The 57,328-nt window shown below is 67.6% G+C and carries 46 protein-coding genes, 1 tRNA gene, 1 other RNA gene and 1 pseudogene (2 of these 49 running past the window's edge); 19 read left to right on the top strand and 30 right to left on the bottom strand.

The window, feature by feature from the left end; all coding sequences use genetic code 11:
* The 6 genes from ftsL to HNQ73_RS08550 all read right to left on the bottom strand — a co-directional run.
* Window positions 1-353: the 5' portion of a cell division protein FtsL gene (gene ftsL / locus HNQ73_RS08575; RefSeq protein WP_183334200.1), read on the bottom strand. The gene continues 40 nt to the left of window position 1, outside the view; 353 of the gene's 393 nt are visible here — the first part of the coding sequence; its start codon is at window positions 351-353; its stop codon lies off the left edge, out of view.
* A complete protein-coding gene (gene rsmH / locus HNQ73_RS08570; protein WP_373284884.1) occupies window positions 350-1,390 on the bottom strand; it encodes a 16S rRNA (cytosine(1402)-N(4))-methyltransferase RsmH in 1,041 nt (346 codons plus the stop codon). Before rsmH ends, ftsL begins: the two co-directional genes overlap by 4 nt.
* Window positions 1,390-1,896: a division/cell wall cluster transcriptional repressor MraZ gene (mraZ, locus tag HNQ73_RS08565; RefSeq protein ID WP_183334196.1), complete on the bottom strand. Its 507-nt coding sequence runs from the start codon at window positions 1,894-1,896 to the stop codon at window positions 1,390-1,392. The genes rsmH and mraZ overlap by 1 nt, the downstream gene beginning before the upstream one ends.
* Window positions 1,897-2,384: 488 nt before the next feature.
* An RNA gene (rnpB, locus tag HNQ73_RS08560) (RNase P RNA component class A) lies at window positions 2,385-2,781 on the bottom strand.
* A gap of 89 nt (window positions 2,782-2,870) precedes the next feature.
* Window positions 2,871-3,563 carry a lytic transglycosylase domain-containing protein gene (locus HNQ73_RS17940; RefSeq protein ID WP_244649953.1) on the bottom strand — a complete coding sequence of 231 codons (693 nt, stop codon included), beginning with the start codon at window positions 3,561-3,563 and terminating at the stop codon, window positions 2,871-2,873.
* Window positions 3,564-3,688: 125 nt separating this feature from the next.
* Window positions 3,689-4,117, bottom strand: coding sequence for a lytic transglycosylase domain-containing protein (locus tag HNQ73_RS08550; RefSeq protein ID WP_183334194.1), 429 nt, complete (start codon window positions 4,115-4,117; stop codon window positions 3,689-3,691).
* Window positions 4,118-4,557: 440 nt separating this feature from the next.
* Here HNQ73_RS08550 and HNQ73_RS08545 point away from each other — a divergent pair, with 440 nt between their 5' ends.
* The 3 genes from HNQ73_RS08545 to HNQ73_RS08535 all read left to right on the top strand — a co-directional run bounded on the left by HNQ73_RS08545 (window position 4,558) and on the right by HNQ73_RS08535 (window position 6,547).
* A complete protein-coding gene (locus HNQ73_RS08545) occupies window positions 4,558-4,827 on the top strand; it encodes a glycine zipper domain-containing protein (RefSeq protein ID WP_183334345.1) in 270 nt (89 codons plus the stop codon).
* Window positions 4,828-5,006: 179 nt separating this feature from the next.
* Window positions 5,007-5,762 carry a TerB family tellurite resistance protein gene (locus HNQ73_RS08540; RefSeq protein ID WP_183334192.1) on the top strand — a complete coding sequence of 252 codons (756 nt, stop codon included), beginning with the start codon at window positions 5,007-5,009 and terminating at the stop codon, window positions 5,760-5,762.
* Window positions 5,759-6,547 (top strand): N-acetylmuramoyl-L-alanine amidase, encoded by a 789-nt coding sequence (locus HNQ73_RS08535; RefSeq protein WP_183334190.1) that lies wholly within the window; start codon window positions 5,759-5,761, stop codon window positions 6,545-6,547. Before HNQ73_RS08540 ends, HNQ73_RS08535 begins: the two co-directional genes overlap by 4 nt.
* Window positions 6,548-6,559: 12 nt before the next feature.
* Here HNQ73_RS08535 and metH read toward each other — a convergent pair whose 3' ends face one another.
* The 6 genes from metH to HNQ73_RS08505 all read right to left on the bottom strand — a co-directional run bounded on the left by metH (window position 6,560) and on the right by HNQ73_RS08505 (window position 15,382).
* A complete protein-coding gene (metH, locus tag HNQ73_RS08530; protein WP_183334188.1) occupies window positions 6,560-10,303 on the bottom strand; it encodes a methionine synthase in 3,744 nt (1,247 codons plus the stop codon).
* A gap of 22 nt (window positions 10,304-10,325) precedes the next feature.
* Complete coding sequence (gene metF, locus HNQ73_RS08525) at window positions 10,326-11,252, bottom strand: methylenetetrahydrofolate reductase [NAD(P)H] (protein ID WP_183334186.1); 927 nt, start codon at window positions 11,250-11,252, stop codon at window positions 10,326-10,328.
* Complete coding sequence (locus HNQ73_RS08520) at window positions 11,252-12,265, bottom strand: ArsR/SmtB family transcription factor (protein WP_183334184.1); 1,014 nt, start codon at window positions 12,263-12,265, stop codon at window positions 11,252-11,254. Before HNQ73_RS08520 ends, metF begins: the two co-directional genes overlap by 1 nt.
* Before the next feature lie 137 nt (window positions 12,266-12,402).
* Window positions 12,403-12,816 (bottom strand): tautomerase family protein, encoded by a 414-nt coding sequence (locus HNQ73_RS08515; protein ID WP_183334182.1) that lies wholly within the window; start codon window positions 12,814-12,816, stop codon window positions 12,403-12,405.
* Between the two features lie 311 nt (window positions 12,817-13,127).
* On the bottom strand, window positions 13,128-13,826 hold the full coding sequence (locus tag HNQ73_RS08510) for a B3/B4 domain-containing protein (RefSeq protein ID WP_183334180.1): 699 nt from the start codon (window positions 13,824-13,826) through the stop codon (window positions 13,128-13,130).
* A gap of 89 nt (window positions 13,827-13,915) precedes the next feature.
* Window positions 13,916-15,382 carry an AMP nucleosidase gene (locus tag HNQ73_RS08505; RefSeq protein WP_183334342.1) on the bottom strand — a complete coding sequence of 489 codons (1,467 nt, stop codon included), beginning with the start codon at window positions 15,380-15,382 and terminating at the stop codon, window positions 13,916-13,918.
* Between the two features lie 305 nt (window positions 15,383-15,687).
* On the opposite strand from HNQ73_RS08505, the gene HNQ73_RS08500 reads away from it, so the two are divergent.
* Window positions 15,688-16,479: an SGNH/GDSL hydrolase family protein gene (locus tag HNQ73_RS08500; RefSeq protein ID WP_183334178.1), complete on the top strand. Its 792-nt coding sequence runs from the start codon at window positions 15,688-15,690 to the stop codon at window positions 16,477-16,479.
* A 315-nt stretch (window positions 16,480-16,794) separates the two neighbouring features.
* Window positions 16,795-17,250, top strand: a complete 456-nt coding sequence (locus HNQ73_RS08495) for an NUDIX hydrolase (protein WP_183334177.1) — start codon at window positions 16,795-16,797, stop codon at window positions 17,248-17,250.
* Between the two features lie 10 nt (window positions 17,251-17,260).
* Here the strand turns inward: HNQ73_RS08495 and HNQ73_RS08490 are convergent, their stop codons facing one another.
* Entirely contained in the window at window positions 17,261-18,514 is a 1,254-nt protein-coding gene (locus HNQ73_RS08490) for a D-amino acid dehydrogenase (protein WP_183334340.1), read from the bottom strand.
* A 164-nt stretch (window positions 18,515-18,678) separates the two neighbouring features.
* On the opposite strand from HNQ73_RS08490, the gene HNQ73_RS08485 reads away from it, so the two are divergent.
* Entirely contained in the window at window positions 18,679-19,134 is a 456-nt protein-coding gene (locus HNQ73_RS08485) for an Lrp/AsnC family transcriptional regulator (RefSeq protein ID WP_183334175.1), read from the top strand.
* A gap of 12 nt (window positions 19,135-19,146) precedes the next feature.
* Here HNQ73_RS08485 and HNQ73_RS08480 read toward each other — a convergent pair whose 3' ends face one another.
* From HNQ73_RS08480 to HNQ73_RS08440, 9 genes are all read right to left on the bottom strand, one after another.
* The gene (locus HNQ73_RS08480; protein WP_183334173.1) at window positions 19,147-20,178 is read right to left on the bottom strand and encodes a helix-turn-helix transcriptional regulator; all 1,032 of its coding nucleotides are present in this window, start codon (window positions 20,176-20,178) and stop codon (window positions 19,147-19,149) included.
* Window positions 20,179-20,490: 312 nt separating this feature from the next.
* A complete protein-coding gene (locus HNQ73_RS08475; RefSeq protein WP_183334171.1) occupies window positions 20,491-21,828 on the bottom strand; it encodes an HlyD family type I secretion periplasmic adaptor subunit in 1,338 nt (445 codons plus the stop codon).
* 24 nt (window positions 21,829-21,852) lie between these two features.
* Window positions 21,853-23,922 (bottom strand): type I secretion system permease/ATPase, encoded by a 2,070-nt coding sequence (locus tag HNQ73_RS08470; protein WP_183334169.1) that lies wholly within the window; start codon window positions 23,920-23,922, stop codon window positions 21,853-21,855.
* A 47-nt stretch (window positions 23,923-23,969) separates the two neighbouring features.
* Complete coding sequence (locus HNQ73_RS08465) at window positions 23,970-25,790, bottom strand: hypothetical protein (RefSeq protein ID WP_183334167.1); 1,821 nt, start codon at window positions 25,788-25,790, stop codon at window positions 23,970-23,972.
* A gap of 87 nt (window positions 25,791-25,877) precedes the next feature.
* The gene (locus tag HNQ73_RS08460) at window positions 25,878-27,209 is read right to left on the bottom strand and encodes a hypothetical protein (protein ID WP_183334166.1); all 1,332 of its coding nucleotides are present in this window, start codon (window positions 27,207-27,209) and stop codon (window positions 25,878-25,880) included.
* A gap of 333 nt (window positions 27,210-27,542) precedes the next feature.
* Window positions 27,543-28,175 carry a 2-dehydro-3-deoxy-6-phosphogalactonate aldolase gene (locus tag HNQ73_RS08455; protein WP_183334164.1) on the bottom strand — a complete coding sequence of 211 codons (633 nt, stop codon included), beginning with the start codon at window positions 28,173-28,175 and terminating at the stop codon, window positions 27,543-27,545.
* A gap of 107 nt (window positions 28,176-28,282) precedes the next feature.
* Window positions 28,283-30,169, bottom strand: a complete 1,887-nt coding sequence (locus HNQ73_RS08450; protein WP_183334162.1) for a heavy metal translocating P-type ATPase — start codon at window positions 30,167-30,169, stop codon at window positions 28,283-28,285.
* 73 nt (window positions 30,170-30,242) lie between these two features.
* Complete coding sequence (locus HNQ73_RS08445; protein ID WP_183334160.1) at window positions 30,243-32,054, bottom strand: ABC-F family ATP-binding cassette domain-containing protein; 1,812 nt, start codon at window positions 32,052-32,054, stop codon at window positions 30,243-30,245.
* Window positions 32,055-32,129: 75 nt separating this feature from the next.
* The gene (locus HNQ73_RS08440) at window positions 32,130-32,819 is read right to left on the bottom strand and encodes a GntR family transcriptional regulator (protein ID WP_183334158.1); all 690 of its coding nucleotides are present in this window, start codon (window positions 32,817-32,819) and stop codon (window positions 32,130-32,132) included.
* A gap of 112 nt (window positions 32,820-32,931) precedes the next feature.
* Here HNQ73_RS08440 and HNQ73_RS08435 point away from each other — a divergent pair, with 112 nt between their 5' ends.
* Window positions 32,932-34,164, top strand: coding sequence for a benzoate/H(+) symporter BenE family transporter (locus tag HNQ73_RS08435; RefSeq protein WP_183334156.1), 1,233 nt, complete (start codon window positions 32,932-32,934; stop codon window positions 34,162-34,164).
* 74 nt (window positions 34,165-34,238) lie between these two features.
* On the top strand, window positions 34,239-35,414 hold the full coding sequence (locus HNQ73_RS08430; protein ID WP_183334153.1) for a lytic murein transglycosylase: 1,176 nt from the start codon (window positions 34,239-34,241) through the stop codon (window positions 35,412-35,414).
* Between the two features lie 24 nt (window positions 35,415-35,438).
* On the opposite strand, the gene HNQ73_RS08425 is transcribed toward HNQ73_RS08430, so the two are convergent.
* On the bottom strand, window positions 35,439-36,311 hold the full coding sequence (locus tag HNQ73_RS08425) for an SDR family NAD(P)-dependent oxidoreductase (RefSeq protein WP_183334151.1): 873 nt from the start codon (window positions 36,309-36,311) through the stop codon (window positions 35,439-35,441).
* Between the two features lie 103 nt (window positions 36,312-36,414).
* On the opposite strand from HNQ73_RS08425, the gene HNQ73_RS08420 reads away from it, so the two are divergent.
* A complete protein-coding gene (locus HNQ73_RS08420) occupies window positions 36,415-37,326 on the top strand; it encodes a LysR family transcriptional regulator (protein ID WP_183334149.1) in 912 nt (303 codons plus the stop codon).
* A gap of 11 nt (window positions 37,327-37,337) precedes the next feature.
* On the opposite strand, the gene HNQ73_RS08415 is transcribed toward HNQ73_RS08420, so the two are convergent.
* Both HNQ73_RS08415 and HNQ73_RS08410 read right to left on the bottom strand, forming a co-directional pair.
* Window positions 37,338-37,811, bottom strand: a complete 474-nt coding sequence (locus HNQ73_RS08415) for a pyridoxamine 5'-phosphate oxidase family protein (protein WP_183334147.1) — start codon at window positions 37,809-37,811, stop codon at window positions 37,338-37,340.
* A gap of 67 nt (window positions 37,812-37,878) precedes the next feature.
* Window positions 37,879-38,583 carry a glutathione S-transferase N-terminal domain-containing protein gene (locus tag HNQ73_RS08410; protein WP_183334145.1) on the bottom strand — a complete coding sequence of 235 codons (705 nt, stop codon included), beginning with the start codon at window positions 38,581-38,583 and terminating at the stop codon, window positions 37,879-37,881.
* 174 nt (window positions 38,584-38,757) lie between these two features.
* On the opposite strand from HNQ73_RS08410, the gene HNQ73_RS08405 reads away from it, so the two are divergent.
* From HNQ73_RS08405 to lpdA, 8 genes and pseudogenes are all read left to right on the top strand, one after another.
* Window positions 38,758-39,765, top strand: coding sequence for an AEC family transporter (locus HNQ73_RS08405; protein ID WP_306415745.1), 1,008 nt, complete (start codon window positions 38,758-38,760; stop codon window positions 39,763-39,765).
* A 253-nt stretch (window positions 39,766-40,018) separates the two neighbouring features.
* The gene (locus HNQ73_RS08400; RefSeq protein WP_183334143.1) at window positions 40,019-41,968 is read left to right on the top strand and encodes a PrkA family serine protein kinase; all 1,950 of its coding nucleotides are present in this window, start codon (window positions 40,019-40,021) and stop codon (window positions 41,966-41,968) included.
* Window positions 41,969-41,992: 24 nt separating this feature from the next.
* Window positions 41,993-43,306 (top strand): YeaH/YhbH family protein, encoded by a 1,314-nt coding sequence (locus HNQ73_RS08395; protein WP_183334141.1) that lies wholly within the window; start codon window positions 41,993-41,995, stop codon window positions 43,304-43,306.
* A gap of 12 nt (window positions 43,307-43,318) precedes the next feature.
* Window positions 43,319-44,875 (top strand): SpoVR family protein, encoded by a 1,557-nt coding sequence (locus tag HNQ73_RS08390; RefSeq protein WP_183334139.1) that lies wholly within the window; start codon window positions 43,319-43,321, stop codon window positions 44,873-44,875.
* A gap of 248 nt (window positions 44,876-45,123) precedes the next feature.
* A complete protein-coding gene (locus tag HNQ73_RS08385; protein ID WP_183334137.1) occupies window positions 45,124-46,356 on the top strand; it encodes a 3-methyl-2-oxobutanoate dehydrogenase (2-methylpropanoyl-transferring) subunit alpha in 1,233 nt (410 codons plus the stop codon).
* Window positions 46,357-46,359: 3 nt separating this feature from the next.
* Window positions 46,360-47,373 (top strand): alpha-ketoacid dehydrogenase subunit beta, encoded by a 1,014-nt coding sequence (locus HNQ73_RS08380; RefSeq protein WP_183334135.1) that lies wholly within the window; start codon window positions 46,360-46,362, stop codon window positions 47,371-47,373.
* A complete protein-coding gene (locus HNQ73_RS08375; protein WP_183334134.1) occupies window positions 47,374-48,666 on the top strand; it encodes a dihydrolipoamide acetyltransferase family protein in 1,293 nt (430 codons plus the stop codon). It abuts the gene before it with no gap.
* Between the two features lie 4 nt (window positions 48,667-48,670).
* Window positions 48,671-50,063, top strand: a pseudogene (gene lpdA, locus HNQ73_RS08370) (dihydrolipoyl dehydrogenase).
* A 144-nt stretch (window positions 50,064-50,207) separates the two neighbouring features.
* Here lpdA and HNQ73_RS08365 read toward each other — a convergent pair.
* Window positions 50,208-50,283, bottom strand: a tRNA-Ile gene (locus HNQ73_RS08365).
* A gap of 138 nt (window positions 50,284-50,421) precedes the next feature.
* Window positions 50,422-52,119, bottom strand: coding sequence for a TadE/TadG family type IV pilus assembly protein (locus HNQ73_RS08360; RefSeq protein ID WP_183334132.1), 1,698 nt, complete (start codon window positions 52,117-52,119; stop codon window positions 50,422-50,424).
* Window positions 52,120-52,361: 242 nt separating this feature from the next.
* On the opposite strand from HNQ73_RS08360, the gene HNQ73_RS08355 reads away from it, so the two are divergent.
* Window positions 52,362-53,051: an AzlC family ABC transporter permease gene (locus HNQ73_RS08355; RefSeq protein ID WP_244649959.1), complete on the top strand. Its 690-nt coding sequence runs from the start codon at window positions 52,362-52,364 to the stop codon at window positions 53,049-53,051.
* Window positions 53,044-53,358 carry an AzlD family protein gene (locus tag HNQ73_RS08350; protein ID WP_183334128.1) on the top strand — a complete coding sequence of 105 codons (315 nt, stop codon included), beginning with the start codon at window positions 53,044-53,046 and terminating at the stop codon, window positions 53,356-53,358. Before HNQ73_RS08355 ends, HNQ73_RS08350 begins: the two co-directional genes overlap by 8 nt.
* Here the strand turns inward: HNQ73_RS08350 and HNQ73_RS08345 are convergent.
* The 3 genes from HNQ73_RS08345 to dnaG form a co-directional block, all read right to left on the bottom strand.
* Window positions 53,355-54,737, bottom strand: coding sequence for an adenylate/guanylate cyclase domain-containing protein (locus HNQ73_RS08345; protein WP_183334126.1), 1,383 nt, complete (start codon window positions 54,735-54,737; stop codon window positions 53,355-53,357). The two genes, HNQ73_RS08350 and HNQ73_RS08345, sit on opposite strands and share 4 nt — an antisense overlap.
* 169 nt (window positions 54,738-54,906) lie before the next feature.
* Window positions 54,907-56,883 (bottom strand): RNA polymerase sigma factor RpoD, encoded by a 1,977-nt coding sequence (rpoD, locus tag HNQ73_RS08340; protein WP_183334124.1) that lies wholly within the window; start codon window positions 56,881-56,883, stop codon window positions 54,907-54,909.
* A 208-nt stretch (window positions 56,884-57,091) separates the two neighbouring features.
* Window positions 57,092-57,328 carry the end of a DNA primase gene (dnaG, locus tag HNQ73_RS08335; protein ID WP_183334122.1) on the bottom strand. The gene runs 1,731 nt beyond the window's last position, so only the last 237 of its 1,968 coding nucleotides appear in the window; its start codon lies beyond the right edge, outside the window; it ends in the stop codon at window positions 57,092-57,094.

Here is a 57,328-nt window from a genome sequence, read left to right as displayed (position 1 = left end):
GCGGCGCCGGGTGTGGCGGTCGGCGCCGCAAGACCGAGGTCTTCCAGCTTGCGTCCGATAGCGTCGACCTCTGGCTTGCGCTCGGGAACATCCTGCAGCCGCACGATCTGACGCACCGAGAGCGGCTGCAGGTCGAGATGGGTCGCGGCCAGCGCCTGCACCCGGTCAGGCCGGGTGAGGAGCTGCCATTCCGCCCGCAGCACGGCGATCGCGTCCTTCTCGCGCTGCACCTGCGCCTTGAGCTTCGCCACCTGCTCGGACAGGTAGATGGTGTCGTACTTGATGGAATAGGCGTAGCCGGCCGAGGCGACGAGCGCGCCGATGGCGGCGATGTGCAGGAACCGTACGATCATCGTCCGCCCCTCCGCTTCGGCTCCGGCAGGCTCGCGAGCAGCGCCAGCGCCTCGTCGTCGCCCTGCGGCGGCGCGCCCGTCCGCTCGCCGGCGCGCAGCTTGGCCGAGCGCGCGCGCGGGTTCGCCGCCACCTCTGCCTCCTGCGGGGCGACGGCGCCGCGCGAGACGAGCGTGAAGGTCGGCTCCGCCCCCGCGAGGCCCGGGATGTGCCGCGAGCCGCCGCCCGCGCGGCCGCTGCGCCGAGCCAGGAACTGCTTGACGATGCGGTCCTCCAGCGAGTGGAAGGTGACGACCACGAGCCTGCCGCCCGGCTTCAGGATGCGCTCGGCCGCGACAAGCGCCCGCACCAGCTCACCGAGTTCGTCGTTGACCGCGATCCGGAGGGCCTGGAACGTCCGCGTCGCCGGGTGCGGGCCGTGGGGATCGGCCCGGACGACACCGGCGACGATCTCGGCCAGACGGCGCGTCGTCTTGATGGGGGCAGATTTCCGGGCCTCGACGATGGCCCGCGCCACGACACGCGACCGCCGTTCCTCGCCGTAGTGGAAGATGATGTCGGCGAGGGTGCGCTCGTCGGCAGTATTGACGAGGTCGGCCGCACTCGGACCGCGCTGCTCCATGCGCATGTCGAGCGGCCCGTCGAGACGGAAGGAAAAGCCCCGCCCCGCCTCGTCGAGCTGCATGGAGGATACGCCAATGTCGAGAACGACACCGTCGACCGGCGCGAAGCCCGCCTCCTGTGCCAGCACGTCGAGATTGCCGAAGCGCCCGTGGGCGAGCACCAGCCGCCCGCCGCACTCGGCCACAAGCCCCTGCCCGCCCGCGATGGCGTCGGGATCACGGTCGATGCCGAGAACGCGCAGGTCGGGCGCCGCCGCAAGAATGGCACGCGTGTAGCCGCCAGCGCCGAAAGTGCCGTCGATGTAGAGACCGCCGGCGCGCGGAGAAAGATGCGCCAGCACCTCCCCCAGGAGCACGGGAACATGACGGGCCGGTCCGCCAGCGGCGTCGGCCGAGCCGTCGCCGCGGCCCGTCATCATTCCCGCGCTCCGGGAGGCATGCCGCCCGGCCTCGAGGCGAGAGGCGTGGCCAACCCCCTCACCGCGCCGAGCGACTTCTTGAGATCCCGGACCTTGGCGCGCGCCTCCTCGAGATGCGCACGGAACCGCTCCGGCTCCCAAAGCTGAAACTTGTGCCCGTGGCCCACGAAGGTGACCGCGTCGGTCAGCCCCGCATGCTCCCTGAGCGTGTCGGTGAGGATCACGCGCCCCTCCGGATCGATCTTGAGCACCTCGCTGGTGCCCAAGAGTGCGGTCGAGAGATGGTCGCGCTCCTCCGAATAGGGTGAAAGCGTCGACAGAAGGGCATCGATCTCCGCCAGCAGGGCGTTGCCGCCCGCATCCAGAGCCGGCGCGTCGAGCGCCGGATGCACATAGAGACCTTCGAAACCGTCGCGCGCCAGCACGGCCCGGAACGGCGCAGGGATCGAAACGCGCCCCTTCGCGTCCACCCGGTTCGTGAAGTTGGACACGAAGCGGTCCATGGCCCCCTGCCCTTACGGCACCGTTCGCTTCCACCAGAGCCACGGCCCAACTGCCGCACCCCACCCCGCCGCCAACGCCGAATCCGACCGGCCGCGAGCCCGGCGCCGCCCCGGCGCAGGCCCCGCGAAGCTCGAACCAGACGTCCAGCGACGGGATGATTTGGGATATCATGGGAAATTATGGTCGTCAATGGAATCGAGCACTCCGGCGCAAGCGTCGAAGCAGCTTCGATGACAGCGCGACATGGTTAACGAAGCGTTTCGGAAGCCCTCCTCGCGGGGGCTTGCTCAAAGAATTTTCGCAATCGGGGCAATGATTTCCGGCAGGTGATCCGTCCGGGCCCGCGACCGGCGGCGTGCCAGATGCCTGTCGCGGGGGCGCACGCTCCCATGCCCGCGCGGCAGCGCGTGGCAGAAAGGGCGGAACGGACGAGGACGCGGGGCGCCGGCGCGCTCCGCAGCTGCTGCGATGACAGCGGGGGAAGAAAGGTGCCAGCCGGCCTGTAAGCCGGGTTCTGTATGGCCCGGGTCGCCCCGGACGTGACGGCCATTCATCTGGGACGGTCGTTACCGACCGCCTCGAGCAACCAACCCGGACGACAAGGCTGGAAACAGGCCCGGGCGCTTGCGCGCCCCGTCGTCCCTATTCGGTCTTGCTCCCGGTGGGGTTTGCCGTGCCGTCGACGTTGCCGCCGACGCGGTGCGCTCTTACCGCACCCTTTCACCCTTGCCCTTCTGCGCCAAAGGCTTCGAAAGGCGGTTTGCTTTCTGTGGCACTGTCCCTGGGGTCACCCCCGCCGGACGTTATCCGGCACCGTGTTTCCTAGGAGCCCGGACTTTCCTCTGCACCGGCGCGGCCGGTGCAGCGGCCGCCCGGCCGACTGGCGCAACCCGGATATGGGATGGCACCCGCCGGGGTCAAGCGCCGTGCGCAGGACACCGGCGGCATGCGCCACGGATCATGGCCGGATCGATCAGGACTCCTGCGAACCGAGGGTCGCGACGATCGTACGAACCTTGGAGCAATAGGCACGGTTCGCGCTGTTCATGCGCTTGGCGTAGTGTCCGCTCTGATAGCGCATCACGGTGGCGCAGGTGTCCCCGCCCGACAGCTGGTAGGCCTGGGCGAGATACTTCACGGCATAACGCAGGTTGGTGTCCGGATCATAGAGACCGGCTGCCGAGCCGCGGTAGCCGAGGCCACGGGCCGTCTGATACTTGATCTGCATGAGGCCGTAGGCGCCACCGTTGTAGGCGCGCGGATTGTATCGGCTCTCGACCCGCACGACCGCATCGACGAGGGCAAACGGCAGGCCATGCGCCTTGGCATGCCTGGCGATGAGCGCGCGGTAGCGCTCGCGGCTGGCGTGGACGTAGCCCAAGGCACGGCCATGCTTGACCACCACGTTCCGGCCCCTTCTCGGGCCTGCCCTGTCCTCGCCCGCCTCGGCCCGGGCGAGCGCCTCCTGGTGCGACCGCGTGCGCGCCTTCACGGTCCTGCGGGCTGCCTCGCGCGTGGGTGCCGACACACTCTGCTCGATCTTGCTGATATCGGTCCGCCGCTGGAACAGAACCTCATACTGGTCCGCCTGCTCGGCAAGCGCCGGCGCTGTAGAAACGAGGACGAGGGAAGAAATGCCAAAAGCGGCGGATCGCAAACTCTTCAAAACGTGTACTCCTTACACCCTTACACACACAAAAGGACATCCCGTCCGGAGCGAGGCGCTCCGGCCATGCTTCACTCGGCGCTGTTTCGGGATCGACCGTTACTGGCTCGTCGTGCGGCTTCTCCTCATGATCGAGCCGCCAACAGGGGCCTCACCTTTGCGCAATAGCGCCGTGCAGCCTCCGTCATGGACCGGGCGCGATGGCCGGCCTGATAGCGAAGGACGGTGCCGCAGGTGTCCCCACCCGCGAGGCGATAGGCCTCGGCGAGATAGCGAATTCCGAAGGTCAGATTGGTCTCGGGCTCCAGCAGACCCTCGCGCGGTCCCTCGTAACCGTAGGCCCGCGCCGTGGCGTAACTGATCTGCGTCAGCCCCAGATTGTCGCCGTTGCGGGCCCGGGGGTTGTAGTTGCTCTCGAGGCGGACGACGGCATCGGCGAGGTCGACAGGAACGCCACGCCCGGCCGCATGGCGAGCGATGAGCGCGCGCACGTGTGCCCGCCCCTCCTCCGCCGCCACGCGCCTGCCGAGATCCGCAGGGCGCGGAACCGGCATGACAACCGCGTCCACGATGTCGCCCGCGACCCCCGCCGCACCATCCCCATCCGCCTGAACGCAGGCCGAAGTTGACACCGCGAGCGCGGCGCAACAGATCGCCAGCCGCCCTACCATAAACACCCCGTCACTGATGCTATATCCATCGAATAGACGGAGGAATTCTCTCACGAATGAGGCATATATCGGGCAATGCCGGGGAATTTAAATGTTAAAGTAGACGACATACACTTTTTATGAATGCCGCATTGCTAAATATTTATATTGCGTATACTATTATTTGTAATAATAAGAAATTATCAACAGGAAACTTGCAGAACTTTCGGTGCACAAAGCAACCACTGCGTGACGAGGAGAAATTGTGTTGCAACTCGTGACGCGTAAAATGGCATTCTCGGCTGCGCCCACGGCGGCCAGCCCAGCGAAACAGGAGTAACATGATGAAGCGTCACCTCTGGCAGGGAGCCCTACTCGGGCTGATGGCGCTCGGCCTCACAGCCTGCAATACACCGCAGGATCGGGCTGTCGGCGGCGCCCTGATCGGCGGCGCGGCCGGCGCGGTCATCGGCGGCGCTGCGACGGGCGACGTCGGCGGCGCGCTCGTCGGCGGTGCTATCGGCGCGGCCGGGGGCGCCGTGGTCGGAGCGGCAACTGCCCCGCGCTGCGAGTACTATTACTATCGCGGCCGTCGCTATCGCGAGTGTTACTGACAACGGGCGCGCGGCCGTGCCTGGCCGCGCGCACGCCTCCCCTTCCCGCCTTGCCAAGGCCCCGGCGCCCCGCTAGCTGTCCCCCTGTCCTGCTGTGGACCGGCGCCGCTCCGCCCGACACGACGAGGGCCGCGAGCGTCGCACCATGAAAGGCAGCACCCGGGAAACGGTCTCGACCCATGTGGGATAAATTCGGCTGGGGCAAGCTCGGCGGCGCCGGCATCGGGCTGGCCATCGGCGGGCCGCTGGGCGCCCTCATCGGCGCTCTTGCAGGGCATTTGCTGATCGACGACGCAAATGCCCTCTTCCGGCCGCCGCCGCGGCAGGTCGTGTTCACGACCGGTCTCGTCGCGCTCGCGGCCAAGATGGCGAAGGCCGACGGCGTGGTCACGGGCTCCGAGATCCGCGCCTTCCATGCCATCATCGACGCGCCGGCCGAGGAATTCGCCCAGATCTCCCGCCTCTTCAACATTGCCAAGGCGACCACCGCCGGCTTCGAGGCCTATGCCCGCCAGCTCGCCACGCTGTTCGCCGACGAGCCTGCGCTGCTTGAGGACGTCCTCGATGGCCTTTTCCTCATCGCGGCGGCCGACGGCGCCCTGCACGAGGACGAGCTCGCCTACCTCTCGACCGTCGCCGCCATCTTCGGCCTGAGTGACGAGGATTTCCGCCGCATCGAGGCGCGGCACGTGCATCGCGCCGACGATCCCTATGTCATCCTGGGGGCAGACCGGGGCATGAGCGACGAGGAGCTGCGCCGCCTCTACCGCAAGCGCATCGCCGAGAGCCACCCGGACCGGCAGATCGCCCGCGGCCTGCCAGCGGAGGCCGTGCGCATCGCCACCGAGCGTGCCGCCGCCCTCAATGCCGCCTGGGACGAGATCGTGCGCCAGCGCCGCATGAACGAGAAAGACCCCGCAGAGACCGCGTCATGAGCCAGCAGCCCACTCCCGACAGCCCCGTCGCCGCCAAGGTGTTTGCATCCCCCAACCACAGTGAGCGGCTGACAGCGGACGGCAGGCCGCGCCGGCCCGACATGCTGGTACTGCATTACACCGGCATGGCCGATGCCGGCGAGGCGCTGCAGCGCCTGTGCAACCCCACCACCGAGGTCTCGGCGCACTATTTCGTCTTCGAGAATGGCCATGTGCTGCAGCTCGTGCCCGAGGCGCGCCGCGCCTGGCATGCGGGCAAGGCCTGCTGGACGGGCGAGCGCGACATCAACTCGGCCTCCATCGGCATCGAGATCGCCAACCCCGGCCACGACGGCGGCCTGCCGCCCTACCCTGCGGCGCAGATCGCAGCCGTCGTCGCACTCTGCCGCGACATCATCAACCGCTGGTCGATCCGGGCCGACCGCGTCCTCGGGCATTCGGACGTGGCCCCGCTGCGCAAGCAGGATCCGGGCGAACTCTTTCCGTGGGAGGAGCTCCACCGCGCCGGCGTCGGCCATTTCGTGCGCCCCGCCCCGATCCGCAGCGGGCGCTTCCTCAGTCCCGGCGAGCGTGGCCAGCCGATCGAGGCGCTGCAGGCGATGCTCGCCATGTATGGCTACGACGTGCCCATCTCCGGCATCTATGACGAGGCGACGAAGGCTGTTGTCACCGCCTTCCAGCGTCACTTCCGGCCCGAGCGCGTCGACGGCATCGCAGACGCCTCGACCATCACCACCTTGCGCGACCTCATCGCCAGCCGCCCGGAAGCGACCACCATCGCATGATGGCGCGCCGGCCTACTCCGCTGCCTCGCGCGTGTAGGCCGACGGATCGTAGTTCAGGATGGGGGCGAGCCAGCGCTCCACCTCGGCAATCTCCATGCCCTTGCGCAGGGCATAGTCCTCCACCTGGTCGCGCTCCACCTTGGCGACGCCGAAGTAGAATGAATCCGGGTGGGCGATGTAGAGGCCGGAGACGGATGAGCCGGGCCACATGGCGAAGCTCTCGGTGAGCCTCACGCCGATGCGCCGCTCTGCCTCCAGCAGGCGGAAGAGCGTCGCCTTCTCCGTATGGTCCGGCTGAGCCGGATAGCCCGGCGCGGGCCGGATACCGGCATATTCCTCGCGGATCAGCGCCTCGTTGTCGAGTTCCTCGTCCGGGGCATAGGCCCAGAACTCCTTGCGCACGCGCTCGTGCATGCGCTCGGCGAAGGCCTCCGCGATGCGGTCGGCGAGCGCCTTGACCATGATCGACGCATAGTCGTCGTTGGCGCGCTCGAAGCGCCGCGCGATACGCTCCTCCTCCATGCCGGCTGTCACCACGAAACCGCCGACATAGTCGGGCTTTACCCCCTCGGGCGCCACGAAATCGGCGAGCGCGACGTTGGGACGGCCATCACGCCGGGACAGCTGCTGGCGCAGGGTAAAGAAGGTGGCGAGCTTCTCCTGCCGGCTCTCACCCGTATAGAGCACGATGTCGTCGCCCACGGCATTCGCCGGCCAGAAGCCGATCACCGCCTTGGGGTTGAACCACCGCTCCTCGACGATGCGCTTCAGCATCGCCTGCGCATCCTCGTAGAGCTGGCGCGCCGCCGCCCCCTGCTCCTCGTCCTCGAGGATGGCCGGGAAGCGGCCCTTCATCTCCCAGGTCTGGAAGAAGGGCGTCCAGTCGATGTAGCGCAAGAGCTCCCCGACGTCGTAGGAGCGGAACACGCGCGTGCCGAGGAAAGTGGGCCTGGGCGGCGTATAGGACGCCCAGTCGATCCTGACCGGATTGGCGCGGGCCTTCGCCAGCGGCACCCGCTGCTTGTCGGCCTCGCTGCGCGCGTGGGCATTGGCGATCCGCGCATACTCGCTGCGTACAGCCTCGATGTAGGGGCCGCGCTGTTCGGAAGACAGAAGCGACGAGACGACGCCCACGGCACGGCTCGCGTCGTTGACATGCACCGCCTGCCCGCGGGTGTAATTGGGATGGATCTTCACCGCCGTGTGCACGCGGCTCGTCGTCGCCCCGCCGATGAGAAGCGGAATGTCGAAGCCCTCGCGCTCCATCTCCGAGGCGACGAAGCACATCTCGTCGAGCGACGGCGTAATGAGACCGGACAGGCCGATGATGTCGACCTTCTCCCTGCGCGCAGTCTCGAGGATCTTCTGCGCCGGCACCATGACGCCGAGGTCGATGACCTCGTAGTTGTTGCACTGCAGGACGACACCGACGATGTTCTTGCCGATGTCGTGCACGTCGCCCTTTACCGTCGCCATCAGCACCTTGCCCGCGGCGGGCCGGTCGGCGAGGCCGCTGCCTTCCTTCTCCTTCTCCATGTAGGGCATGAGATAGGCCACGGCCTGCTTCATGACGCGGGCGGACTTCACGACCTGTGGCAGGAACATCTTGCCGGCGCCGAAGAGGTCGCCGACCACGTTCATGCCGGCCATCAGCGGCCCCTCGATCACGTTCAGTGGCCGCTCCGCGGCAAGGCGCGCTTCCTCGACATCCTCCTCGATATAGTCCGCGATGCCGTTGACGAGCGCGTGCTCCAGTCGCTTCTCGACCGGCCACGTGCGCCAGGCGAGGTCTTGCTCCCTCGCCTGCTTGCCCTTGCCCTTGAAGTTCTCGGCGAGCGCCAGCAGTCGCTCGGTCGCGTCCTTGCGGCGGTTGAGGACCACGTCCTCGCAGGCCTCGCGCAGCTCCGGCTCGATCTCGTCATAGACGGCGAGCTGGCCGGCGTTGACGATGCCCATGTCCATGCCCGCCGCGATGGCGTGGTAGAGGAAGACGGCGTGCATCGCCTCGCGCACAGGCTCGTTGCCGCGGAACGAGAAGGAGAGGTTCGAGACGCCGCCGGAGACATGCACATGCGGCAGGCTCTGGCGGATACGGCGCGTGGCGTTGATGAAGTCGACGCCGTAGTTGTCGTGCTCCTCGATGCCCGTGGCCACGGCGAAGATATTGGGATCGAAAATGATATCCTGGGGCGGGAACCCCACCTTCTCCGTCAGCAGCCGGTAGGCACGCGTGCAGATCTCGACCTTGCGGTCCTCGGTGTCGGCCTGGCCGGCCTCGTCGAAGGCCATGACGACCACCGCCGCGCCGAAGTCCCGGCAGATGCGCGCCTCGGCCAGGAACTTCTCCTCTCCCTCCTTGAGCGAGATGGAATTGACGATGGCCTTGCCCTGCACGCACTTGAGCCCGGCCTCGATCACCTCGAACTTGGAGGAGTCGATCATCACCGGCACACGGGCGATGTCCGGCTCGGCCGCGATGAGGTTCAGAAACTCGACCATGGCCTTGCGGCTGTCGAGCAGGCCCTCGTCCATGTTGATGTCGATGACCTGGGCGCCGTTAGCCACCTGCTCGCGCGCCACGTCGAGCGCCGCGGCATAGTCGCCGGCCGTGATCAGCTTGCGGAAGCGGGCCGAGCCGGTGACGTTGGTGCGCTCGCCCACGTTGACGAAGGGAATGTCGGGCGTCAGCTCCAGCGGCTCGAGCCCGGCGAGGCGCATGCGTGGCTCGATCTCGGGAACGGCGCGCGGGGCCTTGCCGGCCACCGCCTCGGCGATGGCCTTGATGTGCGCCGGCGTCGAGCCGCAGCAGCCGCCGACGAGGTTGACGAGCCCGGCGTCGGCAAACTCGGCGATCATTGCTGCCATTGCCTCCGGGCTCTCGTCATAGAGGCCGAACTCGTTGGGGAGGCCGGCGTTGGGATAGGCGCAGACGAAGGTGTCAGCGACCTTGCCGATCTCCTGGATGTGGGCGCGCATCTCGCGCGCGCCGAGCGCGCAGTTGAGGCCGATGGAGAACGGCTCGGCGTGACGCACCGAATACCAGAAGGCCGTGGGCGTCTGGCCGGAGAGCGTGCGGCCCGACAGGTCCGTGATCGTGCCCGAGATCATCATCGGCAGGTCGACGCCCCTCTCGGCAAAGACCCGCCTGGCCGCGAAGATCGCCGCCTTGGCGTTGAGCGTGTCGAAGATCGTCTCGATGAGGATGATATCCACGCCACCGTCGACGAGGCCACGCACCTGCTCGGCATAGGCGTTGCACACCTCGTCGAAGGTCACGGCCCGATAGCCCGGATTGTTGACGTCCGGCGAGATGGAGAGCGTGCGGTTGGTCGGCCCCACGGCGCCGGCGACGAAGCGGCGTCGCCCGTCTTCCGCCTCGGCGATGCGGGCCGCCGTGCGGGCGATGCGCGCCCCTTCCAGGTTGAGCTCGTAGACGATCGCCTCGAGCCCGTAGTCCGCCTGGGCGATGGCGGTGCCGGAGAAGGTGTTCGTCTCGACGATATCGGCCCCGGCGCGGAAATAGGCCAGGTGCACTGCCTTCACCGCCTCCGGCTGGGTGAGAACGAGCAGGTCATTGTTGCCCCGCAGCTCCCGGCCGTGGTTGCGGAAACGGTCGCCGCGAAAGTCCTCCTCCGAGAACTTGTAGGCCTGCAGCTCTGTGCCCATGGCCCCATCGAGCACGAGAATGCGCTGGCGCGCGGCTTCGGTGAGGGCTCTGCGCACCTCGGCGCCGTCGGCGGGGCAAACGTCCGTCATGTGAAAAGAACCTTCGAAAGGGTTACGCCACCGCCACAGCGGCCACGGGCTCGGCCTCCGCCGTCGTCGGCCGCAGGCCGAGCAGGTGGCAGATGGCATAGACGAGGTCGGCGCGGTTCATCGTGTAGAAGTGCAGATCCGTCACGCCGCGGTCGACGAGGTCGATCACCTGCTCCGCCGCCACAGCCGCGGCGATGAGGCGGCGCGTCTCAACGTCGTTGTCGAGGCCGTCGAAGCGGTTCGCCAGCCAGGCCGGGACGCTCGCCCCCGCGCGCGCGGCGAAGTTGGCCGCCTGCTTGAAGTTCTGCACCGGCAGGATGCCCGGCACGATGGGGATGTCGATGCCGCGGGCCCGCACCTTGTCGAGGTAGCGGAAATAGACGTCGTTGTCGAAGAAGAACTGGGTGATGGCACGCGAGGCGCCCGCATCCACCTTGCGCTTTAGAAGCTCGATGTCGGCGTCGATGGAGACGCTCTCGGGGTGCTTCTCGGGATAGGCCGAGACCGAGACGTCGAAATCGGCGATGGCGCGGATGCCGGCGACGAGCTCCGGTGAGCCCTCGTAGCCGCCGGGATGCGGCCTGAAGGCGGCGCCGATGCCTTCGGCCGGGTCACCCCGCAGGGCCACGATATGGCGCACGCCCGCTTCCCAATAGGCGCGCACCACCTCGTTCACCTCCTCCCGCGTAGCCGAGACGCAGGTGAGGTGCGCCGCCGGCGCGAGCGACGTCTCCTCGACGAGGCGCTTGACGGTCGCGTGCGTGCGCTCGCGCGTCGAGCCGCCCGCCCCGTAGGTAACGGAGACGAAGTGAGGCCCGAGCGGCGCCAGCCGCTTGATCGACGCCCACAGCGTCTCCTCCATCTCCGGGGTCTTCGGCGGGAAGAACTCGAAGGAGACGCGCACCGGGCACGCGCCACGACGGCTGGGGCGGAAGGGGGCGTGCGACATCAGGCGACCTCTTTCTCGGGTGCTTGCAATGGCCAGTCGGTGACGACGCGCCTGTCGCGCGCCAGCCACAGGCAGACGGTGAGCTTGTCGGTCTCGTCGCGCGGCGGCTTCAGCTCACGCGTCGAGACGAGCTCGAGCCCCGCCTCGGCAAACCACTGGGCGATCTGCTCATGGGCGAAGCCGAGGCGACGGTGGGCATGCTCGGCGCGCAGGAATTCGAGCTCGTGGGGCGCGAAGTCGACGACCAGCAGGCGCCCGCCCGGCGCCAGCACCGCCGCCGCCTCGCGGATGGCCCGCGCGGGATCGTCGAGATAGTGCAGTACCTGATGCACGAGCACGAGGTCGAAGGCATTGCGCTCGACCGGCAGGGCGTAGATGTCGCCCTGGCGCAGCTCGATGCCCGAGAGGCCGGCGCGCTCGATGTTGGCCCGCGCGACGGAGAGCATGGCATGGTTGGCGTCGACAGCCACCGCCCGGCGGGCGAGCGGCGCCACGAGCTGCAGCATGCGCCCCGTGCCGGTGCCAAGATCGAGAAAGGCATTGACCGGCTTGTCGCCGATCGTCTCCCGCACCGCCTGCTCCACCGCCTCCTCCGAGACATGGAGCGAACGGATGCGATCCCAGTCCGCGGCGAGGCGCGCGAAGAAGGCCTGCGCGCTCTCGGCCCGCGCCTTGCGCACGGCGGCAAGGCGCGCCCGGTCGGCAGCGAGCTGCTGGTCGTCGTGATCGAGGCTCTCAAGCACCGCGCGGATCGCCGCCGCGGCCCCGTTGCGGTGGTCGAGGCGGAAGAAAGCCCACGCCCCCTCGCGGTGGCGCTCGACGAGCCCGGCCTCGGTAAGCAGCTTCAGATGGCGCGAGATGCGCGGCTGCGACTGGCCGAGGATGTCGGTGAGATCGGAAACGTTGAGCTCACCGTCCGCGAGCAGTGCCAGGATGCGCAGGCGCGTCTCCTCCGCCGCGGCCTTGAGCCCGGCAAGAACCGTCGTGAATGGCAGTGACAGCGGCTGGCGCATCGCTCTGGTCCAACAGATATAAACATATGTTTATATGAACCTGAGACAGATGCAAGGAAGAACGCCGCGCTGCCGACAAATGGTGTGCAGCGGATGGCGAAGGACCGAGCCGGGCCGGCCTCGTCCCTTGCCTCACCTCAGGCCGTCGCGCCTGCGCGCCTTCCAGTCTCCCGCTCGTCCTGCGTGCGGCCGCCATAGCCATAGGCGAAACCGCGCGCCTCCATCACATGCACGTAGCTCTCCTCGTGCACCGGCCCGAGCAGGCTGCCCATGGCCGAGAAGGTCGCGGCGACGAAGTCGCCCATCTCGGCGCGGGTGTTCGTGCCTTCCGTGATGCGGATGGACAGCCAGAAACTCGCAAGGCCGCTCTCGGCGAGGGCGCGACCCCCACAGAACCAGTTCTGCGCCGCCACCTCCTCCACCACCACGGCGGTGACGGCCGGCGACTTGCCCAGCACATCGGCGGCAAGCGCGCTCGCCGCCTTCGCGATATCGCTGCGTGCGACACGCCGCCCCTGCGCAGCGGCATACTTCACTTCAATGATCGGCATGGCCCTCGCCTCCTCCAGCGGGCGCCGAGGCTACCGCGCCCGATCCATTGAAGATAACATGGTGCGTGGTCAGCAGCGGCATAGGCCTGGTCGGCAGCGGCATCGCCGCCGTCGTGGCAGTGGAGGCGGGGCTCGCCGTCGCGCCGCTCGCCCGCCGCATCGCCCAGGCATGCGCCGCCCGACATTGGGCTGGCCTGGGGTCTGCCCGACTTCCCGCCTTCCCCCATCGTGCTTCAGCCGGGCGAGCAACCCGCGCACGCAATTGGCGCTGCGCACACTCGCCGCAGCGTTGCGCGCCGAGCGCTGACGGCTCAGAGGGTGACGACCGGCGTCGCCTGGTCGGCGATGGCCACGCGGCAGCGGCCGCCGCAATACTCGGCGACGAGCGCCGAGAAATCGGCGATCGCCGCCTCGAGATCACCGACACCGTTGGCCTGGATGGTCACCACGGCACGCCTGGTGCCGAGATCGATGCCGGTGCGCGCATCCTGCCGCCAGTTCCAGCGCCGGCAGAGCACGTGGCGGGTGTCGGCATAGACGACCTCGCCCTGCTTCGGCGGATCCTCCTCCGCGCCGCCGGCGGCCATGTCGCGGAAGCTGTCCCCCTCCCGGGCGAAGCGGAAGGCGAGCGGCGGAGCCACCTTGTCGAGGTCGTCGGCCCCGCAGCAGAAGACGTGTTCCAAGGACACGGCGTTGTAGAGATCGACGAAGCTGTTGACGACGGGCAGCCGCTCGCCGGCGAGGACGCGCTTCACCAGCCGCTCGACTGAGGAGCGATAGCTCGTCTTCTTGATGCCGAAGGCCTTGTAGGCCTCGCGCCAGACCGCAATGCCCGGCACCTGCGACAGCTCCAGATGGCCCCATCGTTCCCGACAGGCCGCCTCGCGCGCGGCAATGAGCGCATCGAGCGCCTGCGGACGCGCGCCGGTGATTGCGAGATCGTCGACCGCTACCACCGCCACGCGGAACCTGGGGAACGCGGACGCTATCTCGGCGATCGACAGTTGCATGGAAAACCTCGCTGCAGGATGGGCCACGAGCCTGCCTCAACTTGCGCGGCCGATGCCATGCCGATGATGCATTCCGGATTTGCAGACGCTTAACGGAAGGGCGGCTCGTCGAAGCTGCGCAGCTTGCGCGAGTGAAGCTGGGCACGCTGGCTGCGCAAGAGGTCGAGCGCCTTGAGGCCGATCTGCAGATGCTCGCCCACCGCCCGCTCGTAGAAGGCGTTGGCGGCGCCTGGCAGCTTGATCTCGCCGTGCAGCGGCTTGTCCGACACGCAAAGCAGCGTGCCGTAGGGCACGCGCAGGCGGTAGCCCTGGGCGGCGATGGTGCCGCTCTCCATGTCCACCGCGATGGCCCGCGAGAGATTGATGACGCGCCGCTCCTGCGACCAGCGCAGCTCCCAGTTGCGGTCGTCGTTGGTGAGGACGGTGCCGGTGCGCAGGCGGCGTTTCAGCGCCTCGCCCTTGTCGCCGGTGACGATGGCCGCTGCCTCCTGCAGGGCGACCTGCACCTCGGCGAGCGCGGGGATCGGCACATGCGTCGGCACGGCCTCATCGAGAATGCGGTCCTGCCTGAGGTAGGCGTGGGCGAGAACGTAGTCGCCGATCATCTGCGACTGCCTGAGGCCGCCACAGTGACCGATCATCAACCAGCAGTGCGGGCGCAACACGGCAAGATGATCCGTAATGTTCTTGGCATTGGCCGGCCCGACGCCGATGTTGACCAGCGTCACGCCGTGGCCGTCGCGCGCCACGAGATGATAGGCCGGCATCTGGAAGCGGTGCCAGGCCACGCCGGTGACGCGCGCGATGGCCTCGTCTTCCGCCAGCCCGCGGGGAATGACGACATTGCCCGGCAGCACCAGCCGCTCATAGCGCTCGTCGTCCTTGAGCCGTGCCAGCGCCCAGCGCACGAACTGGTCGACATAGCGGTGGTAGTTGGTGAGCAGCACCCAGGGCTGGATGAGGCGCCAATCCGTCCCGGTGTAGTGGACGAGGCGCCGGAGCGAGAAGTCGACCCGCACGGCGTCGAACAGGGCGAGCGGCCGCGGCTGACCTTCTTCCCCCTCCCACAGCCCGTCGGCGATCTCGTCGCCGACCGCCGCGAGCATCGGCGTCGGGAAGAAGCGCGCCAGCTCGACTGCACTCACTCCGTGCCCCGCCAGCTCGTCGCCGCGATCGACGACATAGGGATAGGGGATCTCCAGCTCGCTGACGCCCACCTCCACCCGCGCGTCGAAGTCCTGCATCAGGAGGCCGAGCTGCTCGACGAGATAGGGCCGGAATGCCTCGGGCTGCGTCACGGTCGTCGAATAGACGCCGGGCCCCTGGAACTTGGCATAAGCCCGCGCCGAGACCGGCATAACCCCTTCGGGGCGGTAGGTCACCCGCACTTCCGGGTAGCGGAAAGTGGCGCGCTCTGCCGGCGTCGGCGGCTTGCGCGTCTTCAGATACCGTTCGAGCGCGTCGCGCAGGGACTGGCAGGCAGCCCCGTGCAGCGCCGCAAGCCGGTCCACGGCTTCGCTCGCACTCGCGACGGGTTCGAAATGGCCTGCCTTCATCACGTTCACGCCTCGTCTCCCCTGCTGCGTCGCCCCTGCGGGGTCCGCTTCCAAGGTGGCGTCTGGGCGGCCGCTCGTCCAGCCGCAAGGCCACATCCGGCCCGACCGGGCATCTTTTGCCGACCTCGCCGCCATGATATGAAGGTGTTTGGAACGGCGCGCTCGCGCCGAGGGGGGCCATCATCTTGCACAATTTGCGACCGATGCCGGCAGCAGCGCGTCGTGTGCCTGTTCGTCCGTGGTGCGCTCTCGTTGCCTGCGTCGGGCTGCTCGTCTCCTCTGGCGTGTCGAACGCGCAGGAGGGTATGACGGCGCCCTCTCGGGCAGTCGCGGGCGAAACCGCCGTGCCCTGTGCCACCCATCCGCCGATGCTGAAGCTCTACGACACGCTGGAGCGGACAGCCGAGCGGCTGGCAAAGGGGGCGCCGCTCACCATCCTCGCCATCGGCTCCTCGACGACCGCCGGCGTCGGAGCCTCGACGCCGAGCGCCGGCTACCCCTTCCAGTTCGAGCGGCTCGTGGAAACCGCGTTGCCCGGCGTCGAGGTGCGCATGCATGTCTCGGGCGTCAGCGGCGAGACGGCGGCCCAGACGCTCGCCCGCCTGGAGCAGCAGCTCGCCATCGTGCGGCCCGACCTGGTGCTGTGGCAGGTGGGAACGAACGACGCCCTGACCGATATGCACGAGGATGCCTTCCGACAGTTGGTGGAGCGCGGCGTCGCGAGCGTGCTCGCCACCGGCGCTGATCTCGTTCTCATCGACCAGCAGTTCTACCCCACCATATCGCGGCCCGCTCGCTACGAGCGCTTCGTGTCCATCATCGACGATGTCGGTGCGCGTCTTAAGGCCTGCGTCTTTTCCCGCTACGGGCTCATGAAGACCTGGGCTCTGCGCGCGCCGGGGGGACTGCGCCCCATGCTGGCAGCCGACGGCTTCCACATGAGCGACCAGGGCTATGCCTGCCTCGCCGCGAGCCTGGCGCAGGAAATCCTGAACGCGGCCCGCAAGCCCGCGGCGGTCGCGGTCGCCGGAAACCGGCCAGATCCTGCTCCCGCCCCGCAGGTCGTCTCGACGGCCGGCACCGCGGCCGGCTTCTGAAGCTTTCGCGAAGCTCGCAACCGGGGTCAGCGCGGCCACAAGCCCGCTCGAATCATTAGCCGGTTATGTTATATTCGATTCGTTCGGTTCTCATTTCGCTTCCGCAGCAAACGTGCGGCAGGTGCGAGCAAGACAACCGTGACCCGCGTGACAGCCTGCGCGTCGAAGCGTATGGTTACATAGCGGCAACCGGTACCGCTTGCTTCCTCCGCCTTGATCGAGCAGCGCCCCTTCATGAGGGGCGGCGATTGTCGTTTTGGCACGGGAGCGACCGGACGAGGCCGCGCAGACCCGCGAGGTACACGACGAGACGCGATGTATCAGGAGCCCATGGGCAAGTCCCGCCGCAAGCAGTTTGGAGCCATCCCGGTTCGTTTCACACCGGAGGGCCAGCTCGAGATCATGCTGATCACGTCGCGCCAGACGCGCCGCTGGATCGTGCCAAAAGGCTGGCCGATGAAGGGCCTCGAAGGCCATGACACCGCGGCGCGCGAGGCCTTCGAGGAAGCGGGCGTCAACGGCTCCATCTCGGACCGGCCCATCGGGTCCTACGTCTACGCCAAGCGCCTGAAGCGCAACTCGACCGTCGATTGCGAGGTCGAACTCTTTCCGCTGACGGTGGAGAAAGAGCGGCGCCGCTGGCCGGAGATGGACGAGCGCGAACGCCGCTGGTTCTCCCCCGGAGAGGCCGCCCGGCTGGTCAACGAGGAAGGGCTCGCCAGGATCATCGAGAAGCTGCCCGACACGCTGGCCTCCGGCCAGTTTGGATGAGGCGCGTGCCTCAGCCGTAGCGGCTCATGGCGAGGTCGGCCGTCTCGATCTCCGGCTTTCGCCCGCCGACGATGTCCGCGATCACACGACCGGAACCGCAGGCCATCGTCCAGCCCAGCGTGCCGTGACCGGTGTTGAGATAGAGGTTGGACAGGCGCGTCGGCCCGATCACCGGAGTGCCGTCTGGCGTCATGGGCCTCAGCCCGCACCAGAAGCTTGCCTTCGACAGGTCTCCCCCATCCGGGAACAGGTCGCCCACCGAGTGTTCGAGCGTGGCGCGCCGGGAGGGGCGCAGTGTCAGGTCGTAGCCGCAAAGTTCCGCCGTGCCGCCCACGCGGATGCGGTCGCCAAGGCGGGTGATCGCCACCTTGTAGGTCTCGTCCATCACGGTGGACACCGGCGCCGCCGTCTCATCGGTGATCGGCACGGTGATGGAATAGCCCTTCACAGGATAGACCGGGATTGACAGGCCGAGAGGGCGCAGCAGAAGCGGCGAATAGCTGCCGAGCGACAGGACATAGGCATCAGCGGTGAGGAAGCCTGCATCGGTCGAGACCCCGGCGAGGCGCTCCCCCTCCATCGACAGGGCCTTGATGTGGACGCCGTGGCGGAAGACGACGCCAAGCTCGGCGCACAGCGCCGCCAGCTTCTGCGTGAACATGTGGCAGTCGCCGGTCTCGTCGTCCGGCAGGCGGAAGCCGCCGACGAACTTGCCGCGCACACGGGCCAACGCCGGCTCGGCACGGATGCAGCCTTCGACGTCCAGCACCTCGTAGGGCACGCCGGACTCGGCGAGGACCGCCGCATCCTTGGCGGTTGCCTCGAGCTGCGCCTCCTCGCGGAAGAGCTGCAGCGTGCCGCGGCTGCGCTCGTCATAGGTGATGCCCGTCTCGGCCCTGAGGGCGCGCAGCTGGTCGCGACTGTATTCCGCGAGCCGTACCATGCGCGCCTTGTTGACCGCGTAGGCAGCGCTCGTGCAGTTCGCGAGCATGCGCGCCATCCAGATCCACATGGCCGGATCGAGCTGCGGGCGCACCACGAGCGGCCCATGCTTCATCATCAGCCACTTCACGGCCTTCAGCGGCACACCGGGCCCGGCCCACGGCGCCGAGTAGCCCGGTGATACCTCACCGGCGTTCGCATAGCTCGTCTCGAGCGCAGGCGCCGGCTGCCGGTCGACGACCGTGACCTCGTGGCCTGCCTTGGCGAGGTAGTAAGCGCTCGCGACGCCAATCACGCCGCTGCCGAGAACGAGCACCTTCACGACAACCCTCCGCTCATCCTGCACCGCCGCCCATTCCTCCGGCGGCGCCGCTGCGGGCGCAGGATACACGCAACGTTCCTCTAATTTCCTTGCATGATATCGAACGTTATGCGAATTCTCTCTCACATATTGCAAATTATTACGTCATTTCGGGGGGATATTGCATGCGCGAGCTTGACGCGACGGATCTGCGCATCATCCGCCTCCTGCGGCAGGATGGGCGCATGAGCAACGCCAAGCTGGCCGCCGAGGTCGGATTGTCCCAGTCAGCCTGCCTGCGGCGCCTGCACCATCTCGAGGAAAGTGGCGTGATCCGCGGCTATACGGCCATCGTCGACGAGGGGCCGCGCAGCGAGGCAACGGTTGTCATTGTCCAGATATCGCTGGAGCGCCAGACGGAGGAGTACCTGCGCCGTTTCGAGGCGGCCGTGCGCCGCTGCCCCGAGGTGCAGGAGTGCTATCTGATGACGGGCCTGGCCGACTATCACCTGCGCGTCTCCGCAAAGGACGCGGCCGATTATGAGCGCATCCACACGGACGTCCTGTCCCGCCTGCCCGGCGTCGCGCGGATCCAGTCGGCCTTCGCGATCCGCACCGTCGTGCGTGCTCCCCGCCTCTGAGGGCCTCCCGCCTCAGAGCACGCGGGCAAGCTTCCACGCGAGCTCGACCTGGCTCGAGGTGCCGGTCTTCTTGAACAGGTTATGCAGGTGCACGCGCGCCGTGTTCGCCGTGATACCCATCATCGCCGCGATCTCGTTGAGCCGCAGGCCGGAGCAGAAAAGCTCGGCGAAGCGCGATTCCTTGTCCGACAGGGAAAACAGGCAGGCGAGCTCCTCGTGGTTGGCGCGAAGCCGGCTTTTCAGGTCGATGATGAAGACATAGGCCGTGCCCATGCCCGTGCCCTCGCCCCGCCCGTAGGGTGTGACCTTGAGCGCGAAGCGGCATTCCCCGTCCGCGCTCGGAACAGCGATGACGCGCGAGGGCGGCGAGGTGCCCTCCAGCGCAGCCTTCGCCATCTCGTTGATGGTGGCGGCGAGCGTGCGGTCGACAACCGAGCGCAGGGCCCTGAGGCGGCCGCCGCGGCTCTCGATGCCGCAGCCGGCGACGATCGCCGCCCTCGCCCGCTGGTTGGCAAACAGAATGTAGCCCTCCTCGTCTACCACCACGTAGCCCCAGGGCACGCAACGGTCGACGACCGCGGCGCTCATGAAGGCGCCGGGCGTGCGCGACGGCACCACCTCCTGCCGCAGCGTATCGGCGATCCCCTGCAGAAGCGTCCCGAAGGCGCGGCGCTCCTGGTCGAGAACGATGGGATCCTGCCGCACCGGCAGGAGCACCGAGGCCAGTGCGAAGGCGTTGGGATCAGGCGCGACACGCATGGTACCCGTCAGCAGGCGCCCGTCGAGAAAATGCTCATGAACGATGAGCGGCCCCTCCGCCGACGGGTTCAAAAGCGAAGACTCGCGAACGCCGACGTCGCTCGCCATCGGCTGCAGCAGGGCCTGGCAATGGCTCGCGATGGCGCTTGCCTCGCGTCCTGCCACGTGCAGCGGAGACGCCGTCCGGCTCGCTGCGTTGAGCTGTGCTGCAATGCTGCTGTGCGCTCCGGAAAGACGACAGAAGACATCGACCATGCTGGTGATGATCTCGCGCCCGCGCTTCATGCCGCTCGCAGCCGACGGCTGCGGCAGTGCGGCGATCCCTTCCGGCAGCGCCCGCGCAGATCTTCGCTCCGGTGTCTCTCGGCCACCCCTAGAAGTCTGGCTCGCACGCATCGACGCCCCCGTTATGGTGTATTACTCACGATCACTTCGTCAGAACAAAAACATCCCCCACCTAACCGGAGAGCGGTGGCAGCCTTGATTAAAATTACATTAAACAGAAAATTTTCGCAATAATTTTGATGAAAATTTCGCGCTATCCGAAACCCTGATACATTCACCAATACCTGAACCCGGACACGGGGGACTCGCCGCCTATCGCTCCCTGAAGGCTCTGGCGAAACTGTCGGTCAGTGGCCGCAGCAGATAGGCAAAGAACGTCCGCTCGCCAGTCTTGATGAAGACTTCCGCCGGCATGCCCGGCGTCGGTCGAAACTTCGGCAATTCTGACACGGCCTTCTTGTCGAGCGAGATGCGAGCCAGATAGGCACTGCCGTGGGTAGGGCCGCGCTGCTCGTCGCTCAACGCATCCGCCGAAACATAGATCACTTTGCCCGGGATCATCGGCGTGATGCGCTGGTTGAGCGCCGTCAGACGCACCAATGCCTCCTGCCCGGTGTGGACGCTGTCGATGTCCTGCGGGCGCACGCGCACCTGGATGACCAGCTCGTCGTTGACCGGCAGGAGTTCGAGGATGTCCTTGCCGGGAGCCACGACGCCGCCGGGCGTGTGGAACATGAGCTTGACGACGATGCCCTTCACCGGCGCCGCGATGGTCACGCGCTCGCTGACGCCTTCGGCCATGCGCATCCGCTCGCGCACGTCGTCAAGCTCGCTCAGCGTGTTGCGCAGCTGCTCCGTCGCCGACTGGATGAGCTGCGAGCGCACGTGCGCGATCTTCTGCTCCTCGCGGCTGATGCGCTCGCGCGCGTCGCTGATGCCGGCGGTGAGCTGGCCGATCTGCCCCTCGAGTCCCGCCCGGGCCCGCTCGAGCGCCAGCACATCCGGCTTGCGGACATAGCCTTTCTTGAGCAGCTCGCGCTTGGCCTCCAGCTCCTGCGCCACGAGGCCGAGCTGCGCCTGCACGGCACGCAGCTGGGCCCGCCCGCCGTTGATGCTCTCGCGCAGCGCCGCGATGCCCTGCTCAAGGATGGCCACCTCGCTCATCACGCGCTCGCGCCGCGCCTTGAACTCGATCTTCTGCCCCTCGACGATGGCCGCCACCTCGGGATCCGCGGTGCGCGCGAGCAGCTCGGGGCCGAACGTCACCTCGTCGGCTCCCGCCACCTCCGCCTCGAGCCGCGCCTTGATGGCGAGCAGGCGGTCGTGCCGCAGGGAGAGGCGCCGCAGATTGGCCTTGGCATCGGTGTCGTCGAGCAGCACCAGCGGCTGCCCGGCCTCCACCACATCCCCCTCGCGGACCAGGATCTTCGAGATGATGCCGCCTTCGAGATGCTGGATGATCTTGTTCTGACCGGTTGCGACGAAAGTGCCGGAGGCCACCACCGCCCCGTCGATGGGTGCGACGCTGGCCCAGACGCCGAAGCCGAAGACGCCGAACAGCAGCACCGCGGAGCCGAGCAGCAGCGGCCAGCGCGTGGCTCGCGGCACGTCCTCGCACCATTCCTCACCGGTGATGACCGCGTGGGGCATCCATCCCTCCCCCGAAAGTCCCGTCTACACCCGCGCCGGCGTGGCAACGCCCCTTGCGGCGGCGAGCGCCTCGTCCTGCGTCTGCGCCATGAGGCGCGGCAGGATCTGGTCGCGCTCGCCGAAAGCCGCCACCTGGCCCTCGCGCAGGATCAGGATCTTGTTGACGCTCTGCAGCACGGCCGGCCGCTGCGTGACGAGCACGACCGTGATGCCCTGGCGCTTGGCGCGCGCCAGCGCCGCAGCCAGTGCCCGCTCGCCCGCCGTGTCGAGATTGGCGTTGGGTTCGTCGAGCACGATGACACGAGGATCACCGAAGAAGGCGCGCGCCAGCGCGATCTGCTGCTTCTGCCCGCCCGAGAGCGGGCTGCCGTCCACGGCGATCTCCGTCTCGTAACCGTCCTGGAAGCCGGAGATCATCTCATGCACGCCGGCGAGCACAGCCGCCTTGGCGATTTCCTCGTCGGTAGCGTCCTGCCGCATGCGGGCGATGTTGGCCTTGATCGTGCCCGGGAAGAGCTCGATGTCCTGCGGCAGGTAGCCGATGCTCTCGCCGAGCTGGCGCCGGTCCCAGTTGCGCAGGTCCATGAAGTCCAGGCGCACGCTGCCGGCCGTCGGCGCGATGCAGCCGACGAGCATGCGCGCCAGGGTCGACTTGCCGCCGCCCGAAGGGCCGATGATGGCGAGCGTGTCCCCCGCCTCCAGCGTGAAGGAGACGCCGTTGAGCACGGTGCGCCGCGTGCCGGGTGGGATGTAGAGGATCTTGTCCGCCTGCAACCGGCCCTCGGGCTTCGGCAGCAGCATGCGCTCCGTGTCGTTGGTCGGCGTGTCGAGCAGCGACCGGATGCGGCCGTAGGCGGCCTTGGCCTGCACGAAGCCGCGCCAGCCCTCGATGGCCCCCTCGATGGGCGCCAGGGCGCGGCTCGCGATGAGCGAGGCGGCGATCATCATGCCGCCGGTGACGCTGCCCTGCACGGCGAGATAGGCGCCCCAGCCCAGGATGCCGACCTGCGTCACGAGGCGCACATAGCGCGACAGGCTGGCGAGATAGATGTTGCGGTCGTTGGCGTTGACCTGCGCCTTCATGGAAGCTGCATTCTCCCGCCCCCACAGGAGGATCGCCTCCTCCAGCATGCCCATCGCGCCGATGACCTGGGCGTTGCGCGCCTGCGCCGCGGCCTGGACGTTGGCGCGCATGGCATAGTTGCCGGCGGCGCCATAGTCCTTCGCCGTCAGACGCTCGTTGAGCACGGCGATGCCGAAGAGCACCAGGCCGGCCAGCGTCGCGAGCACGCCGAGCATGGGATGGATGAGAAAGACGGCGAGGAAGTAGAGCGGCGCCATCGGTGCGTCGAACAGCACGAGCATCACCGGCCCGTTGATGAAGGAGCGCACCTGTTGCAGGTCGCGCAGGGCCTGGATGTCGCGCGTCGCGCCGACATCGGCGGAGCGCAGGGCGGCGGCCATGACCGGGGCGCCGAGCAGGCTCTCGAGCTGCACCGCGATGCGCGTCAGCACGAAACGGCGCAGGCCGTCGAGCACAACGAGCAGGGTCAGCGCGCCGATGGCAATGACCGACAGCATCACGAGCGTGTCGATGCTGCGGCTCGTCAGGACGCGGTCCGAGAGCTGGAAGAGGTAGAGCGGCACCGTCAGCATCAGGAGATTGATGACGACGGAGAAAGCGCCGACCTGCATGATGCCGCGGCAGCAGGCGCGCAGACCGGCACGGATGACATCCGGCCGGGGCTGATAGGCGCGCCGGCTCGTGCTCCTGCCGCCGCCGGTGGCGTCGCGGCGCTTCGGCGCAAGGATCTGGTCCCGCGTCTGCGGCCGCCCCGCGAGATCGACCGGCGGCGACTTCTGCGCCCCGACGCCAGCAGCGCCCGGACGCCGCTCCCCGGCGCCGGGCTCGCCCCCGCGCTCGCCGGCTGCCGCAGAGGCCGACCGCCGCGCCGCCGTGAAGGCCGGCGGCCAGATGGCGCGCGGCAGCCGCGGGAACTCGCGCCCCGCCGACTGGAGGCCACCCACCGGCTGCCGCACCCCACCGGCTGCGGCACCGGAGGCATTCACTTCGTCACGCGTCGGATCTCGCATCTGCCGCCTCCCGGCCCTGTGTTCTGATGCCCTGCCGCGTTGCTCGATCAGCCTGTCAGAGTGTGCAGCGCATCGCCGCTCGCTGCCGCCGGAGACTGGGCCAGAGCCTCGGCCAGTTCATCACGCGCAAACTGGTCCACCGCGCCGGCAATCTGTGTCACAACATTGGTGTCTCCATCTAAAAGCACGTTCTGCTGCACGATGATGTTGAATTCGGTGTAGTTGCCGGCCACAACCTGCGCGCCGAAACCGCCGTTGTCGTCGATGATGTAGGCCGTATTGACGGTCGTGTTGCTTCCGGATTCGGAGAACTGGTCGAAGTCGAAGGCGCCGAAACCGTCGCCCGACAGGTTGTGGGCGCCGGTCGCCTCGGCATCGAGCGTATTGCTGTCGCTGTCGTCGATGATATTCACCTGCATGATGAAGTTGACGTCGTAGTAATCGCCATCGACGAAGAGCACGTTGATCGGCCTGCCGTCGGCATCAACGAGCTGGGTGGCATAGGCGCCGCCAGCGAAAGGATTGGCCAGGAAGTCGAGCCAGTCGGCCGCATCCCCGCAGGAGTCTCCCCCCTCCTCGAAGCCAAACAGCGCCATGTTGATCTGGATGTTGCCGCCGCTCGCGGCCAACTGGCCGGCGGCCGCTGCTGTGATCCCCTCCGGGCCGAGAAGCGCCAGAAGGGCATTCATGTCGCCGTCGAACAGGATGGACGACTGTATGGCGATGAAGTGTTCGCTGTAGAGCCCGCCGATCACCTGCACGCCGCCGCCGCTGTTGGTGTCGATGATGGCGGCATCGTTGATCTGCACGTTGCCACCGCTCGCCACCACCTGCTGCGAAGCCTCGCCCTCGCCGATTTCCGCGTGCGTGTAGGCGTGGTTGACGTCGCGGTCGATGATCAGGTTGATCTGAACGATGATGTTATATTCGTAGTAGTTGCCGCTGACGATGATGAGGTCGTAGCCGTCGCTGCCGGAGACCAAAAGGGCCTCATTGCTGAGGCTGTTGCCGCCGCTCGTCGTCTCCTGGGTCACCGTGCCGACGCTGTCGGGACCTGCCTCGGTCATCGCCAGATCAGCCGACTGCCGGTTCACGTCTTGATCGACGAGGTTGTTGAACTGGCGCACGATCGTCTGCGACACCGCTCCGCCAAGATGGCTGTCGACGGAGAAGCCCTGCAGCAGCTCCTGTCCGGTCAGGCCGTTGACCAGCGCATCGAAGGAATCCAGCCCCTGCACCACGACATTGCCGCCCGCGCCGTTGCCGACGCTGCCCGGCACGTCGATCACGACCTCGTTGACCTGGATGTTCCCGCCACTCGTCACGGTCTGCTCAACTGCAGCGTCTGTGAGATCGGGAAGGTCGGGGCGGACGTTCTGGGCGTCGGCGGTATCGTTGGTGTCGGTTGTGTCGGTGGCCGGCGCGGGCGGCGGTTGCTCAACGGGCGCATAGGTCGCGGACACCTTGTGCGCCATGTTCGCGGGCACCAGGGAGCCGGCGCCTTGGACAGGCACCGGCACTGCCCCGATGCTGTCATCGGCGAAGTTGCCACCGGACACGCCCGGATTCACGGCGAGGCTGCCGGCCCCCACATGGGCGTCGAGCCACGTCCGGGGCAGATCAACGGTGCCGGCAAGAAGGTGGAGGCCACCCGGAAAGGCGGGCTCAACGGGAAGGTCCGGCCTGCGGGCGGCATCGAGTTCACCAATGCGCGCCGCGAAGACAGGATCCGGCCCGAGCTGCACCACCTCGGGCTCCTCGGCATCGGTACGCACATAGGCGAGGGACACGGAGCCCGGCTCACCTTCCGGCTCGAGGGGGACCCTGAGATAGTTCCACAGCAACTCGGAAATGCGATCGACCGGCATCGTCCCGTCCCCTCCGCTGGCGTCGGAAACGCGGACCCGGCTGCTTCACCGGGTCCGCGTCCCGAGCACGTCCGTCGGTCGGTCTGGTTATGCGTCGTCGATGGTGCTCGTGTTGGCCTGCACGTTGCCGCCACTCACGATGTCCTGACCGAAGTCAGCGAAGTTGAAGGCGAACGCCTGGGAAATGCTGGCCCCGTTCGCATTTGTGTCGTTGTCGGCCAGCATGTTGGCCTGGCTGATGGTGTAGGTGTCGTTGCTGGCACCGAAACCGCCGAAGCCGACGTCGCTTATCGCGGACGTGTTCATCTGGCCGTTGCCACCGCTCAAGATGCTCTGGTCGATACCGGCAACGTTGCCGAAGCCGATTTGCGCCACCACGCCGACATTGGTGTTGATGTCGTTGTCAAACATGATGTTCTGCTGGCCGACCCGGAAGGTGTCGTTGCCGGCCCCCAGCCCGAGGCCCGAGCCAAGGTCGACGATGCCCGAGGCATTCGCCTGCGCGTTGCCGCCGCTGACGATGCCCTGTCCCACACCAGCAAGGTTCCCGAACCCGGCCTGCTGGATGGTCCCGACGTTCATGTTTTGATCGATGTCTTCCAGCAGGCTTTGCTGGCTGACCTCGTAGTCGTCATTGTCGTTGAACGCGCCGAAGCCGAGGCCGACGTCAGTGATGCTGGAGACGTTGGCCTGACCGTTTCCGCCGCTCGAGATGGCCTGCGTCACACCGGCAAAGTTGAAATCGCCGATCTGCGTAATGGCCGAACCGTTGGCGTTGGCGTCCATGTCGAACATGGTGTTCGACTGGCCGGTCCAGTAGGTGTCGTTGCCGGTGAACAGCCCCAAGGAAACGGCAGCGTCGCCGATGCCCGTGCTGTTGGTCTGGGTGTTGCCGCCGCTCCCGATGATCTGGCTGGCGCCGGCGAAGTTCAGACCGCCCATCTGGGTGATGTCGCCGACCTGCGTGTTCTCATCGTTGTCGGCCAGGCCGTTGTACTGGTCGACACGGAACTGGTCATTGCCGGTGAACCAGCCTGACCCCATGCCGCCGTCCTGAATGAGGGACGTGTTCGACTGGCCGTTGCCGCCACTCGTCGTTCCCTGCGTCAGGCCGCCGAAGTTGAACAGACCAGCCTGGGAGAGCGTGCCGACATTGCTGTTGCTGTCGTTGTCGACAAGCTCATTGTCCTGGTCCACGGAATAGTAGTCGTTCCCGTTGAACCAACCGTCGATGCCACTGGTGTCGGAGATTCCGGACGTGTTGAACTGCCCGTTGCCGCCGCTGCTTATACCCTGCACGGCACCGCCGAAGTTGAAGAAGCCGACCTGGCTCGCCGTTCCGACGTTCATGTTGAAGTCGTTATCGATTATACCGTTATTCTGGTCGACTCCATAGGTGTCATTGTCGTTCAGGGGCATATCGTCTCTCCCTCGTCGAATAGAAACGCAGAACTTTTCTCTATGGTCACGAGACAGGTTCGATTACACAGCGTCGACGAATGGCACCGAGGTTGCCGAAGCCCGAAGGTTTCAACCAGCCATTTTGTCGCTTCTTCTTGACCGCTCGAGTATGTCACTCCCGTGGAGGAGGAGAAGCCTATCAACTAATGCGTTTCGATTAGCAGGGACGAGGGCAGGCTCCGGCGGCCCCCCGTCGAACGGCGCACGCAAGAAGACGGTATGCGTGCGCGCGCGAGCGCTGCGCCGGAGAAGCAGGAGGGCAAGAAAAGACGAAAGACGAGGGAGGAGGGGCTACGCGGCGCCGAAGGCCTCGTTGCCGGCGGCCACGAAGCGTTCAGCCGCGCGGGCGATCTCGTCGAGGGTCATGCCGGGCTTGTAGAGGGCTGAGCCGATGCCGAAGCCGTCGGCGCCCGCCCGCGCGAACGCGCCCATGTTCTCCGGGGAGATGCCGCCGACGGGCATGATCCTGAGATCCCGGGGCAGGACGGAACGCAGCGCCTTGACCCCTGCGACGCCAACGATTTCCGCCGGGAATATCTTGACAGCCTCGGCACCAGCCCGGCGCGCCGCGAAGATCTCCGAAGGCGTCATGCAGCCTGGCAGCACGTCGAGCCCGCGCCCGAGAGCCATCGTCACCACCGCCTCATCGAAATGGGGGCTGACGACGATGCGTCCGCCCGCCTCGGCGACACCCTTCACCTCCGCCGTCGTCGTCACTGTTCCGGCACCGATCAGCGCCCGCTCGCCGAAGGCCTCCGCAAGGCGTGCGATGCTCTCAAGCGGACGGGGAGAGTTGAGCGGGACCTCGACGATGGAGAAGCCGGCATCGACCAGTACCTGGCCGACGGCGACGACTTCCTCCGGCGTCACGCCGCGCAGGATGGCGACGAGCGGGCGGATTGCCAGGGCTTCGACCAGACGCATCGCTTCCTCCGGGCAGGCGGCGGGACATGCCGATTCAGGCTCCCCCGTTTAGCGCAGAGCAGCGCCGCGGGCCACGCCCAATCGGTGCGGCTGTCGCCACCAGCTGTTCACGACACCTTGTCCGGAGCACTCCGCCTCGCCCCCGGTGCCGACGCCAGTGCTCTCAGCGCGTTCATGATGGCGGCCACGTCGATCGCCTCCTGCAGCAGCGCTCCCTGCACGGGGGCGAGGAAGCCGGCCGCGGCGGCAAGCATGCCGAGCCCCGAAAGGCCGATGCCGACATAGACGCTCTGCAGCGCGATGCGGCGGGAGCGCCGGGCGATGAGAAGCGCATCGGCCACCGGCTTGAGGCCGTCCACCAGCAGCACGACATTGGCCGCTTCGGCCGAGGCGCTTGCCCCGCGGGCGCCGACAGCGATGCCGACATCCGCCTCCGCCAGGGCCGGTGCGTCATTGATGCCGTCGCCGATCATCATTACCGCGCCGGCACCCTTGCGGCGCTCCTGCCGCACGATGGCCAGCTTGTCCTCGGGCGTCAGATCGCCGTGCGCCTCCGACAGCGGCAGGCCGGCAGCGACCTCGGCGACGATGTCGCTGCGGTCGCCGGAAGCAAGAATAAGGCGCGACACCCCCTCCTCACCAAGACGCGCAAGCAGGGCCGCAGCATCTGGCCGGAGGAGATCGGCGAGCAGAAGCACCGCCCGCAGGCGCCCGTCCACCGCCACGGCGACCGCCGTCATGCGGCCATCGATGCCTTCGATCCAGGGCAGGGCCCCGCCGAGATGCTCGCCGACATAGGACAGGCTGCCGACGGCGACCATCCGGCCCTCAACCCGGCCGGAGAGTCCCCTGCCCGCGGTCTCGCGGACATCATGCGGCGCGGACAGGGCGAGCCCGCGCTCCTCCGCGGCCTCGATCAGCGCCTCGGCAACCACATGGGCCGACGCCTGGTCGAGCGAGGCGGCGAGCCGCAGCGCCTCGTCGGCATCGCCCTCCCCGTCCGTGCTGGCGAAAACGCGCACGTCGACAAGGCGGGCGCGGCCGAACGTCAGCGTCCCCGTCTTGTCGAGAACGGCCGTGCGCGCCTGCGACAGCGCCTCGAGCGCCCCTCCGCCCTTGATGAGCACGCCGTGCCGCGCCGCCTGCGACAACCCGGCCACCAGCGCGACAGGCACGGCGAGGATGAGCGGGCAGGGCGTTGCCACGACGAGAACGGCGAGTGCCCGCACCGGATCGCCGCTGAGAAACCAGGCAGCGCCGGCGAGCAGCACGGTGGCGGCGAGGAAGGCGATGGCATAGCGGTCGGCGAGGCGCGTCATCGGCGCCTTGGCCTTCTGCGCCTCCTCGACGAGGCGGACGATGCCGGCATAGGTGCTGGCAGCCGCCGGCCTCAGCACGAGCAGGTCGAAGGCCGCGCCGATGTTGGTTGTGCCGCTCAGGGCCTCGCGTCCCGGCGACAGGTGCACCGGCACGGATTCCCCCGTGATGGCGGACTGGTCAATGGTCGCCGCCTCGTCGATCACCCGGCCGTCCACGGGCAGCACATCGCCCTGGCGGATGAGGAGACGCTCGCCGGGCCGGACGTCTGATAGCGGCACTTCGACAACGCGCCCCTCCCCGTCGTAGCGCAGGGCGCTGCGCGGCACGCGCGACAGCAGCGCCCGCATCTCCCGCCGGGCCCTCCCCTCGGCATAGAACTCGAGATACTGGCCGCCGGCATACATCAGTGCCACGACGGCGCCTGCAAGCGTCTCGCCCAGTGCGAGCGCGCCCGACATGGACAGGGCCGCGACGATGTCGAGCCCGACGTCGCCGCGCCGCAGGCTGGTGACGATCTCGGCCACGAGGGCGCCGAGAACCGGCACCGTCGCCGCCGCCCAGACATAGGGCGCCGCATCGCCGTGGCCCAGGAAGCGGAGCACGAACCCGCCCGCGAGCCCGAGCACTGCGACGAGCACGAGAAACGGACGCAGTCTGGCAATGTTCTCGGACAAAGCAGGGGCCCAGCACTGCCGCAAGGCGCGGCAGCACCACTATGCAGAGCAGCGCGGCGAGGACAAGCGCGCCCTAGCCTTCCAGCTCCTCACGCAACATTTCGAGCTCCAGCCAGCGCTCCTCCGCGGCGGAAAGCTCGCCCTGCACCTCGGCGAGCCTGGCGCTCACGCGCGCGAAGCCTTCCGGATCGCGGGCGTAGAACGTTTCATCGGAGAGCTTTGCCGCCAGCTCGGCCACCGCCTTCTCGAGCTCCGCAATGCGCGCGGGCAGGGTTTCGAGCGCGTGCCTGTCCTTGAAGCTCAGCTTCCGGCGAGGGGCCGGCGCGGCCGGCTTCTCGGCCGCGGGCTTCGGCGCCTTCTGGGCCTTGGCCTTCTCCACCGTGCGCGCGCCGACGCCGCTGCCGCGCTGGGCCACCATGTCGCTGTAGCCGCCGGCATATTCGACGAAGCGCCCCTGCCCTTCCGCCATCAGGACTGATGTCGCCACCCGGTCGAGGAAATCGCGGTCGTGGCTGACGAGGAGGACCGTGCCGGCATAATCGGCCAGCATCTCCTGTAGCAGGTCGAGCGTTTCGAGGTCGAGGTCGTTGGTCGGCTCGTCGAGCACGAGCAGGTTGGACGGGCTGGCGAGGGCCTTGGCCAGGAGCAGCCGTGCCCGCTCGCCGCCGGAGAGCACCTTGACCGGCGTGCGCGCCTGCTCCGGCGAAAAGAGGAAGTCCTTCATGTAGCTGACGACATGGCGGGACTGGCCGTTCACCACGACAGTGTCACCGGCGCCGTCGGTCAGCACATCCGTCAGGCTCGCCTCGGGGTCGAGGGCCGAGCGCGTCTGGTCGAGCCGCGCCATGACAACGTTGGACCCCAGCCGCACCGTGCCGGTATCGGGCGCGAGGCGGCCCGTCAGCATCTCCACGAGCGTCGTCTTGCCGGCGCCGTTGGCGCCGACAATGGCGACCCGCTCGCCCCGCAGGATGCGGATGGAGAAATCGTCGACGATGCGGCGCTCGCCGTAGGACTTGCTGATGTGCCTGGCCTCAATGACGAGTGTGCCCGACAGGTCTGCCTCGCTCACCGTCATGTCGACGTTGCCGAGCACCCGGCGCTGCTCGCGCCGCTCCCGGCGCATGGCGCCCAGCTCGGCGAGGCGCCGCTGGTTGCGCTTGCGGCGGGCGGTGACGCCGTAGCGCAGCCAGTCGAGCTCCATGGCGATCTTGCGGTCGAGCTTGTGGCGCTCGCGCTCCTCCTGCTCCAGGATTTCGTCGCGCCAGGCCTCGAAGGCGGCGAAGCCCTTATCGAGCCGGCGTGTGACGCCGCGGTCGAGCCAGACGGTGGCGCGCGACAGGCTTTCGAGGAAACGGCGGTCGTGGCTGATGAGCACGAGCGCCGAGCGCATGGCCTTGAGCTCGCTCTCCAGCCATTCGATGGCTGGCAGGTCGAGGTGGTTGGTCGGCTCGTCGAGAAGCAGGATGTCCGGCTCGGGCGCCAGCACGCGCGCCAGCGCAGCGCGGCGGGCCTCCCCGCCCGAGAGGTTGGCCGGCGCCTCCTCGCCCGTGAGGCCGAGCTGCTCGAGGAGATAGCGTGCCCGATAGGCGTCGTCCCCCGGCGCGAGCCCCGCCTCCACGTAGGCGAGTGTCGTGGGAAAGGCCGACAGGTCCGGCTCCTGCGGCAGATAGCGGATCGTCGCCGTGGGCTGGACAAAGCGCTCGCCCCGGTCCTGCTCCACCAGACCGGCGGCGATCTTGAGCAGCGTCGACTTGCCCGAGCCGTTGCGGCCCACGAGGCAGAGCCGCTCCCCCTCTCCGACGCTGAGCTCGGCGCCCGTCAGGAGCGGCGTGCCGCCGAAGGTCAGGTGGATGTCGGTCAGTTGCAGGAGGGGCGGAGCCATGATCCTCGGATGCTTTTCACGCGTGAGCCGTCACCCGCCATCTAGCGCAGGCGAACGCCGCTGCCAAATGCCGAATCAGCCGGCCCACTCGCGGAAGAAGGCGTCGATGGTGGCGGCCGCAGTATCGAGATGGCCGAGGAGAACGGCCACGGCCCGCTCCACGTTGCGCTCGCGCGCCGCCGCCAGCATTGCGCGGTGATCATCCTGGGCCATGTGCTCCTGCCCCTTGGCGGCAAGGTGAAAGCGCACGTAGCGGTCCGCGGCGGCGAGCTGCTGCTCGGTGAGCGCCAGCAGCCTCGGGCGCCCGGCACGCGCATAGAGCGACATATGGAAGCGCCGGTTGAGCTCGCCCATGCGGCCCGGCTCCTGCTCGGAGTCAAGTTCCACAATCAGTTCCTCGGCGCGAGCGAAGTCCTGCGCGTCGAGATGCGGTATGGAGAGCGTGAACGCCACGGGCTCGAGCGCCCGGCGGATGGCATAGTTGTCGGCCGCATCCTCGGCCGAGATGTCGGTGACGACCGCACCCTTGTGCGGCACGAAGTCGATAAGCGCCTGTGCCTCGAGCTGCCGCAGCGCCTCGCGCACCGGCATGCGGCTCACGTTGAAGAGCCGCGCCAGCTCCTCCTGCCGAAGGGGCGTGCCACCGGGCAGCCGCCCGCTCAGGATCCCCCGGCGCAGGGTCGCCTCCACGAACTCGGTCGCGGTGCGGTAGCGCGGCGGGGCATCGGACACGAGGGCCGCCACTGCCTCGCTTCCGTCAGCCATGCCGGGGCGCCGTGCATCATCCATCGGCATGCATCCAATATCTACTTGTCGATTGGATCCAATTTAGCAATACTCCCGGCCGCATTTCAACCGGCAAGCCCGTCGCACTGCCATGCGCTCCGAAACCACCACCGCCGCCGGGGACGGCGCCGCCCCCGCCCATTCCGTCGCCGGCGCCTCCGCACCTGCGAGCGGCCCCGCCGCCCAGCCCATCTTCGCCGGCTTTCTCGCGGCGGTCGTGGGCTTTGCCTCGTCCTTCGCCATCGTGCTGCAGGGGCTCACCGCTGCCGGGGCAACGCCCGCGCAGGCTGCCTCCGGCCTCCTCGCCCTCTGCGTCATCAAGGGGCTCCTCGGGGCCTTCCTGTCCCTGCGCTCGCGCATGCCGATCAGCATCGCCTGGTCCACGCCGGGCGCGGCGCTGCTCGTCGCAACGGGCGCGGTCGAAGGCGGCTATGCCGCGGCAACCGGCGCCTTCACAGTCGCCGCCGGGCTCGTCGTGGTCGCCGGCCTGTGGCGCACCTTCGGCCGCGCCGTCGCTGCCATTCCCGTCTCGCTCGCCAGCGCCATGCTGGCTGGCGTGCTGATGGACCTGTGCCTCGCACCGGTGCGCGCCGTCGGCACCATGCCTCTGCTCGCCCTGCCCATCGTGCTGGCCTGGGCGGTGACCATGCGCGTCGCCCGGCTCTATGCCGTGCCGGTGGCGGTGGTCGTCACCGCTCTCATCGTCGTATTCGCCACGTCGATCCCCGACGGCGCGCTGGCCGATATCTGGCCGCGGCCCCTGTTCGTGATGCCCGTCTTCACGTTCGATGCGCTGGTCGGCATTGCGCTGCCGCTCTTCATCGTCACCATGGCGTCGCAGAACATCCCTGGCCTGGCCGTGCTGCGTACCAACGGCTACCAGCCGGACGTGAAGCCCATCTTCGTGTCCACCGGCCTCGCGAGCGGCATCATCGCCCTCTTCGGCGGTCACCTCGTCAACCTCGCCGCCATAACGGCCGCCCTGTGCGCCGGGCCCGAGGCCCATGCCGATCCGCGCCGGCGCTACATCGCGGCGACGGTCGCCGGCGGCACCTATGTGCTGCTCGGCCTCGGCGCAGGCTTTGCCGCGGCCTTCATCGCCGCCTCGCCGCCGCTGCTCATCGAGGCGGTGGCGGGCCTTGCCCTGCTCGCGAGCCTTGCCGGTGCGCTCGTCGCTGCCCTCTCCGGCGAGAAGGAGCGCCTGTCCGCCGTCGCGACCTTCGTCACCGCGGCCTCGGGCACCTCCTTTCTCGGCATCGGCGCTGCGTTCTGGGCGCTCGTCGTCGGCGGCGTCCTGATGATGCTGATGCGGGCGCACCGCTGAACGCAGGTCGGCTCCTGAAAAGAATCGGTTAGACTCCCGCAGGAAGAAGCGGCACACGCACGGGAGGAAGACGCATGCGATCGATGCTGCTCGGGGCCGCGCTCGCCGCCACACTGGCCAGCCCCGCCGCCGCCTCGTTCCAGTCCTGCGTCGCCGGGCTGAAGCAGGAGGCCGCCCGGCAGGGCGTCAGCCGGGCCATTCTCGACCGGGCGCTCGACATTTCCGCCCCCGACGAGAAGGTGCTGCGCCTCTCCACGGTGCAGCCGGAGTTCAAGACGCCGATCTGGGACTATCTCGCCTTCCTCGTCGATGACGAGCGGGTGGCCGAGGGGCGCGCCATGATGCGCCGCTACGACAGCATCCTGCGCGCTGCCGAGCGGCAGTTCGGTGTCAACCGCTTCGTCATCGCGGCCGTCTGGGGGGTAGAAACCGACTTCGGACAGGAGACGGGCAGCTACTTCCTGCCGCATGCGCTCGCCACGCTCGCCTGCGCCGGCAATCGGCGCACCAGCTTCTGGAAGGGCGAGCTGATGGCGGCGCTCAGGCTCGTCCAGCGCGGCGACCTCTCGCTCGACAAGCTCCACGGCTCGTGGGCCGGCGCCTTCGGCCAGACGCAGTTCATCCCCTCCACCTACCAGCGCCTCGCGGTCGATTTCGACGGCGACGGGCGCCGCGACCTCGTCAGTTCCGTGGCCGATGCGCTCGCCTCCACGGCCAACTACCTGAAGCGAGCGGGCTGGCGCACCGGCGAATCCTGGATGTTCGAGGTGCGCGTGCCGCCGGGCTATAAGGGCCCCACCGGCCGTCGCAACAAGGCTCCACTCTCCACCTGGGCGCAGCGCGGCATCACGCGCGCCGACGGCAAGCCACTCTCCGGCGAGGCCCAGGCCGGCCTCCTGCTGCCAGCTGGGCCGGACGGCCCGGGCTTCCTCGTCTTCCGCAACTTCGACGCCATCTATTCCTACAATCAGGCGGAATCCTACGCCCTCGCCATCTCCCACCTGGCCGACCGTTTGGCCGGCTACCCGCCGCTGCGCACGCCCTGGCCGACGGACGACCCCGGCCTGTCGCGCGCCCAGCGTCTGCAGCTGCAGAAGCTCCTCATCGCACGCGGCTACAACATCGGCGAGGCAGACGGAAAGATCGGCCCGGCGACGCGCGAGGCGATCGCCGATGCGGAGCGGCGCCTCGGCCTGCCTGCGACGGGCCGCGCCGGCACCAGGATCTACCGGGCCCTTGGTGGGCGCTGACGGTCGGCAGGTGCGAGGAAAGCATCACGGCAAGTCTCCCCCGTCGATGCCGATGACCTGTCCGCTCACGTAGGAACTCTCGTCGCTCGCCAGGAAGACCACGACAGCGGCCACTTCTTCGGGCGAGCCGGCACGCTGCATGGGATAGGGCGCGACGAGCTCCTCGGCCGTCACCTCCCAGTCGCGGCGGACACGCTCCAGCATCGGGCTCTCGATGGGGCCCGGCGCGATGGCGTTGATGCGCACATCGCGCCCGTACTCCTGCGCGGCGGCGCGCGACATGTGGATGACGGCGGCCTTGGAGGCGCCGTAGGCGACGATGTTCGAAAAGGCGTGCCGCCCGCCGATGGAGGCCATGTTGATCATGGATCCCTTCGCGCGCACGAGATGCGGCAGCTCGAACTTCATCGAGAGAAAGACGCCACGCAGGTTGGTGGCGATCCGGTCGTCGAAGCCGGCGATTTCCGTTTCGGAGATCGGTGCCGGTGGCAGATCGATGCCGGCATTGTTGAAGGCGATATCGAGCCGGCCGAAGCGCGCCACTGTATCGGCGACAAACTGCTCCATCTGGTCTGCAGCGCGCACGTCGGACTTTAGATAGACGACCTCGCCGCCCCGCTCGAGGACACGCTGCTCGACCGCCCGGCCGAGCTCTTCTCGCCGGCCATTGAAGGCGACCCTCGCGCCCTCTGCCGCGAGCGCCTCGACCGTCGCCGCGCCGATGCCGGAGGTGCCACCGGTGACAATCGCCACCTTGCCCGCCAGCCTGCCGGCAGCCCCCTGCGCGCGGGCGCTCCCGACGACGCCGGTGCCAGCCAAGGCTCCTGCGGCCAGCATGGCGCCGAGCATGTTCCGCCGCGGCACACCACCCGTTCCTGTTCCAGACTGAACGTCCATGCTTCTCTCCCTCATTTGCGGGACAGAAGGCTAATGACGCAGATTACTCTGAAAAATCGTGTCTCTCTTTGTGAACCTTTAAGCACAGCTTTATAGTGGAAGCATGCCCGGAACATCGACCGACCCTTTCGCGGGCCTCGCCGCCTTCCTGGCCGTTGCCGAAACCGGCAGCTTCACAGCCGCAGCCGCGCGACTCGGCGTCTCACCCGCCGCAGTCAGCCAGACGGTGAAGGCGCTGGAGAACAGGCTCGGCACGCCGCTCTTCCTGCGCACCACCCGGCGGGTCGGCCTCACGGAGGCGGGGGCGGCACTGCTCATCCGCGCCCGGCCCGCCGCGGCCGAGATCCTGCAGGCCCTCGAAACCGCGGGCGAGATGGGCGAGGAACCAGCCGGCGTGCTGCGGCTCACCGTGCCACGAATGGCCGTGCCGCTCGTTATCGAGCCGGTCATCCCGGTGCTTCGGCGTGCACACCCCAAGGTGGCAGTCGAGATCTCGGTCGAGGATGCGGCGATGGACCTGCCGGCCCACGGTTACGACGCGGGCATCCGCATCGGCGAGATGGTGGAGCGCGACATGGTGGCGGTGCGCCTGACGCGGGACATCGTCTGGTCGGTGGTGGCGAGCCCGGCCTATCTCGCGGCCCGCGGCACCCCACAGCAGCCGGAAGACCTGACGCAGCACGATGCCATCCGCTACCGTTTCCCCACCTCCGGCGCCATCTACCGATGGGAGTTCGAGCGCGACGGCCGGACACTGACGGTCGACCCCCCTGGCAGCCTCGTCGTCAACGACGGTGCCCTGCTCATCTCCTTCGCCCTGGCCGGGCTCGGCCTCGCCTATGTCGCTGACATCGCGGCCGAGGAAGAGATCGAGGCGGATCGGCTGCGGCCGGTGCTGCAGCCTTTCCTGCCGCGCAGCCCGGGCCTCTTCCTCTATTTTCCGCGCCGGGCCAGCATTCAGCCCAAGCTGCGCGCGTTCATCGACGTTATGCGCACCGTGTTGCGAGCGGCCTGAGGGGCCCGCCCCTACAGCTGCACCTTTGCATTGTCGCCCAGCGCGGGCTTCGCATCGGTCACTGCTGCGGCCAACATCTTGATGTAGCTCACGACCGTGCCGGGGCTGTCCCAGTACTGGGCATCCTTCGGCCGCACCGTCAGGAGGCGGATCGACGGATCGTCCGGACCGTCCCACCAGGCCTTGGCCGGTGCTGACCACAGCTCGTGGATTTTGCCACGGTCGTTGGAAACGGACGCCATGCCCGTCAGCGAGACATAGGTCTGCGCATCCGTATCGGCGAAGGCGAGGCCCACGTTCGGGTTGCGCTCGATCTCCTCGTCCTTCCAGCTGTCTGCATCGGTGAGGAAATGGATCACCCGCCCATCCCGGTCGGGATAGGCGGCCATGGGTCGCGAGCGGATGTCCTCGCCATCGCGCGTGGCGAGCATGCAGAAACCGATCTTCTCCACGAGATCCCATACGCGTTGCGCGTCGTCAGCCATCGTTCAACTCCTTCCTGCGATGACGGACGAACCGGCCAAGGCGGGCGGGAGTTCCCTCGGGGAACGATCAGGGCCGCTGCGGGATCGCGAGGCCGCGCTGCACGGCGGGGCGCGCGAGGCCCTGCTCCAGCCAGGCGGGCACGCGCTTCAGCTCGCCGAAGCGCACGAGATCGCCCGCCTCGTAGAAGCCGATGAGGTTGCGCACCCAGCCCAGCATGGAAATGTCGGCGACGGTGTATTCCTCGCCCATGATCCAGCTGCGGCCGTCGAGCCGCTTCTCGAGCACGCCGAGCAGGCGCCGCGCTTCATTGACGTAGCGCTCCAGCGGCCGCTTGTCGGCGATCTCGCGGCCGGCGAACTTGTGGAAGTAGCCGACCTGCCCGAACATCGGCCCGATGGCGGCCATCTGGAAGAAGACCCACTGGACAGTTTCCCAGCGCCGGGCCGGATCCCGCGGCAGCAGCTGCCCCGTCTTCTCGGCGAGGTAAAGGAGAATGGCACCAGATTCGAACAGTCCAAGCGGCGCCCCGCCGGGCCCGTCCGGGTCGATGATCGCCGGGATCTTGCCGTTGGGATTGAGGGAGAGGAACTCCGCCGTCCACGTCTCGTCGGCGCCGATGTCGACGTAATGCGGCTCATAGGCAAGCCCGGTCTCCTCCAGCATGATGGACACCTTCACGCCGTTCGGCGTCGGCGCGGAATAGAGCTGCAGGCGCTCGGGATGGGCGGCCGGCCAGCGTTTCGTGATCGGGAAGGCGGACAGATCCGTCATCGCGAACTCCTTCGGCAGCGACATGAGCCGACAATCCTAGCCCGCGGGCCACGGGCCACAAACCCCGCCGCAGCCATGAGGCGCGGTTGCCGCTCCCATGCACCACCGGGAATTGCCGGCCGGCCCGGCAGGCGTTATCCGCAGGAGTGCAACCGCCATTTCCGCGAGCGCAGGGTGAGCCATGACGCCGACGACGAGCGCTGCACCGATCGAAGCCCGTCGGCCGGCCGGCACAGATCCCTGTCGGGGGCTGTGCGCGTGACGGGCACGGTCGCAATCGCGCTCATCCCCATCGCCCTCATGATTGCGCTGGGCTACGGGCTGCGCCGTTCCGGCTTCATTGCCGAGGCGTTCTGGCCGCAGGCCGAGAGGCTCTGCTACTTCGTCCTGCTGCCGGCGCTCTTCCTCAACGGCCTTGCGACGGCGGACCTCGGTGCCCTGCCCGTGCGCGACATGGCGCTCGTGCTCGTCGTCGCCACCGCCGTGGTGGCGCTCACCGTCCTTCTCGCCCGCCCCCTGCTGAGCGTGGACGGCGCGGCCTTCACCTCGATCTTCCAGGGCAGCATCCGCTTCAACAACTACATCGGGCTGAGCCTCGCGGCCGGCATCTTCGGGCCGCCGGGCATCGCGCTCGCTGCCGTGTGCAACGCGGCGCTCGTGCCCACGGTCAATCTGCTGTGCATCCTCGTCTTCGCGCGTTTCGCCACGGCGCGGGTCGCAGCCCTCGGCGTCCTGCGGCTGATTGTCACGAACCCGCTCGTCGTCGCCTGCCTCGGCGGCATCCTTCTGCAAGGGCTCGGTCTGCGCCCGCCGGAGTGGCTCGGGCCTGCGCTGCGCGCCCTCGGCGCGGCCTCTATGCCGCTTGGCCTCCTGTGCGTCGGCGCGGCGCTCGACTTCGGCGCGGCTCGCTCCTGGGTGAAGCCCGTCGCCGCCTCCTCCGTGGCCAAATTCCTCGTGATGCCAGTGGCTACGCTGCTCGTCGCACGGCTCGCCGGCCTCGGGGCGCCGGCCGCCACCGTCGTCCTGTTGTTCCAGGCCCTGCCGACCGCCTCCTCGTCCTACATCCTCGCCCGGCAACTCGGCGGCGATGCTCCCTTGATGGCCGGAATCACGGCCACGCAGACAGTGCTGGCGGCCTTCACCATCCCCGCCGCGCTCGCCTTGGCCGCGTTCATCCCATGACCGGCGACAGGACTTCCGATCACATTTGGTAAGGGAACGATTCCAGAAGGGGGATCGGACCCTATATTATTCTCCTGTTGAGTCGGCAACCGATCGTTCCGGAGGTGTGATGTGACAGCCCGAAGGTGACTGCTAGGGCCCCGCCGGTGCCCGTTCCCCAGGGAACAGTGGGTGCGCAAGATCGTTCGCCCCCGAGAGCAGGAGCCGATGGCCATCCCGTCGCAATCGACCGGGCCTGCCGCGGGAGAGCACTATGCAAAGGAGAGAGTCCGACGTCTTCGATCTGTTTTCGGAGATATACAAGAGTACGGCGCAGGAGGAGATGAGTCTGCAGGACTATCTTCTGGCCTGCCGCGATGACAAGAGCATGTACGCCACCGCTCAGGAGCGGATGGTGGAAGCAATCGGAGAACCGACGCTCGTCGATACGAGTGCCGACGAACGCCTCGGCCGGATATTCTCCAACCGCACCATCAAGATCTATCCGACTTTCGCCGACTTCTACGGCATGGAAGACACGATCGAGCGGATCGTGGGCTACTTCCGCTACGCTGCCCAGGGGCTCGAGGAACGCAAGCAGATCCTCTACCTGCTCGGCCCCGTCGGCGGCGGCAAGTCCTCCCTGGCCGAGCGCCTGAAGAAGCTGATGGAGCAGCGCCCCATCTACACGCTCGCCATCAATGGCCAGATCAGCCCCATCTTCGAGTCTCCGCTTGGCCTCTTCCATCCCGAGCGCATGGCCGATCTGCTGGAGGACAAGTACGGCATCGCCAGGAGGCGCCTCACTGGCCTCATCTCGCCCTGGGCGACGAAGCGGCTCGACGAGGTCGGCGGCGACATCTCCAAGTTCAGCGTCGTCAGGCTGATGCCCTCCCGCCTGCGGCAGATCGCCATTGCCAAGACCGAGCCGGGTGACGAAAACAACCAGGACGTCTCCTCGCTCGTCGGCAAGGTCGACATCCGCCAGCTCGAGAACTACAGCCAGTCGGACCCCGACGCCTATTCCTACAGCGGTGGCCTCAACCGCACGACGCAAGGCCTGCTCGAGTTCGTCGAGATGTTCAAGGCACCCATCAAGGTGCTGCACCCGCTGCTGACCGCGACCCAGGAGGGCAACTACAACGGGACGGAGAACTTCGGCGCCTTCCCCTATCAGGGCATCGTGCTCGCCCACTCCAACGAGTCGGAATGGCAGCAGTTCAAGAACAACAAGAACAACGAAGCGTTTCTCGACCGCATCCTCGTCGTCAAGGTACCCTACTGCCTCAGGGTGACGGAGGAGCGGAAGATCTACGAGAAGCTGCTGCGGGAAAGCGCGCTCGCCAACGCGCCCTGCGCGCCGGAGGTGCTGGAGATCCTGAGCCGCTTCACCGTCTCGACACGCCTCGTGGAGCACGAGAACTCGCCGCTCTACACCAAGATGCGCGTCTACGACGGCGAGAACCTGAAGGACCTCGACCCCAAGGCCAAGCCCGTCCAGGAATATCGCGACGCGGCGGGCGTCGACGAGGGCATGACAGGCGTCAGCACCCGCTTTGCCTTCAAGGTGCTGTCGGAGACCTTCAACTATGACACGAAGGAGGTGGCGGCCGACCCCGTGCACCTCATGTACATTCTCGAGCAGGCCATCAAGCGCGAGCAGTTCCCGAAGGAGACCGAGGCGGCCTATCTCGACTTCATCAAGACCGAGCTTGCCACGCGCTATGCCGAGTTCATCGGCCACGAGATCCAGAAGGCCTATCTCGAATCCTACAGCGAGTACGGCCAGAACCTCTTCGACCGCTACATCGCCTATGCTGATGCCTGGCTCGAGAACCAGGACTTCAAGGACCCCGACACGGGCCAGATTCTCAACCGCGAGATTCTGGATAGCGAGCTGTCGCAGATCGAGAAGCCGGCGGGCATCGCCAACCCGAAGGACTTTCGCAACGAGGTGGTGAAGTTCACGCTGCGCGCCAGGGCGCGGAACCACGGGCGCAACCCGTCGTGGACGAGCTACGAGAAGCTGCGCGAGGTCATCGAGAAGCGCATGTTCGCCCAGGTGGAGGACCTGCTGCCCGTCATCAGCTTCGGCTCCAAGAAGGACAGTGCCACCGAGAAGCAGCACGACGAATTCGTGCAGCGCATGATCGAGCGCGGCTACACCCGCCGGCAGGTCAGGCGGCTGGTGGACTGGTACATGCGCGTCAACAAGGCCGGATGAGGCGCCAATGGGGAAGGTCAGCGAATGCCGAACTTCATCGATCGTCGCCTCAACCCGAAGGACAAGAGCCTCGGGAACCGGCGGCGCTTCATGCGGCGCGCCCACGAGGAGCTGAAGCGCGTCGTCAAGGAGCGCATCAGGTCGGGCAGGATCGCCGATATCGACGCCGAGCAGGGCGTGCCCATGCCCGCGCGCGGCACCGACGAGCCTACGTTCCAGCCCTCCCGCTCCAGCGGACAGCGGCAATACATCCTGCCGGGAAACAAGGAGTTCACGCCGGGTGACCGCATCGCGAAGCCCGGCGGAGGAGCTGGCGGAGCCGGCTCGCGCGCCGGCCGCGGCGTTGCGGAAGACGAGTTCCAGTTCGTTCTCTCGCGCGAGGAGGTGCTCGACCTCTTCTTCGAGGACCTGGAGCTGCCCGACATGATCAAGCTCTCCCTGAAGGAGACCGTGTCCTACAAGCCGCGGCGGGCAGGCTTTGCGACGAGCGGCGCACCAACCAACATCAACGTCGGCCGCACCATGCGCAACAGCTTTGGCCGGCGCATCGCCCTGCACCGGCCGCGCCGGTCAGAGATCGAGGCGATCACGCGGGAGATCGAAACGCTCGAGGCGGCCCCTCCCTCGCCCGGCACCGGAAAGCGGCTGGAGGAGCTGCGCGGGGAGCTGGAGCGGCTGGAGCGCCGGCGCCGGCGCATCCCCTACGTCGACCCCGTCGACATCCGCTACAACCGCTTCGAGCCGCAGCCACTGCCCAACGCCAATGCGGTGATGTTCTGCCTCATGGACGTGTCGAGTTCCATGGGCGAGCGGGAGAAGGACCTCGCCAAGCGCTTCTTCGTCCTGCTGCACCTCTTCCTCAAGCGCCGCTACGACCGCATCGACATCGTCTTCATCCGGCACACGGACGAGGCGCGGGAGGTGGACGAGGACACCTTCTTCTATTCCACCCAGAGCGGCGGCACCGTCGTGTCCACCGCCCTCGAGGAGATGCTGCGCATCATCGAGGAACGCTACCCCGCGCGGGACTGGAACATCTATGCCGCCCAGGCGTCGGACGGCGACAACATCGCCGGCGATTCCGAGCGCTGCGCCGGCCTGCTCAACGGGCGGCTGATGCACCTTTGCCAGTACTACGCCTATGTCGAGATCATCGACGAGCGGGAGACGGAGATCTTTGGCGCGACCGACAACGGCACATCGCTGTGGCGGGCATACCGGACGGTGAACGAGGCCTGGCCCAACTTCCAGATGACGCGGATCGCCCGGCCGGCCGACATCTACCCGGTCTTCCGCAAGCTCTTCTCCCGCCAGCCCACGACACAGCAGCGCAAGTAAACGGGGATCGGGATGACGAAACAGCCAGCCTCACCGCTCCTCTTTTCCGGTTCCGACTGGAACTTCGCCACCCTCGCGCGCGCCTACGAAGCCATCGAGGCCATCGCCCTCGAGGAGCTAAAGCTGAACGTCTATCCCAACCAGATCGAGATCATCTCGTCCGAGCAGATGCTCGACGCCTATTCCTCGGTCGGCATGCCGCTGATGTACCAGCACTGGTCCTTCGGCAAGCGCTTCGTCTTCGAGGAGCATCTCTACCGCAAGGGCCTGCGCGGCCTCGCCTACGAGCTCGTCATCAACTCCAACCCCTGCATCAGCTACCTGATGGAGGAGAACACCATGGCCATCCAGGCCCTGGTGACGGCGCACGCGGCCTTCGGCCACAACCACTTCTTCAAGAACAACTATCTGTTCAGGCAGTGGACCGACGCCAACGCCATCCTCGGCTACATGGAATTCGCCAAGAAATACGTGGCGAAATGCGAGGAGCGCTACGGCACCGCCGCCGTGGAGGAAATCCTCGATTCCGCCCACGCCATCATGGACCAGGGCGTGTTCCGCTACCGTCGCCCGCCGCGCCTCTCGACGGAGAAGGAGCGCGAGCGCGCCCGCGAGCGGCTGGAATACGAGGAGCAGACCTACAACGACCTGTGGCGGACCCTGCCCACACCGATGGGCAGCGCTGACGGGGAAAGCATCTCGAAGGCCGAACGCGAAGTGAGGGAGCGCAAGAAGACCCTCAACCTGCCGGAGGAGAACCTTCTCTATTTCCTCGAGAAGAACAGCCTCGTCCTGGAGCCATGGCAGCGGGAGATCCTGCGCATCGTGCGCGTCATCGCCCAGTATTTCTATCCGCAACGGCAGACGAAGGTGATGAACGAGGGCTGCGCGACCTTCGTCCATTACTATATCATGAATCGCCTCTACGATCAGGGAAAGATCGATGAAGGGACGATGCTGGAGATCCTGCAGAGCCACACCAATGTCGTCTTCCAGCCCGACTTCGACGACCCGCGCTTCTCCGGCATCAACCCCTATGCCCTGGGCTTTGCTTTGATGCAGGACATCGAGCGCATCGCGACGGATCCGACACCCGAGGATCGAGACTGGTTTCCCGATCTCGCCGGCAGCGGCAACTGGCTCGACACGCTGCTCGACGCCTGGGCCAACCATCGGGATGAATCTTTCATCCTGCAGTATCTGAGCCCGATGCTGATCCGGAAATTCCGACTGTTCGTCCTGTCGGACAAGGCGGGCGACAACTTCTGCGAGGTGGCCTCCATCCACAACGAGCGCGGCTACGAAGCCATCCGCGCCGCGCTCGCACGCAGCTACGAGACCGGTGCCAACCTGCCCGACATCCAGGTGGTGGACGTCGATCTTCTGGGCAACCGGCACCTCAGGCTCGCCCACTACATCAAGAACGGCATCCTGCTCGACGAGGAGAGCCGGGACGCCACGCTGCGCCACGTGCGCCGCCTGTGGGGCTACGACGTCAGTCTCGCCGGCATTGATGCCACGACCGGCGAGACCCGCTACGAGCGCTCGACGACGCAGATGGCCGAATAGCCCGCGCCGCTCAGGCCGCTTGCAGCCGCTCCGGCATCGCCTTCCCTCCCAGAGGGGATCGGGCCTGACGGCTGCCCGTGCGTCTTCGGATGCTCGCAGGGTGGAATTTGCAGCTGATCCGGCGGATGATCAGTTCCGGCGTCGCTCGTTGCATTCGCTTCGCCTGACGCGCTGCGTGGCCAGAGAAGTCCTGATCGCGTCCCGTGACGGTTGCGTGCCCGTAGCCCGGCAACACAGGGGCTTTCACGATGGACGACTTTCCCCCTCTCAGCCTGCACGTCCCCGAGCCGGAGGTGCGCCCCGGCGGCACGCCGGACTTCTCCAACGTGCCGATCCCCAGGGCCGGCTCCGTGCCCCGGCCACCGGTGGACGTCGACCCGCGCGACATCCGCGACCTCGCCTTCTCCATCATCCGCGTCCTGAACCGGGAGGGCGAGGCGGTCGGCCCCTGGAGCGGCCTGCTCTGCGACGAGGAGCTGCTGGAGGGGCTGCGGCACATGATGACGCTGCGTGCCTTCGACGCCCGCATGCTGATGGCCCAGCGGCAGGGCAAGACGTCCTTCTACATGCAGCACATGGGCGAGGAAGCGGTGAGCTGCGCCTTCCGCAAGGCGCTGGAGCCCGGCGACATGAACTTCCCGACCTATCGGCAGGCCGGCCTCCTCATCGCGGGCGGCTACCCGATGGTCGACATGATGAACCAGATCTTCTCCAACGAGGCCGATCCGCTGAAGGGCCGGCAGCTGCCCATCATGTATTCCTCGAAGGAGCACGGCTTCTTCTCCATCTCCGGCAATCTCGGCACGCAGTTCGTGCAGGCCGTCGGCTGGGCCATGGCCTCTGCCATCAGTAACGACACGCGGATCGCGGCGGGGTGGATCGGCGACGGCTCGACGGCGGAAAGCGACTTCCACGCCGCCCTCGTCTTCGCCTCGACCTACCGGGCGCCGGTCGTGCTCAACATCGTCAACAACCAGTGGGCGATCTCCACCTTCCAGGGCATCGCGCGCGGCGGCTCCGGCACCTTCGCCGCGCGCGGCCTCGGCTTCGGCATCCCGGCGCTCAGGGTGGACGGCAACGACTATCTCGCTGTCTATGCCGTGGCGCGCTGGGCGGTCGAGCGGGCCCGTCGCAACCTGGGCCCCACCCTCATCGAATACGTCACCTACAGGGTCGGCGCCCACTCCACCTCCGACGATCCCTCGGCCTATCGGCCCAAGGATGAATCCGAGGCCTGGCCGCTCGGCGATCCCGTCATCCGCCTCAAGAACCACCTCGTGCGGCGCGGCGCCTGGAGCGAGGAACGGCACAGGCAGGCGGAAGCGGAGGTGATGGACAGCGTCATCGCGGCCCAGAAGGAGGCCGAGAAGCACGGTACGCTGCACTCCGGCGGCAAGCCCTCGGTGCGCGACATGTTCGAGGGCGTCTATGCCGAGATGCCGCCGCATCTCAGGCGCCAGCGCCATCAGGCCGGAGTCTGAGCCATGCCGCGCATGACCATGATCGAGGCCATCCGCTCGGCCATCGACATAGCGATGGAGCGGGACAGGCGGGTTGTCGTGTTCGGCGAGGATGTCGGCTATTTCGGCGGCGTCTTCCGCTGCACGGCCGGGCTGCAGCAGAAGTACGGCAGGACGCGCTGCTTCGACACGCCCATCAGCGAGCTTGGCATCGTCGGCACCGCCATCGGCATGGCGGCCTACGGGTTGAAGCCGTGTGTGGAGGTGCAGTTCGCGGACTACGTCTACCCGGCCTACGACCAGATCGTCTCGGAGGCGGCCCGCATCCGCTACCGCTCCAACGGCCAGTTCACCTGCCCCATCGTCATCCGCATGCCCTCGGGCGGGGGCATCTTCGGCGGCCAGACCCACAGCCAGAGCCCCGAGGCGCTGTTCACGCACGTCTGCGGCCTCAAGGTGGTTGTGCCGTCGAACCCGCGTGATGCCAAGGGGCTGCTGATCGCTGCCATCGACGATCCGGACCCGGTGATCTTCTTCGAGCCCAAGCGGCTCTACAACGGGCCGTTCGACGGCCACCACGAGCGACCGGTGACGCCCTGGTCGCGGCACCCGCTGGGCGAGGTCGACGCCGGCCATTTCACCGTGCCGCTCGGCAAGGCCGAGGTGCGCCGAAAGGGCGACAGCGTCACCGTCCTCGCCTACGGCACGATGGTCTACGTGGCCGAGGCCGCCGCAGAGGAGACGGGCATCGACGCCGAGATCATCGATCTCAGAACGCTCCTGCCGCTCGATCTCGACTGCATCGTGGAGTCGGTGCGCAAGACGGGGCGCTGCGTCGTCGTGCACGAGGCGACGCTGACCTCCGGCTTCGGCGCGGAACTCGCCGCCCTCGTGCAGGAACATTGCTTCTACCACCTCGAGGCGCCGGTCGGCCGCGTCACCGGCTGGGACACGCCCTACCCCCACGCGCAGGAGTGGGACTACTTCCCCGGTCCCGCCCGCGTCGGCGAGGCGCTGGTGCGAGCCATGGAGGCCTGAATGGGCGAGCGCATCGTCAAGCTGCCCGACGTCGGCGAGGGCATCGCGGAGGCGGAACTTGTCGAATGGCACGTGAAGGTCGGTGATCTCGTGCGCGAGGATACGGTCCTCGCCGCGGTGATGACCGACAAGGCGACCGTGGAGATCCCCTCGCCCGTCGATGGCGAGGTTGCCTGGATCGGCGCGGAGGTGGGCGACAAGGTGGCCGTCGGTGCGCCGCTCGTCCGGCTCAGGACCGCCGGCGGCGACACTGACGCGCCCGCACCGGAAGCTAAGGAGGAGAAGGACGAGACCGGGCCCGCCGCCGACGAGGCGCCGCCACCGGCCGCACCAGCGGCGGCCACGGCCGAGCCGAAGCCACAACCACAACGCGCGCCCGCACCGCGCGCGCCCGCCATCGGGGCAGCGCCGCGGCCGCCGGGGGAGAAGCCGCTCGCCTCGCCCGCCGTTCGCCACCGGGCCCGCGAGGCCGGCATCGACCTGCGCCAGGTGTCGGGCACGGGCCCCGCTGGCCGCATCACGCACGAGGATATTGACGCCTTCCTGCGCCAGGGCCCCGGAGCAGCGCCACGGCCGGGGCTCGCGCCGGACGACACGGTCGAGGAGATCAAGGTCATCGGCCTGCGCCGGCGCATCGCGGAGCGGATGGAGCAGGCCCACACCCGCATCGTGCCCATCACCTATGTGGAAGAGGTGGACGTGACCGCGCTCGAGGAGCTGAGAACGAGGCTCAACGCCGACAAGCGCATAGACCGCCCGCGCCTGACGCTGCTGCCCTTCCTCATGCGCGCCATGGTCACGGCCATCCGCGAGCAGCCGATGATCAACGCCCACTACGACGACGAGGCCGGCGTCGTGCGCCGCTTCGGCGGCGTCCACATCGGCATAGCGACACAGACCGACGCCGGCCTTCTCGTGCCTGTCGTCCGGCACGTCGAAACGCTGGACATCTGGGACTGCGCGGCCGCTGTCGCCCGCCTCTCGGAGGCGGCGCGCAATGGCACGGCAACACGCGAGGAGCTGACCGGCTCGACGATCACCGTCACCTCCCTCGGCGCGCTTGGCGGCATAGCCTCGACGCCGGTGATCAACCGGCCAGAGGTCGCCATCGTCGGCGTCAACCGGATGGCGGTGCGGCCGCTGTGGGACGGCAGGGAGTTCGTGCCGCGCCAGGTGATGAACCTGTCGTCCTCGTTCGATCACCGCATCGTCGATGGCTGGAATGCCGCCGTCTTCGTGCAGCGCATCAAGGCCCTGCTGGAGACGCCGGCCCTGATCTTCATGGAAGGCTGAGACGATGAACGAGACCGTTTGCTCTCTGCTCGTGATCGGGGCCGGCCCCGGCGGCTATGTCTGCGCCATCCGCGCCGGCCAGCTCGGCCTCGATACGGTGATCGTGGAACGCACGAGGTTCGGCGGCACCTGCCTGAATGTCGGCTGCATCCCGTCCAAGGCACTGATCCACGCTGCCGAGGAGTTCGAGAAGGCCGTGCACTGGGCGAGCGGCCATGGCTCCCTTGGCATCTCGGTCTGCGCGCCGACACTCGACCTCGCCCGGACCATCGCGTGGAAGGACCACATCGTCGGCCGCCTCAACAACGGCGTCGCCAGCCTTCTCAAGAGGGCGCGCGTGAAGTCGCTGCACGGGCGGGCGCGCTTCCGGGATGGCAAGACCGTGACCGTCGAGACCGAGACGGGCGTGCAGCTCGTCCGCGCGCAGGCGATCGTCATCGCCACCGGCTCGGAGCCCGCACCGCTGCCGGACCTGCCCTTCGGCGGCCCCGTGATCTCGTCCACGGAGGCGCTGGCGCTGACGAGACTGCCGGGGACGCTTGCCGTGATCGGCGGCGGCTACATTGGCCTCGAGCTTGGCACGGCCTTCGCCAAGCTCGGCTCCGCCGTCACGGTGGTTGAGGCCGAGTCCCGCATCCTGCCGCTCTACGACGCGGAGCTGACGCGGCCCGTCGCCAGGCGCCTGAAGGACATCGGCGTCACCGTATTGACACAGGCCAGGGCACGCGGCCTGTCCGGCAAGGGCAACGCGCTCGTCGTCGAGACCGCCGGCGGCGAGAAGCGCATCCCGGCGGAGAAAGTTCTGGTGGCGGTCGGCCGCCGCCCCGTCACCGACGGCTGGGGCCTCGAGGAACTCGATCTCGACATGGCCGGCCCCTTCCTGCGCATCGACGAGCAGTGCCGCACCTCGATGCGCGGCGTCTATGCCATCGGCGACGTGACCGGCGAGCCCATGCTGGCGCACCGCGCCATGGCGCAGGGCGCGATGGTGGCCGAGATCCTGGCGGGCAACCGGCGCAGCTGGGATGTCCGCGCCATCCCCGCCGTCTGCTTCACCGATCCCGAAATCGTCTCCGTCGGCCTCTCGCCCGACGAGGCACGCGCCGGCGGCCGGGAGATCAAGATCGGCCTGTTCCCCTTCAGCGCCAACGGCCGCGCCATGACGCGCCTTGCCGAGGACGGCTTCGTGCGCGTCGTCGCGCGAGCCGACAACAACCTGGTGCTCGGCACCCAGGCGGTCGGCCAGGGCGTCTCGGAGCTCTCGGCCGCCTTCGGCCTCGCCATCGAGATGGGCGCGCGGCTGGAGGACGTGGCTGCCACCATCCACGCCCACGACGCAGGGCGAGGCCTTTCAGGAAGCGGCCCTCAAGGCCCTCGGCCACGCGCTGCACGCCTAGCTGGCAGGTTCGGCGCAGCTCCCACGCCCGAAGCAGCGGAGGATCTGGACTTTACGAGGATGCGCAGCGCGGGATGATAGGTTCAACGAACCAGCGAGAAATCCGTATCGGAAACAGAGAAGTGTTTATCTTCAAAGACTTAGATGGTGGGCCAGGCAGGACTCGAACCTGCAACCAGACCGTTATGAGCGGCCGGCTCTAACCATTGAGCTACTGGCCCATCAAGGACTTAGGAGCGGTCGCTGCGCCCGCGGCACGGATGTCGCACGCAAGCGGCGGCCGGAGGGCTTCCATGGCACAGGCGGCGGGCGCTGACAATACCGCCCGCCGCTGCCGGCATGTTACGCAGCGCGCCCCCTCACTCGGCAATGCGCAGCGCCCCGATGTTGCGTGCGATCTCCTCGAAGACCGCGATGATCTCGGCAGGCGTCTCCGCGATATAGGCAAGGCGGTGGCTCGAATCAGCGGGGTCGATCGAGGCGCAGTTGGTAAGGAGGTTGAGGCCCGCCTTGCTAATCGGCGCATCGCGCGTGGAAAAGGCGACCGTGTAGACGATGATGCCCTTTGCCTTGGCGTTATTGCAGGCCTCCAGCGTCTTGCTGTCCATGACGGTGGTGGCCTTGCTGGAGCTGGTCACGTTGTTCGCCAGCCGGTTGTTTGTGTAGTAGCCGAAGGGCGAATAGACAGACCTGTTCAGCGTGTTGCTGGCCGAGTTCCACACGTTGTCGCCATCCGTCATCAGGATGATGATCTTGCGGTTGTTCTCGGTGCCGTAGGGGCGGCCGTCGCCGAACGGCGTGTTCGGCGAGATCGTGCGCCAGCCCCACATGAAGCCCTCGAAGAGATTGGTGTTGCCGCCGGCGCTCATCTGATCAATGGCGCTGCGGATCGTCTGCGACGACCCCGTCAGGCGTGTGAGCGGACGGGCATCGCAGTTCCAGTTGGGGCCACGGGACGAGCTGGTGCTGCGCTTCGACGTGTCCTTGTTGATGCGGTACTTGCAGACCCGGCGCTGCGCCTCCGCCGCATCGGTCGGCTCCGGACCGGTGCAAGCACCTCCGTTATCGTCCAGATAGCTGTTCGAGAAGCCGCTGAAACTCTGCTGTTTGCATACCGTCGTCTTGTTGACGGTGTGGTTCTTGCTGTCCTGACACCCCGGCTCGTCCGGCGCAAACTGCGGCACGAAATAGCTGTTGCCGTCGTTCGAAGAAGCCGGCGTGTCCTTGACCCCGTGCTCACCGGGCCGCGTCTCGACGCAGCCGGCCCATTCGTAGGCCAGCTCCTCGAAAAGCGCGAAACGGGATTTCGGGTTCCAGGCGCCTGCCTTCGTGTCGAGCTTGATGTTCTCCCAATGGATCGACGACCTGGCATCAAGGTCCAGCCACGGGGCCGAGGCGGACGGGTTCTTCTTGTTGTAGTAGTCCTTCCCGACGTTGACCGAGAGGGTGAAGGGCACGACGGACATCTTCGTGCGCTCGGCAACGGCCGGGCTCGCGTACATGATGTCGACGAGCTTCTTGGCGGCGTCCTTGGTCGCCGCCAATTTCGTGCGCCCGCCCACGACATCGCCCATCGAGCCCGAGTTGTCCATCACGAGCGCGATCTCGAACGTGTCGTTGGAAATGACGGTTCGCGCATAGGCGCTGATCGGGATCGGCTCCTTGTTGAGCCGCCCGATGTTCATGACCACCGGCGGATAGGCGGCGGAGGTGTAGAGCTTCATCTCCGTGCGCGCGTTGCTGATCCAGATGTCGTCGATACGGGCCGTCGTGCCGCCCATCTTGACGAGGTCTGGCTCCATCATCGCGTCGAAATAGGTCTGCGCGATCGAGAGCAGCTCCGACTTCGATTTCTCTGCCGCGAGCGGGGCGATGGCCACGATCGTCGCGTCGGTCGCGCGCTGCAGCTTGGTGCGTAGCGTGGCGGCACGTGAGTAGTCGACCGCAACCCCCACGGCAAAGACGAGCGGCAGCAGGGCGAGCGCGAACCAGATGGCGATGTTGCCACCTTGGTCGGCGAAGAACCGGCGTGGCAGCAGACGGCGCTTGGACATCATCCCGGAACCTCGATGATCACGGGACGACCATGGCACACAGCCGTAAAGTGCTGGTTTCGCCCTGCCCCGATGTTTCGTCGAGCGCCTTAACCGGGCGCTAGCGATGTCTGCTCTGCCTCGGCTTGCAGCGGCTGCGCAGCAGCCGGGCGCCTGGAACCGGTTGACAGCGGGCGCGGGCCATGCCCGCTTCTCGTGCCCGGCATGAGGAAGGACCTGTCATGAACGCGCACGGTGCGCCGAGGATGGCCCGAACAGCGACCCTGACCTGGCGCGGCATCGTCGCCGGCGCGCGCGAGATCGCGCCGGTTGCCATCTTCGTCATCCCCTTCGGTATCGCCTTCGGCGCAGCTGCCATCGAGAAAGGCCTGTCGGCGGCACTTGCCGTCCTCATGAGCGCCTTCGTCTTCGCGGGCGCGTCCCAGTTCGCCGCGCTCGACCTGTGGTCCTCGCCCATGCCCTATCTGATGCTGGCGCTCACCGTCTTTGCGGTGAATGCCCGCCACATCCTGCTCGGCGCGGCCCTCGCCCCCTGGCTGCTGCACCTGCCGGTGGCCAAGCGTTATGCGGTCCTCAGCGTCTTGAGCGACCCCAACTGGGCGCAGGCCACCCGCGCCCTGCAGCGGGGCGAGACGGACGCCGGGCTCGTGCTGGGCAGCGGGCTGCTCATGTGGGTTGCGTGGATCCTCGCCACCGGCATCGGGGCGGTGCTCGGCTCCAACCTCGGCGATCTCACCCGCTTCGGCTTCGACGTGCTGATGATCTCGTTCTTCACCGCCGCCGTTGTCGGCCAGTGGCGCGGCCTGCCGGATCTCGTGCCGTGGCTGGTGGCGGCGGCCGTCGCGCTGGTGGGCGCGTCCGTGCTGCCCTTTGGCTGGCATGTCGTCGCCGGGGCGCTCGCCGGCGGCATCACGGGGGCGCTGAGGCATGGTTGACGGGACGACCGCCTTCCTCGCCATCGCCCTCATGGCGGCGGTCACTTTCCTCACGCGCATCGGCGGCGTCGTCATCATGAGCTTCGTGCCGATCACGCCGCGTATCGAGGCATTCCTGCGCCATCTCGCCGTGTCGGTCATCGTGGCGCTGGTCGTGCCTGCCGCCGTCAAGGGTGGGCCGACGGCGGTACTGGCGGTGGCGACGGCGGGGCTGGTGATGGTGCTCACACGGAGCGCCGTCGGCGCCATGCTGGCCGGCGTCGCCTGCGCTGCCCTGCTGAGGGCGCTGCCGATCCCCCTCCTCTAGGGCCGGTAGACCTCCACCGCGTCGCTCAGGCCATCGAGCTCGTAATGGCCGAGCCGCTGCGGATCGGCCCAGAGGTGCTCCACGAACGCACGCGTCATCAGCAGCGGCTCGCCGAGCTGGCGGTTGAGCTTGGCGACGCGGCTCGTCACGTTGACGTCCCGCCCGACCACGGTGAAGTCCAGCCGGTCGCCGGAGCCAACGTTGCCGTAGGCCGCCTCGCCGTGGTGCAGGGCGATGCCGGCGGCGAGCCTGATGCGGAACGCGCCGCTATCGTTGGCCAAGGCCAGGCGCGCGAGCCCCGACTGCGCGGCGTCGAGCGCCGACTGTGCGGCCGCGCCCGTGTCGTCGCCACGATCCCGGAAGATGGCGAGCAGACCATCGCCCATGTATTTCAGCACCTCGCCGCCCTCGCTCTCGATGGGCGGCACCAGGCAGTCGAAATAGGCGTTGAGCAGATCGACTGTCTCCTCCGGCGCAAGGCTGGAGGTGAGGCGCGTGTAGCCGCGCATGTCGGCGAACAGGATCGCCGAGCGGATGCGCGTCACCTCCCCGCGCCGCACGTCGCCCGACAGCACCCTCCTGTGGGGTTCGTCGCCGATGTAGGTCCGCAGCACATGGCCGAGCGTGGCGTAGCCGGCGGCGATCTCCATGACGGCGCCGATGGCCGGCATGAGCGCCTCGATCAGCGCCTGGTGCTCGGGCGAAAATCCGGCGGCGGACTTCGTCGCGAAGGCGATGCCGTTCGCGTCGCCGTTGGCGAAGAACACCGGGAAGCACAGATAGTGCGTGTAGCCGGCCTCCTTCAGCTCGGGCACGATGCCGTAACTGTCATCCGGCGTATTCGGCAGCCACAGCTGCAGCGGCCGGCGCGTCTGATGCACCGCGTAGAACGGGCTGCGCAGATAGCCACCGTGCGATTCCACCCGATAGGGAAACGCCTGCAGTGTGACGCCCGCGCCCTTGATCCAGGTGCGCGAGATGGCGGCGTGGCGCGAGTGCAGGGTCTTGACCGTGAGCGACACGCGGTCGATCGGCAGCCCCGCCGCGAGCATACGCTCGCACATGCCGGCGACGATGGGGCCGGAATCGCGCATCTGCCGCGCCTCGCTCAGCAGCCAGTCGCGCAGGGCCATGCTCGCCCTCAGGCCATCGGGGGAAAGACGGCCGGCGAGCTCATAGGCGCTGTCGCACTGGGGGCAGTCAAAATGCAGCGGCTTCGCACGGGCGGCGGCTTCGGCCTTCGCCACGGCGATCGGCGCGCCGTCGCCGGCAACGGCCGCCGCCTTGCCCTGCACGGCGCCGTCGCCCACGGCCGGTCCCGACGCATCCGCAAGCGGCGCCGCAAGAGACGGACGGGAGGAGATCTCTTCCGTGGTCATGGCCCAGTATATTGGGATCGGAGGGCGCCCGCGCCAAGGGGCCGCCGGTGAATTCCATCTCTGTTCAGGGCTCAGCAGGCAGCAGCGACCACGCGGCCAGGAAAGATCGCGCGGCCAAGAAAAAGGGCGGCCCGTCGGCCGCCCCTGTCGTCCCGGCTTTCCGGGAAGCTCAGTTGTCGAGGAAGCTGCGCAGCTTGCGGCTGCGCGAGGGGTGCTTGAGCTTGCGCAGCGCCTTGGCCTCGATCTGGCGGATGCGCTCGCGCGTCACCGAGAACTGCTGGCCAACCTCCTCGAGGGTATGGTCGGTGTTCATGCCGATGCCAAAGCGCATGCGCAGCACGCGCTCCTCGCGCGGGGTGAGCGAGGCGAGCACGCGCGTCGTCGTCTCGCGAAGGTTGGACTGGATCGCCGCGTCGATGGGCAGGACGGCGTTCTTGTCCTCGATGAAGTCGCCGAGGTGACTGTCCTCCTCGTCGCCGATGGGCGTCTCGAGCGACACCGGCTCCTTGGCGATCTTCAGCACCTTGCGCACCTTCTCGAGTGGCATGGCGAGCTTCTCGGCCAGCTCCTCCGGCGTCGGCTCGCGGCCGATCTCGTGCAGCATCTGCCGGCTGGTGCGGACGATCTTGTTGATCGTCTCGATCATGTGCACCGGGATGCGGATGGTGCGCGCCTGGTCCGCGATGGAGCGCGTGATGGCCTGCCGGATCCACCAGGTAGCGTAGGTCGAGAACTTGTAGCCGCGCCGGTACTCGAACTTGTCCACCGCCTTCATCAGGCCGATGTTGCCCTCCTGGATCAGGTCCAGGAACTGCAGGCCGCGGTTCGTGTACTTCTTGGCGATGGAGATGACGAGCCGCAGGTTCGCCTCGATCATCTCCTTCTTCGCCTGGCGCGCCTCACGCTCGCCCTTCTGCACCATCTGGACGATCTTGCGGAACTCGGGAATCTCGAGCCCCGTCTCGGAGGCGAGGTTCTGGATCTCCTGGCGGATGTCCTTGATGCGATCCTTCTCGTTGGCGACGAACTCACGCCAGCCGCGCGTGCCGAGCTTGGAGACGCGCAGCACCCACTTGGGGTCGAGCTCGGCGCCCTGGTGCTGGCGCAGGAATTCCTCGCGCGAGATGCCGTAGCTCTCGGCCAGGCGCATCAGCCGACCCTCGAGGCTGATCAGCCGCTTGTTGATGTCGTAGAGCTGCTCGACCAGCGCATCGATGCGGTTCTGGTTGAGCGACAGCGACTTCACGTCGACGATGATGTCGTCCTTGAGCTTCTTGTACTTGCGCTCCTGGGACGGCGACAGCTTGAGGTTCTGCAGGCGGTTCTCGATGTCCTGGTCCTGCAGGCGCCGCAGCTTCTTGTAGTTCTCGGCGATGCGGTCGAACGTCTCGAGGACGCGGGGCTTCAGCTCCGCCTCCATGGCCGACAGGGAGACGTTGTTCTCCATGTCGTCATCGTCCATGTCGCCCTCGGCCTCGCCGATCGCGCCATCGTCCTCGCGCGGCTCGCCGTCGTCGGCAACGCGCGGGGCACCCTTGCCCTCCGGATCGGCGTAGGTCGCCTCGAGGTCGATGATGTCGCGCAGGAGGACCTTGCCCTCCATCAGCTCGTCGCGCCAGATGATGATGGCCTGGAAAGTGAGCGGGCTTTCGCACAGGCCAGCGATCATGGCCTCGCGGCCGGCCTCGATGCGTTTGGCGATGGCGATCTCGCCCTCGCGCGAGAGAAGCTCCACGGAGCCCATCTCGCGCAGATACATGCGCACCGGATCGTCCGTGCGCTCGGCGGGCTCACTCTTCGTCTCGACCTTGGCCGGCAGGGCCGAGCGCGTCGCCTCGACGAGGTCGCCGCCCTCGACTTCCTCATCATCGTCGCCGCCCTCGGAATTGGCGTCGTCCACATCCTCGGACTCAATGACGTTGATACCCATCTCGTTGAGCTGGGCGAGCACGTCCTCGATCTGCTCGGACGTGAACTCCTCCGAGGGCAGAACCTCGTTCAACTCGTCATAGGTGACGTAGCCGCGCTTCTTGGCGAGCTTGATCATCCGCTTGACAGCGGCGTCGGTCAGGTCGAGCAGCGGGCTGTCGGTTTGCGTCTCCGCCGTTTCCTGCGTCTCGTCCCGTTCCGTCGTTTTCGTCGCCATATTTGACTGCTCCACTCGCCCCGGTCCATCGCTCCCGGCTGGCTCTCCGGCCACAACAGACGAAAAGGCAGCGCCGGCCTGTGCCGGGCCACCCAAATCACTCATCTGCCGATCAAGCCAAAGATCGTTTGCCTAACCGTTAACCATCTCCCGGCTTCACCTGTCGACCACAAGTTTCGTGGCCGGCGCATCTTGCCTACGGCCCGCATCATGAGCTACTTCCCGGTGCAGGGGGGCCGGCCTGAGTCCGGATCGCCTCCACCTCGGCCTCGGCGCCGTCGAGCGATGTTATCTGCGCCTGCAGTTCGCACAACAGCACGAGGTTGGCCTCGCTGTCGTCTTGCGCCAATGCGCGTTCGGCCGCCTTCAACTCGCTATGTAGCGAGCGGCGGCGCCTTTGCAAGATGATGGCCTGACGCAGCGCAGTCTCCACATCCGACAATTC

Source organism: Chelatococcus composti (assembly GCF_014201415.1).
In the GTDB taxonomy this organism is placed as follows: Bacteria; Pseudomonadota; Alphaproteobacteria; order Rhizobiales; family Beijerinckiaceae; genus Chelatococcus_A; species Chelatococcus_A composti.
This window is presented reverse-complemented; position numbering and strand designations above follow the sequence as displayed.

Bases quoted from the DNA above. Each gene is read 5' to 3' on its own strand.
- rsmH (WP_373284884.1), bottom strand. From the start codon at position 1,390: ATGACGGGCCGCGGCGACGGCTCGGCCGACGCCGCTGGCGGACCGGCC.
- mraZ (WP_183334196.1), bottom strand. From the start codon at position 1,896: ATGGACCGCTTCGTGTCCAACTTCACGAACCGGGTGGACGCGAAGGGG.
- HNQ73_RS08550 (WP_183334194.1), bottom strand. From the start codon at position 4,117: ATGCCGGTTCCGCGCCCTGCGGATCTCGGCAGGCGCGTGGCGGCGGAG.
- HNQ73_RS08545 (WP_183334345.1), top strand. From the start codon at position 4,558: ATGAAGCGTCACCTCTGGCAGGGAGCCCTACTCGGGCTGATGGCGCTC.
- HNQ73_RS08540 (WP_183334192.1), top strand. From the start codon at position 5,007: ATGTGGGATAAATTCGGCTGGGGCAAGCTCGGCGGCGCCGGCATCGGG.
- HNQ73_RS08535 (WP_183334190.1), top strand. From the start codon at position 5,759: ATGAGCCAGCAGCCCACTCCCGACAGCCCCGTCGCCGCCAAGGTGTTT.
- metH (WP_183334188.1), bottom strand. From the start codon at position 10,303: ATGACGGACGTTTGCCCCGCCGACGGCGCCGAGGTGCGCAGAGCCCTC.
- metF (WP_183334186.1), bottom strand. From the start codon at position 11,252: ATGTCGCACGCCCCCTTCCGCCCCAGCCGTCGTGGCGCGTGCCCGGTG.
- HNQ73_RS08520 (WP_183334184.1), bottom strand. From the start codon at position 12,265: ATGCGCCAGCCGCTGTCACTGCCATTCACGACGGTTCTTGCCGGGCTC.
- HNQ73_RS08515 (WP_183334182.1), bottom strand. From the start codon at position 12,816: ATGCCGATCATTGAAGTGAAGTATGCCGCTGCGCAGGGGCGGCGTGTC.
- HNQ73_RS08510 (WP_183334180.1), bottom strand. From the start codon at position 13,826: ATGCAACTGTCGATCGCCGAGATAGCGTCCGCGTTCCCCAGGTTCCGC.
- HNQ73_RS08505 (WP_183334342.1), bottom strand. From the start codon at position 15,382: ATGAAGGCAGGCCATTTCGAACCCGTCGCGAGTGCGAGCGAAGCCGTG.
- HNQ73_RS08500 (WP_183334178.1), top strand. From the start codon at position 15,688: ATGACGGCGCCCTCTCGGGCAGTCGCGGGCGAAACCGCCGTGCCCTGT.
- HNQ73_RS08495 (WP_183334177.1), top strand. From the start codon at position 16,795: ATGTATCAGGAGCCCATGGGCAAGTCCCGCCGCAAGCAGTTTGGAGCC.
- HNQ73_RS08485 (WP_183334175.1), top strand. From the start codon at position 18,679: ATGCGCGAGCTTGACGCGACGGATCTGCGCATCATCCGCCTCCTGCGG.
- HNQ73_RS08480 (WP_183334173.1), bottom strand. From the start codon at position 20,178: ATGAAGCGCGGGCGCGAGATCATCACCAGCATGGTCGATGTCTTCTGT.
- HNQ73_RS08475 (WP_183334171.1), bottom strand. From the start codon at position 21,828: ATGCCCCACGCGGTCATCACCGGTGAGGAATGGTGCGAGGACGTGCCG.
- HNQ73_RS08470 (WP_183334169.1), bottom strand. From the start codon at position 23,922: ATGCGAGATCCGACGCGTGACGAAGTGAATGCCTCCGGTGCCGCAGCC.
- HNQ73_RS08465 (WP_183334167.1), bottom strand. From the start codon at position 25,790: ATGCCGGTCGATCGCATTTCCGAGTTGCTGTGGAACTATCTCAGGGTC.
- HNQ73_RS08460 (WP_183334166.1), bottom strand. From the start codon at position 27,209: ATGCCCCTGAACGACAATGACACCTATGGAGTCGACCAGAATAACGGT.
- HNQ73_RS08455 (WP_183334164.1), bottom strand. From the start codon at position 28,175: ATGCGTCTGGTCGAAGCCCTGGCAATCCGCCCGCTCGTCGCCATCCTG.
- HNQ73_RS08445 (WP_183334160.1), bottom strand. From the start codon at position 32,054: ATGGCTCCGCCCCTCCTGCAACTGACCGACATCCACCTGACCTTCGGC.
- HNQ73_RS08440 (WP_183334158.1), bottom strand. From the start codon at position 32,819: ATGGCTGACGGAAGCGAGGCAGTGGCGGCCCTCGTGTCCGATGCCCCG.
- HNQ73_RS08435 (WP_183334156.1), top strand. From the start codon at position 32,932: ATGCGCTCCGAAACCACCACCGCCGCCGGGGACGGCGCCGCCCCCGCC.
- HNQ73_RS08430 (WP_183334153.1), top strand. From the start codon at position 34,239: ATGCGATCGATGCTGCTCGGGGCCGCGCTCGCCGCCACACTGGCCAGC.
- HNQ73_RS08425 (WP_183334151.1), bottom strand. From the start codon at position 36,311: ATGGACGTTCAGTCTGGAACAGGAACGGGTGGTGTGCCGCGGCGGAAC.
- HNQ73_RS08420 (WP_183334149.1), top strand. From the start codon at position 36,415: ATGCCCGGAACATCGACCGACCCTTTCGCGGGCCTCGCCGCCTTCCTG.
- HNQ73_RS08415 (WP_183334147.1), bottom strand. From the start codon at position 37,811: ATGGCTGACGACGCGCAACGCGTATGGGATCTCGTGGAGAAGATCGGT.
- HNQ73_RS08410 (WP_183334145.1), bottom strand. From the start codon at position 38,583: ATGACGGATCTGTCCGCCTTCCCGATCACGAAACGCTGGCCGGCCGCC.
- HNQ73_RS08400 (WP_183334143.1), top strand. From the start codon at position 40,019: ATGCAAAGGAGAGAGTCCGACGTCTTCGATCTGTTTTCGGAGATATAC.
- HNQ73_RS08395 (WP_183334141.1), top strand. From the start codon at position 41,993: ATGCCGAACTTCATCGATCGTCGCCTCAACCCGAAGGACAAGAGCCTC.
- HNQ73_RS08390 (WP_183334139.1), top strand. From the start codon at position 43,319: ATGACGAAACAGCCAGCCTCACCGCTCCTCTTTTCCGGTTCCGACTGG.
- HNQ73_RS08385 (WP_183334137.1), top strand. From the start codon at position 45,124: ATGGACGACTTTCCCCCTCTCAGCCTGCACGTCCCCGAGCCGGAGGTG.
- HNQ73_RS08380 (WP_183334135.1), top strand. From the start codon at position 46,360: ATGCCGCGCATGACCATGATCGAGGCCATCCGCTCGGCCATCGACATA.
- HNQ73_RS08375 (WP_183334134.1), top strand. From the start codon at position 47,374: ATGGGCGAGCGCATCGTCAAGCTGCCCGACGTCGGCGAGGGCATCGCG.
- HNQ73_RS08360 (WP_183334132.1), bottom strand. From the start codon at position 52,119: ATGATGTCCAAGCGCCGTCTGCTGCCACGCCGGTTCTTCGCCGACCAA.
- HNQ73_RS08355 (WP_244649959.1), top strand. From the start codon at position 52,362: ATGGCCCGAACAGCGACCCTGACCTGGCGCGGCATCGTCGCCGGCGCG.
- HNQ73_RS08350 (WP_183334128.1), top strand. From the start codon at position 53,044: ATGGTTGACGGGACGACCGCCTTCCTCGCCATCGCCCTCATGGCGGCG.
- HNQ73_RS08345 (WP_183334126.1), bottom strand. From the start codon at position 54,737: ATGACCACGGAAGAGATCTCCTCCCGTCCGTCTCTTGCGGCGCCGCTT.
- rpoD (WP_183334124.1), bottom strand. From the start codon at position 56,883: ATGGCGACGAAAACGACGGAACGGGACGAGACGCAGGAAACGGCGGAG.